The 57,671-nt window shown below is 59.7% G+C and carries 47 protein-coding genes and 2 pseudogenes (1 of these 49 running past the window's edge); 37 read left to right on the forward strand and 12 right to left on the reverse strand.

Annotated features, from left to right (window positions below; all coding sequences use genetic code 11):
• The 8 genes and pseudogenes from EDE05_RS14165 to EDE05_RS14215 form a co-directional block, all read left to right on the forward strand.
• Nucleotides 1-624: ATP-binding cassette domain-containing protein (locus EDE05_RS14165; RefSeq protein WP_134101643.1), on the forward strand; the 624-nt coding region annotated here is incomplete at its 5' end.
• Nucleotides 625-871: 247 nt separating this feature from the next.
• Complete coding sequence (locus EDE05_RS14170; RefSeq protein WP_245519910.1) at nucleotides 872-1,807, forward strand: DMT family transporter; 936 nt, start codon at nucleotides 872-874, stop codon at nucleotides 1,805-1,807.
• Between the two features lie 477 nt (nucleotides 1,808-2,284).
• Nucleotides 2,285-2,710: an ester cyclase gene (locus tag EDE05_RS14175; protein WP_134101646.1), complete on the forward strand. Its 426-nt coding sequence runs from the start codon at nucleotides 2,285-2,287 to the stop codon at nucleotides 2,708-2,710.
• A gap of 1,902 nt (nucleotides 2,711-4,612) precedes the next feature.
• Nucleotides 4,613-4,896: pseudogene (locus tag EDE05_RS14190) on the forward strand (hypothetical protein); the annotation flags it as partial.
• A gap of 152 nt (nucleotides 4,897-5,048) precedes the next feature.
• Nucleotides 5,049-6,209 (forward strand): annotated as a pseudogene (locus tag EDE05_RS14200) (IS110 family transposase).
• A 429-nt stretch (nucleotides 6,210-6,638) separates the two neighbouring features.
• Nucleotides 6,639-6,878 (forward strand): CopG family ribbon-helix-helix protein, encoded by a 240-nt coding sequence (locus EDE05_RS14205; RefSeq protein WP_134101658.1) that lies wholly within the window; start codon nucleotides 6,639-6,641, stop codon nucleotides 6,876-6,878.
• A gap of 2 nt (nucleotides 6,879-6,880) precedes the next feature.
• The gene (locus EDE05_RS14210; protein WP_134101661.1) at nucleotides 6,881-7,171 is read left to right on the forward strand and encodes a type II toxin-antitoxin system RelE/ParE family toxin; all 291 of its coding nucleotides are present in this window, start codon (nucleotides 6,881-6,883) and stop codon (nucleotides 7,169-7,171) included.
• Nucleotides 7,172-7,558: 387 nt separating this feature from the next.
• The gene (locus EDE05_RS14215; protein ID WP_112799909.1) at nucleotides 7,559-7,789 is read left to right on the forward strand and encodes a BrnA antitoxin family protein; all 231 of its coding nucleotides are present in this window, start codon (nucleotides 7,559-7,561) and stop codon (nucleotides 7,787-7,789) included.
• A gap of 87 nt (nucleotides 7,790-7,876) precedes the next feature.
• Here the strand turns inward: EDE05_RS14215 and EDE05_RS14220 are convergent, their stop codons facing one another.
• Complete coding sequence (locus tag EDE05_RS14220) at nucleotides 7,877-8,314, reverse strand: Lrp/AsnC family transcriptional regulator (protein WP_134101664.1); 438 nt, start codon at nucleotides 8,312-8,314, stop codon at nucleotides 7,877-7,879.
• Nucleotides 8,315-8,447: 133 nt separating this feature from the next.
• Between EDE05_RS14220 and EDE05_RS14225 the strand changes: the two genes are divergently transcribed.
• The 5 genes from EDE05_RS14225 (at nucleotide 8,448) to EDE05_RS14245 (ending at nucleotide 13,795) form a co-directional block, all read left to right on the forward strand.
• Entirely contained in the window at nucleotides 8,448-9,497 is a 1,050-nt protein-coding gene (locus tag EDE05_RS14225; protein ID WP_281033736.1) for an ornithine cyclodeaminase, read from the forward strand.
• Nucleotides 9,498-9,615: 118 nt separating this feature from the next.
• On the forward strand, nucleotides 9,616-10,908 hold the full coding sequence (locus tag EDE05_RS14230; RefSeq protein ID WP_134101667.1) for an FAD-dependent oxidoreductase: 1,293 nt from the start codon (nucleotides 9,616-9,618) through the stop codon (nucleotides 10,906-10,908).
• The gene (locus EDE05_RS14235) at nucleotides 10,896-11,615 is read left to right on the forward strand and encodes a GntR family transcriptional regulator (protein ID WP_134101670.1); all 720 of its coding nucleotides are present in this window, start codon (nucleotides 10,896-10,898) and stop codon (nucleotides 11,613-11,615) included. The genes EDE05_RS14230 and EDE05_RS14235 overlap by 13 nt, the downstream gene beginning before the upstream one ends.
• 80 nt (nucleotides 11,616-11,695) lie before the next feature.
• On the forward strand, nucleotides 11,696-12,835 hold the full coding sequence (locus EDE05_RS14240; RefSeq protein WP_134101673.1) for a Xaa-Pro peptidase family protein: 1,140 nt from the start codon (nucleotides 11,696-11,698) through the stop codon (nucleotides 12,833-12,835).
• 48 nt (nucleotides 12,836-12,883) lie between these two features.
• Nucleotides 12,884-13,795, forward strand: coding sequence for a dihydrodipicolinate synthase family protein (locus EDE05_RS14245; RefSeq protein ID WP_134101676.1), 912 nt, complete (start codon nucleotides 12,884-12,886; stop codon nucleotides 13,793-13,795).
• A 61-nt stretch (nucleotides 13,796-13,856) separates the two neighbouring features.
• Here the strand turns inward: EDE05_RS14245 and EDE05_RS14250 are convergent, their stop codons facing one another.
• A complete protein-coding gene (locus EDE05_RS14250) occupies nucleotides 13,857-15,197 on the reverse strand; it encodes an MFS transporter (RefSeq protein ID WP_134101680.1) in 1,341 nt (446 codons plus the stop codon).
• Nucleotides 15,198-15,510: 313 nt separating this feature from the next.
• Here EDE05_RS14250 and cyoA point away from each other — a divergent pair, with 313 nt between their 5' ends.
• The 6 genes from cyoA to EDE05_RS14280 all read left to right on the forward strand — a co-directional run bounded on the left by cyoA (nucleotide 15,511) and on the right by EDE05_RS14280 (nucleotide 22,117).
• Nucleotides 15,511-16,701 carry a ubiquinol oxidase subunit II gene (gene cyoA, locus EDE05_RS14255; protein ID WP_112799930.1) on the forward strand — a complete coding sequence of 397 codons (1,191 nt, stop codon included), beginning with the start codon at nucleotides 15,511-15,513 and terminating at the stop codon, nucleotides 16,699-16,701.
• A 30-nt stretch (nucleotides 16,702-16,731) separates the two neighbouring features.
• Nucleotides 16,732-18,735 (forward strand): cytochrome o ubiquinol oxidase subunit I, encoded by a 2,004-nt coding sequence (gene cyoB, locus EDE05_RS14260; protein ID WP_134101682.1) that lies wholly within the window; start codon nucleotides 16,732-16,734, stop codon nucleotides 18,733-18,735.
• A 1-nt stretch (nucleotide 18,736) separates the two neighbouring features.
• Nucleotides 18,737-19,360 carry a cytochrome o ubiquinol oxidase subunit III gene (gene cyoC, locus EDE05_RS14265; RefSeq protein ID WP_105372417.1) on the forward strand — a complete coding sequence of 208 codons (624 nt, stop codon included), beginning with the start codon at nucleotides 18,737-18,739 and terminating at the stop codon, nucleotides 19,358-19,360.
• On the forward strand, nucleotides 19,357-19,758 hold the full coding sequence (gene cyoD / locus EDE05_RS14270) for a cytochrome o ubiquinol oxidase subunit IV (protein ID WP_134101685.1): 402 nt from the start codon (nucleotides 19,357-19,359) through the stop codon (nucleotides 19,756-19,758). Before cyoC ends, cyoD begins: the two co-directional genes overlap by 4 nt.
• Before the next feature lie 96 nt (nucleotides 19,759-19,854).
• Nucleotides 19,855-20,526 carry an SURF1 family protein gene (locus EDE05_RS14275; RefSeq protein ID WP_134101897.1) on the forward strand — a complete coding sequence of 224 codons (672 nt, stop codon included), beginning with the start codon at nucleotides 19,855-19,857 and terminating at the stop codon, nucleotides 20,524-20,526.
• A 160-nt stretch (nucleotides 20,527-20,686) separates the two neighbouring features.
• Complete coding sequence (locus EDE05_RS14280; RefSeq protein WP_134101688.1) at nucleotides 20,687-22,117, forward strand: family 16 glycosylhydrolase; 1,431 nt, start codon at nucleotides 20,687-20,689, stop codon at nucleotides 22,115-22,117.
• Between the two features lie 894 nt (nucleotides 22,118-23,011).
• On the opposite strand, the gene EDE05_RS14285 is transcribed toward EDE05_RS14280, so the two are convergent.
• From EDE05_RS14285 to EDE05_RS14305, 5 genes are all read right to left on the reverse strand, one after another.
• Nucleotides 23,012-25,021, reverse strand: a complete 2,010-nt coding sequence (locus EDE05_RS14285; protein WP_134101692.1) for an aldo/keto reductase — start codon at nucleotides 25,019-25,021, stop codon at nucleotides 23,012-23,014.
• Nucleotides 25,022-25,051: 30 nt separating this feature from the next.
• Entirely contained in the window at nucleotides 25,052-26,134 is a 1,083-nt protein-coding gene (gene ugpC, locus EDE05_RS14290; protein WP_134101695.1) for a sn-glycerol-3-phosphate ABC transporter ATP-binding protein UgpC, read from the reverse strand.
• A 13-nt stretch (nucleotides 26,135-26,147) separates the two neighbouring features.
• Nucleotides 26,148-26,984, reverse strand: coding sequence for a carbohydrate ABC transporter permease (locus EDE05_RS14295; protein ID WP_134101698.1), 837 nt, complete (start codon nucleotides 26,982-26,984; stop codon nucleotides 26,148-26,150).
• On the reverse strand, nucleotides 26,981-27,844 hold the full coding sequence (locus EDE05_RS14300; protein WP_134101701.1) for a sugar ABC transporter permease: 864 nt from the start codon (nucleotides 27,842-27,844) through the stop codon (nucleotides 26,981-26,983). The genes EDE05_RS14295 and EDE05_RS14300 overlap by 4 nt, the downstream gene beginning before the upstream one ends.
• 64 nt (nucleotides 27,845-27,908) lie before the next feature.
• Complete coding sequence (locus tag EDE05_RS14305; protein ID WP_134101704.1) at nucleotides 27,909-29,183, reverse strand: ABC transporter substrate-binding protein; 1,275 nt, start codon at nucleotides 29,181-29,183, stop codon at nucleotides 27,909-27,911.
• An 85-nt stretch (nucleotides 29,184-29,268) separates the two neighbouring features.
• Between EDE05_RS14305 and EDE05_RS14310 the strand changes: the two genes are divergently transcribed.
• Entirely contained in the window at nucleotides 29,269-30,180 is a 912-nt protein-coding gene (locus EDE05_RS14310) for a helix-turn-helix domain-containing protein (RefSeq protein ID WP_112799948.1), read from the forward strand.
• A 31-nt stretch (nucleotides 30,181-30,211) separates the two neighbouring features.
• Here the strand turns inward: EDE05_RS14310 and EDE05_RS14315 are convergent, their stop codons facing one another.
• A complete protein-coding gene (locus EDE05_RS14315) occupies nucleotides 30,212-31,054 on the reverse strand; it encodes an AraC family transcriptional regulator (protein WP_245519911.1) in 843 nt (280 codons plus the stop codon).
• A gap of 244 nt (nucleotides 31,055-31,298) precedes the next feature.
• Here EDE05_RS14315 and EDE05_RS14320 point away from each other — a divergent pair, with 244 nt between their 5' ends.
• The 6 genes from EDE05_RS14320 to EDE05_RS14345 all read left to right on the forward strand — a co-directional run bounded on the left by EDE05_RS14320 (nucleotide 31,299) and on the right by EDE05_RS14345 (nucleotide 40,296).
• Nucleotides 31,299-32,765, forward strand: a complete 1,467-nt coding sequence (locus EDE05_RS14320; RefSeq protein ID WP_134101710.1) for an alpha-glucosidase/alpha-galactosidase — start codon at nucleotides 31,299-31,301, stop codon at nucleotides 32,763-32,765.
• A gap of 124 nt (nucleotides 32,766-32,889) precedes the next feature.
• On the forward strand, nucleotides 32,890-34,977 hold the full coding sequence (locus tag EDE05_RS14325) for an ABC transporter substrate-binding protein (RefSeq protein WP_134101713.1): 2,088 nt from the start codon (nucleotides 32,890-32,892) through the stop codon (nucleotides 34,975-34,977).
• A gap of 105 nt (nucleotides 34,978-35,082) precedes the next feature.
• The gene (locus EDE05_RS14330) at nucleotides 35,083-36,090 is read left to right on the forward strand and encodes an ABC transporter permease (protein ID WP_105372406.1); all 1,008 of its coding nucleotides are present in this window, start codon (nucleotides 35,083-35,085) and stop codon (nucleotides 36,088-36,090) included.
• Between the two features lies 1 nt (nucleotide 36,091).
• On the forward strand, nucleotides 36,092-37,225 hold the full coding sequence (locus tag EDE05_RS14335) for an ABC transporter permease (protein WP_134101716.1): 1,134 nt from the start codon (nucleotides 36,092-36,094) through the stop codon (nucleotides 37,223-37,225).
• 10 nt (nucleotides 37,226-37,235) lie between these two features.
• Complete coding sequence (locus EDE05_RS14340) at nucleotides 37,236-38,903, forward strand: ABC transporter ATP-binding protein (RefSeq protein ID WP_134101720.1); 1,668 nt, start codon at nucleotides 37,236-37,238, stop codon at nucleotides 38,901-38,903.
• A 22-nt stretch (nucleotides 38,904-38,925) separates the two neighbouring features.
• Nucleotides 38,926-40,296 carry an alpha-glucosidase/alpha-galactosidase gene (locus EDE05_RS14345; protein WP_134101723.1) on the forward strand — a complete coding sequence of 457 codons (1,371 nt, stop codon included), beginning with the start codon at nucleotides 38,926-38,928 and terminating at the stop codon, nucleotides 40,294-40,296.
• Nucleotides 40,297-40,418: 122 nt separating this feature from the next.
• Here the strand turns inward: EDE05_RS14345 and EDE05_RS14350 are convergent, their stop codons facing one another.
• The 4 genes from EDE05_RS14350 to EDE05_RS14365 are packed head-to-tail and all read right to left on the reverse strand — an operon-like array spanning nucleotide 40,419 to nucleotide 44,148.
• Complete coding sequence (locus EDE05_RS14350) at nucleotides 40,419-41,192, reverse strand: ABC transporter permease (RefSeq protein ID WP_132411694.1); 774 nt, start codon at nucleotides 41,190-41,192, stop codon at nucleotides 40,419-40,421.
• Complete coding sequence (locus tag EDE05_RS14355; protein ID WP_134101727.1) at nucleotides 41,176-42,006, reverse strand: ABC transporter ATP-binding protein; 831 nt, start codon at nucleotides 42,004-42,006, stop codon at nucleotides 41,176-41,178. Before EDE05_RS14355 ends, EDE05_RS14350 begins: the two co-directional genes overlap by 17 nt.
• Before the next feature lie 12 nt (nucleotides 42,007-42,018).
• Entirely contained in the window at nucleotides 42,019-43,020 is a 1,002-nt protein-coding gene (locus EDE05_RS14360) for an ABC transporter substrate-binding protein (RefSeq protein WP_134101731.1), read from the reverse strand.
• 45 nt (nucleotides 43,021-43,065) lie between these two features.
• Nucleotides 43,066-44,148, reverse strand: coding sequence for a 4-oxalomesaconate tautomerase (locus EDE05_RS14365; RefSeq protein WP_134101734.1), 1,083 nt, complete (start codon nucleotides 44,146-44,148; stop codon nucleotides 43,066-43,068).
• Nucleotides 44,149-44,262: 114 nt separating this feature from the next.
• Between EDE05_RS14365 and EDE05_RS14370 the strand changes: the two genes are divergently transcribed.
• The 11 genes from EDE05_RS14370 to EDE05_RS14415 form a co-directional block, all read left to right on the forward strand.
• Nucleotides 44,263-45,162, forward strand: a complete 900-nt coding sequence (locus EDE05_RS14370; protein WP_112799970.1) for a LysR family transcriptional regulator — start codon at nucleotides 44,263-44,265, stop codon at nucleotides 45,160-45,162.
• Between the two features lie 440 nt (nucleotides 45,163-45,602).
• Nucleotides 45,603-47,387, forward strand: a complete 1,785-nt coding sequence (locus EDE05_RS14375) for an IucA/IucC family protein (RefSeq protein ID WP_134101737.1) — start codon at nucleotides 45,603-45,605, stop codon at nucleotides 47,385-47,387.
• Nucleotides 47,371-49,107 (forward strand): IucA/IucC family protein, encoded by a 1,737-nt coding sequence (locus EDE05_RS26835; RefSeq protein ID WP_166675463.1) that lies wholly within the window; start codon nucleotides 47,371-47,373, stop codon nucleotides 49,105-49,107. The genes EDE05_RS14375 and EDE05_RS26835 overlap by 17 nt, the downstream gene beginning before the upstream one ends.
• Complete coding sequence (locus tag EDE05_RS26840; RefSeq protein ID WP_166675464.1) at nucleotides 49,104-50,384, forward strand: AMP-binding protein; 1,281 nt, start codon at nucleotides 49,104-49,106, stop codon at nucleotides 50,382-50,384. The genes EDE05_RS26835 and EDE05_RS26840 overlap by 4 nt, the downstream gene beginning before the upstream one ends.
• A complete protein-coding gene (locus EDE05_RS14385) occupies nucleotides 50,381-51,682 on the forward strand; it encodes a DUF6005 family protein (RefSeq protein ID WP_134101740.1) in 1,302 nt (433 codons plus the stop codon). The genes EDE05_RS26840 and EDE05_RS14385 overlap by 4 nt, the downstream gene beginning before the upstream one ends.
• Entirely contained in the window at nucleotides 51,679-52,548 is an 870-nt protein-coding gene (locus EDE05_RS14390) for a sugar phosphate isomerase/epimerase family protein (protein ID WP_134101743.1), read from the forward strand. The genes EDE05_RS14385 and EDE05_RS14390 overlap by 4 nt, the downstream gene beginning before the upstream one ends.
• Before the next feature lie 184 nt (nucleotides 52,549-52,732).
• The gene (locus tag EDE05_RS14395; protein WP_134101746.1) at nucleotides 52,733-53,248 is read left to right on the forward strand and encodes a sigma-70 family RNA polymerase sigma factor; all 516 of its coding nucleotides are present in this window, start codon (nucleotides 52,733-52,735) and stop codon (nucleotides 53,246-53,248) included.
• A 97-nt stretch (nucleotides 53,249-53,345) separates the two neighbouring features.
• Entirely contained in the window at nucleotides 53,346-54,317 is a 972-nt protein-coding gene (locus EDE05_RS14400) for a FecR family protein (RefSeq protein WP_134101749.1), read from the forward strand.
• Between the two features lie 186 nt (nucleotides 54,318-54,503).
• On the forward strand, nucleotides 54,504-56,774 hold the full coding sequence (locus EDE05_RS14405; protein ID WP_245519912.1) for a TonB-dependent receptor: 2,271 nt from the start codon (nucleotides 54,504-54,506) through the stop codon (nucleotides 56,772-56,774).
• A 104-nt stretch (nucleotides 56,775-56,878) separates the two neighbouring features.
• Entirely contained in the window at nucleotides 56,879-57,175 is a 297-nt protein-coding gene (locus EDE05_RS14410; protein WP_134101755.1) for a DUF2218 domain-containing protein, read from the forward strand.
• Nucleotides 57,176-57,207: 32 nt separating this feature from the next.
• On the forward strand, nucleotides 57,208-57,671 hold the 5' portion of the coding sequence (locus EDE05_RS14415) for a siderophore ABC transporter substrate-binding protein (RefSeq protein WP_134101758.1). The gene runs 436 nt beyond the window's last position; 464 of the gene's 900 nt are visible here — the first part of the coding sequence; it begins with the start codon at nucleotides 57,208-57,210; the stop codon falls past the right edge of the window.

Raw genomic sequence — 57,671 nt, forward strand, 5'->3', positions numbered from 1 at the left:
CTCGCCAAAATCGGTGGCGGCGAGCTGAAGGCGGCAAGGCGTGAGCTGCGCATGGTCTTTCAGGATCCGTTCGGATCGCTCAATCCGCGCATGACTGTCTCCCAGGTTATCGGCGAACCACTGCTCGTCAACGGTATGGCAAGAGGCAAGGCTCTGGACGAGCGGGTCTGCCATCTGATGGAGCAGGTCGGCCTCGATCCGAGCACGCGCGAGCGTTATCCGCATGCCTTCTCAGGAGGCCAGCGACAGCGTATCGGCATCGCCCGCGCGATCACGCTCAATCCGCGCATCATCGTGGCCGACGAGGCGACCTCGGCGCTCGACGTTTCCGTGCGCTTCCAGGTCCTCGATCTCCTGATGCGGCTGCAGGATGAACTAGGCCTCGCCTATATCTTCATCAGCCACGACATCGGTGTCATCCGCTACATGTGCGATCGGGTGGGTGTGATGTATCGCGGCAAGCTTGTCGAGGTGGGCGAAGCGGACAAGGTCTGCAACGCCCCTGATCATCCCTATACGCAGGCGCTCATCTCGGCCATCCCACGGCCCGACCCGCGTGACCGCGACCACTCCAGGCGCTTCCGCTACACCGAGGACATCATGATAAATAACGCTCACGGCTGACGCGAACTTTCATGAGGGAGGAGGCGAAATGCCCTCGAAACATATCCCAGAAAAAGTACAGGTAGGGGCGGCAGAATGGATCGTCCAGGCGAATCCTTGTCCAGACCGAGCCAACTGTTCCGGCTGAGCGTCTCATCCAATGCGTCCAATACCGCGTCACCCCAGCAGAAGTCGCATTGCGAAGAGGACGAGCGTCAGCACCAGGCTTTATTTATTGGAAAGTAGGCGTCTGGTATCAATCACGGTTATGAGCCTTACTGCCCGTTCACCCGTCGTTACAGATCACAACAGCTACGCCCGCGGGCTGGAAAAGCTGCGGGCTCACCTTGCCATGCTCCTATTTGCGGCACTCATCGCTGGATCCTTTTCATTTGGAGGGATGGCAGCTCGCCATCTTGATGCCGGGTCGCTGACGCTTCTCCGCTACCTTATGACTGTGGTGGTCATGGGAGGTCTCACCTTCTGGGTCCTGAGGGTGCCGTTCTCACCGCCTCGTGCGATCTGGCGGTTTGTTATCTTGGGCGGCCTCATCGCGACCTACATGCTCACCATGTTTATAGCGCTGGAATTCACCAGCCCCGTACAGACGGGCGCGGTCTTCACTCTCATGCCGCTGATCAGCGCGGGTTTCGCCCTTGCATTCATCGGCCAGCGAACTCGGCCGGTCGTCTTGGTTGCCCTCGTCGTTGCAGGCGTCGGGGCGGTGTGGGTTATATTCCGTGCGGATCTGCAGGCGATGCTTTCGTTCGACATCGGTCGCGGAGAGTTGATCTTCCTGATCGGTGTGATCTGCCATGGTGCCTACGTGCCGCTGCTCCGGAAACTATCGCGCGGAGAGAATCCGGTGTTGTTTGGGTTCTGGATCACCGTGTTTACTATTCCCTGGCTGCTGCCCACAGGGGCCCGCGAACTCGCCTCCATCCCGTTAACATCGTTGCCATTATCAGTTTGGGGCATCCTTGGTTATCTTTCTGTCGTCACCACAGCGTTCACATTCCTACTACTCCAGTACGCGTCAATGCGTCTGCCTGCCGCGAAGGTATTGGGCTACGGGTATCTTACACCGACTTTCGTCATCCTACTCGAAGGATCACTTGGGCATGGTTGGGCCGCTCCCGCGGTTATGCTCGGTGCGATCCTCACTTCGGCAGGGCTAATCATTACAGGCCTGCTGAGAGATTAGAACTATTGAAGCGGGAAAGCCCACCTTTTTCGCGCTCAACAAGATGAGGAAGCTTCGAGGCGGTCGAGTTCGCCTGGAACGGCGCGACTGATGCAACCATCGACGACTTCTGGAGCTCTCCTGAAACATGCCGCCTGCCGAAGCCGAGGAACAGTATGACGCCATACAAGGCATACTAGCTATGGCAGCATAACTTAAGCCAAATTGCCTCCGGCAGATCCTGCCGGTTCGACCCGCACCTCCAAACCTTCGTGCTGCCGATAAAATCTAGGATTCGTGCAGGCAGAACTTGGGCTAGTACATCGTGCGCATCGAATTCAAACCCATTGAGTTTTCCTAACCGTATGGGGGCCGTGACGAACTACAGCCGCCGATGCACATATTTTTCCACCAGTCCAATAGTGCATTTGACGTAACTGGTGCTTGTATTGCACTGACAAGCCGTCGTGAACTAACCATCGGCATAAGGAGCCCATCATGAGCATCAACCCGTGGGGAACGGAACTCTTCTCCGGATTCTATAATGTCAACGATCCGTCGATAGCGGCGAAAATTGTCACGGAGCGACTGTCGGAAGACTTTCTCGATCACTCACCCGTTTTCGGTTCGACGCCTGATAAGGCTGGGTTTGCGGCTACAGTAGGCTTCATCAATGCCGCTTTCCGCCAGAACTACAAAATCGAGCGGCTTGTGGAGGAAGGCGATATCGTCGTCGGGATATGGAGCGCAGACGTTGAGCACGTCGGCCGATTTCTTCATGTCCCCGCTACCGGCAAGCGCTTTGGGTTGAAGGGTATCACGGCTTACACGCTGCGTGACGGCAGAGTGACCGGCCACTGGGAGCAATTCGAAGTCCTGACCATTCTTACTGAGTTGGGCGTTGTCCCACCACTTAATTCCTGAACCCTAACGTGGCGCGCCTATGCGCCACCTTGAACGAGCGCCGGGCAAGCAGCGTCCTTAGCCAAGGCTGTCCCCGCTCACTTTTCGGGCGCAACGGAGAACTGCCGTTGAGATAACAAACTTCGGGGGTTCTCCATCTTCGAGATGCGACATCCGCTCTTTCGAATATTGTCTCGGCGTAATTCCCGGCCAGACGGCAAAGCCATTTGATACCGCCGGGGTCTGGCACCAGAGGCATTTCTGTAGCGGCGGTGAAGGATCGTGGTCAGCCGATGCATATCCGACCTTTCCCAGCCGGGGGCATCGATGATACCCAATTCGCCCAATGCGAACGCGGGGCATTGACCACCTGTGTTCGCTGCTTCCCAGAAGGCTGCTGGGCGCCTGTCGCACCGTGAATAACAGAAGGCACTAGATTTTCCTATTGGGGTGCTAGTACTATCGGTGCATTAAATGCATCAACGTAATTCCGTTAATGGAGATTTTTGTGCGCCGGGATAAGATTTCAGATTGTGGGGTCGAACGTTTCCTGCTCTTGCTTGACGGTCCTTGGGCAACTCTGATTATCCGGGAACTCCTTCAGGGATCGCATCGGTTCACCGAACTCAGGAGGCGATTAAAAGGCATCAGCGCGCATACTCTCACCCATCGCCTCAAGCGCTTCGAGGACAGCGGCATGGTCACTCGAACGGCATACGCGGAAACACCTCCTCGAGTAGTTTACGAACTCACCCCACTGGGAAGATCGCTTGAGCCCATCCTATTAAACATGAACAGGTGGGGCCTGGCACTCGCTGACGAGAACCTGATCCCAGCTACGCCCGACACTTCTGGCGAACGTGCAGATCGCACAACGCCACATCCTTAACAAACGCGAACCCGAAGGCATTACGAGCAGCATTGGAAGTTGCTGGAATCGAGTTCATACCCGAGCATGGCGGAGCAAATTGGCAACGCTTGTACGGAGGTGCACTCACCAGTATTGGCACGGCGCGTCATAGACACCAGACCTTAGTCGGAGTCTGCTCCTAGCCAATTGCATAAAGCAGGCAGATACGAACGGGCGATGGTGACGCCGTTAATCACCACGAGGGAGACCATAGGTCTGTCTTGTCAGGTTAAAGGATTTGGCCCAAATCTTGCCTACGTGTTCTGAGCATCAAGATAAAGCTTGTTGGTTTTCACGCGGAACTGAGCCCGTTTTGGAGTGAACCCCTCGGGCTGGACCACGGGACACGGACAAACTGATTGAGGCAATCATTGAGCGCTATCAATTGAGCTGTCGGGCGGACAAGCATAGAATCCTAGATGAGTTCGTCGCGGTTACCGGCTACCACCGCAAGCGTGCGATCAGAGTGCTCCGCCATCGTGGGTCCGAGCCGCCTTCCGCTCGGCAGTATGTTGTCCAGAATGGGTCCCGACGTCAGGGAAGTGCTGGTGGCTCTATGGGAAGCGTCCGATCGTCTCTGCTCGAAACGATTGAAGGCGCTGATTCCGATTTTACTGCCCGCCCTTGAGCGTCACGGCCGGCTCGAGCTGAACAGCGAGCTTCGCGACAAACTGCTAATGGTCAGTGCAGCGACGATGGATCGGTTGCTGTCAGAGGTACGTGTGGTGGCTCGCGGTGGCCAGCGTCGGCGTGCCGGAATGAGTTCCGCAGTTCGCCGGTCGGTCCCGGTGCGCACTTTCGGGGACTGGAACGATCCGTTGCCCGGTTACGTCGAGGTCGATTTCGTGGCTCATTCGGGTACCTCTTCCTCCGGCAGCTTCGCGCAGACGATGGTGCTGACCGATATCACCACGGGCTGGACCGAGTGCGTGCCGGTGCAGACGCGCGAAAGCGGTCTCGTGATCGCTGCCATCAAGCAGACCCGTTCGCAGTTTCCATTTCCGCTGCTTGGCGCCACCACCTTCTATGAGGCAGGAGAAACGTCATCCAGAGGTACGGAATCTACAACTCCATACAGGACGCGGCGCGACTAAGGGCCTCTTGCCGCATGGGCCGCATAACCTAAGGGACGTTCTAGCGACACATATCCTGAAACAGGCTGGCTCCTATGAACAGGCAAGCTACGCCATCCAAGATACGCGGGACGTGGTGCAGCAGCATCACGGTCGCTTCCTGCCGCAGGACAAGGCCGCTCTCGCCGCAAAGATTTCTCAATCAAGTCCGGGAAGCTGCGTAACATCGAAGGAAACACTCGGCTAGGATGTGACCCCAGCTTGCATCCGAGCTGATATCGTCGTCTCCGCCTCGAGATCCCATCAGGGGTGAGTAGCGGCCTGCACGGTGGCAGAGTGAGGTCGCTAGAAAGCTCTCTGGAGGCCAACCATGCCGATGACAACAGATCAAACTCAAGCGCAAACCGCTACTCTCGTCGATCTTGGCGCAATTTTCGTCTCGTTGGAATTGAGTAAATCAACCTGGCTGGTGACGGCTCTGTCACCATGCAGCGAGAAGATGTCCCGCTATACCATCACCGGAGGCGATATTCTGCCCTGTTCTCGTGTTTTGGCGAGCTTCGCGAGAAGGCCAAACGGCGAAAGAACACGCTTTACCCAATGGTGGTGATTCAAGAGGCCGGGCTGGATGGCTTCTGGCTTGGGCGGGTGTTGAGCAAGGAAGCCTGGATAGAAAGCCAAATCCTAGAGGCTGCATCGATTGCAATGCCGCGCCGACATCGCCGAGCGAAGACGGATCGCATTGATGGCGAAACGCTGATCCGTGCTTTGATTGCATGGAAACGCGGCGAGCCGCGCGCATGCTCAATGGTCAAGCTTCTGACACCCGAGGAAGACGACAACCGACGGATTGGGCGAGAGCGGAAAACGCTGATTGCCGAGCGAGTCTTCCACGTCAACCGCATAAAGGGACTGCTCTTCGCACAAGGAATTCGGGAGTATGAACCCGTCAATCGGGATCGCCGCCAGCGTCTGGGCGGGCTTCGAACTGGCGACGGTCGTCCGCTGTCGAAACATCTGAGGGCCGAAATCTGTAGAGAACTCGATCGCCTCGAATTGTTGCTCGCACAAATCAACGCCGTGGAGGCAGAGAGAGATGCCTTGATCGTCCGCGAGACGTCGGAAACACCCAAGGAAGCGACCGCTCTTTTGAGCATCAAAGGAATAGGACCAGAGTTCGCTACGATACTTTACACGGAACGGCTTTTCCCGACACTTCGACAACCGCCGCCAAATCGCGTCGTACGCAGGCCTTGCGCCCTCCCCTTGGCAAAGCGGCAACGTCAACCGCGAACAGGGTGTATCCAAGGCGGGAAATCCGCGTTTGCGAGCCACCATGGTCGAACTTGCTTGGCTATGGTTGCGACATCAACCGAAATCGACGCTGACGTTATGGTTCAAGGATCGTATCGCTCGGAACGCCGGCCGCTTGAAGACGCCGATGATCGTGGCGCTCGCGCGTAAGCTGCTTGTGGCTCTCTGGAAGTATGTGACCTCCGGCGTCGTGATCGAAGGTGCAATCATGAAAACCGCCTGAAGCCGGAAATGCCTGTGATACGAAGACTCGAATCCTCAGGGCCTGATCAGTCCTGACGGATCCAGGTGAACGGACCGGGAATCCTTTTGGCTTTCAAATGCCGATCTTGAGTTTGGTCCCGTTCTCCTGAGCCCCGAGCCCGTCGAATGCGGGATAATGGTGCTGCCGCTAAGAGCGGCGACCGGATGTGAGGTTATATAGGCCCGAGAACCGGGCCGGTAATTACTATGGGCTCAAACCGCGGATCCGCTTACCAAGGAGAAATTCGATGCCACTGGGATGAACAATTGACAAAAGACCTGATGTGAAAGGATTCGAATCAACCACCTCGCAGTTTCGCAATTAAGCAACCGGCGGCAGACGCCTCTTGAACCTTGACGCACCAGTATGGTTCAAAGATAATCAAAGCGAACAAGAGGCGAGGTTTTCATGACTGCATTTACCATCCGCGTTCCAGACGAAGTGGCCGACCGGCTGAACCAGATTGCTCAAAAGCTAGACCGCTCCCGCTCTTACATGGCCGCACAAGCCATTGAAGATTTCGTTTCACGCGAAGAATGGCAGCTAGCGGAAATTGAAGACGGCATTGCAGAGGCGGAACGTGGCGAATTCGCCAGTGACGACGACGTGGTTCGCGTGGTCGGTAAATATCTAAAGACGACATCTTAGTCATGACGCAGCGGCGCATCCGCTGGACCGTGCGAGCGTTGCGGCGACTCGATCAGATCGGTGCCTATATTGAGAAAGACGACCCGAATGCCGCTGGACGAGTGGTTAGCCGGCTCGTCGCTGCTGTAGATTTGCTGGCAGAGCTTCCGGCCGCTGGGCGCATCGGTCGCATCACCGGGACGCGCGAACTCGCATTGCCCGACATTCCCTACATCATCCCCTATCGCCTTCGGCACGACATCGAGATTCTTACAGTGATGCACGCCTCTCAGAAATGGCCGAAAAAGCTGTAAATTCAGGGCGTCTCCAATCAAGAGTTCAATCGCAGCCACCTCCCGAAATCTGGATTCTGTCTTTTTATTAAGAAGTTCAATGGCTAGAGGCGATGCCTAGCGTACGTCTGAGTTGGAACTCGTGGGATATGCCTAGTGCTTCATCGGGCGGAAACGGTACCCATTCGGCACTTCTCCGTATCAATCCTATGCTTGCGGTGATACAGGAAGGGCGACGGTCGCCGATGCGCGGTCGAAAGATAATCGATGATCCAATCTTCAGCGTCATCAGTCTCGCCGGTTTCGGCAGGTAGGTCCGGAACCCGCTGATGATTTTCAAGATAGTGCGGCTCTTCAATGCTAAAGGCGTGTCTGGCCGCGTGGCATTGACCAACCAAGGACGAATCCATGAAGACGCCGAGACGAGCCGCCAATCCGCGTGACGCCGCCGAAGCGCTGTTCAGCCCGGCCAAGAAGCCGGCAGCGGCACCTGTCGAACAGCCAGTACTGCCGAATGCCAGGGAACTCGTTACCCTCAAGCTCGACAGCAAAGTGCTGGCATATTTCCAGTCGGCCGGCCCCGGTTGGCAAGACCGCATCAATGCAATTTTACGAGCCGCGATGAACGACGAAAACTAGAAGAGCAAGGTGTTCTGGGCCGCTCTCGTTTCCCGTGCTAGGTTTCTTCACAACCAGTGGTTCGGGCAAGGCCGACAACCGTCTGGCTTAGACCGAGCTGAGCAGCAGACTGGTTTCGCTATTCGACACGCCATCGATCATGCGCACCTCGCGCAGCACGCGATCGAAATCCGAAAGGCTGGATGCACGGATATTGGCCACGAGATCCCAATTGCCATTGGTGGTATGGAGCGAATAGATTTCGGCGATGCCGCGGAGCCTGCGAATAACCTGGGTGGTGGACTTGCCCACTACCTCGATCATCATCACCGCCCGCACGGATTGCGCATCGTAATCCTCCCTCACCCGCACGGTGAAGCCAAGCAGTGTTCCGGTTTCCATCAGCCGGTCGAGGCGGTTCTGCACGGTACCTCGGGCAACGCCAAGAGCCTTCGAAAGCCTCGATAGCGAGGCCCGGCCGTCCGCCCGCAAATGCGCGATAATCCGCCGGTCGAGATCGTCGGGAATATATTTGGCACTCTCCATAACGAACCTTCTTCGCAAACTTGGCAACCTGACTGGTCAATTTGTCCAAAATGCTGACCGATGCAACACAGCTTTGGCATTTAGCGGAGAGCGGCGGGCTGGTATCCTTGCCGAGAGTACCAAGGAGACAGATGTGCTGCAGGCCCCTTCCCAAAAAGCCCTTATCCCCTTCGTCAGCGTCGAAAACATGATGCGGCTCGTGCATCACATCGGTGTCGAGGCCTTCCTTGAGGAACTGGCAGGCGTTATCGAGGACGACTTCCGCCGATGGGGGGCGTTCGACAAGACGCCGCGCGTCGCGTCCCATTCGCGTGAAGGCGTCATCGAATTGATGCCGACCTCCGACGGCGAGATCTACAGCTTCAAATATGTCAACGGACATCCGAAAAACATGGCCCACGGGCTTCAGACGGTGACCGCCTTCGGTCTGCTGGCGGAAGTCTCGACCGGTTACCCCGTGCTCCTGACGGAGATGACATTGCTGACCGCTTTGCGCACGGCCGCAACGTCTGCCATGGCAGCACGCCATCTTGCGCGCAACGGCGCCAGGACGATGGCGCTGATCGGCAATGGTGCGCAAGCGGAGTTCCAGGCATTGGCGATGAAAGCGGTGCTCGGCATCGAGCACGTCCGCCTTTACGACATCGATCCGGCAGCGACCGAAAAGACAATCCGCAACCTTGCTGGCTCGGGATTGTCCGTCACCGGCTGCCATTCCTCGCAGGCTGCCATCGAAGGGGCGGAGATCATCACGACCTGCACCGCGGACAAGCAGTTCGCAACCATCCTGACGGACAATATGGTTGGCGCCGGTGTGCATATCAATGCAATCGGCGGCGACTGCCCTGGAAAGACAGAGCTTCACCGCGACATCCTTCTGCGTGCCGATACCTTTGTGGAATATCCGCCGCAGACGCGAATCGAGGGTGAAATTCAGCAAATGGCGCCTGACTACCCCGTAACCGAGCTTTGGCAGGTCATCACCGGCCTAACTCCTGGACGGCGCGACGACCGCCAGATTACCCTCTTTGACAGCGTCGGTTTTGCCATCGAAGATTTCTCCGCCCTCCGCTACGTTCGCGAAAGGCTTCGGCGAACCGATTTTTACCAGGAGATCGACATCATCGCGGATCCGGACGATCCGCGAGACCTCTTCGGCATGCTCCAGCGTGCAAAAGCGTAGTCGAGGGGTCATCGAAGTCGGGCATCCGACGAGGGCTCTTCCCCGGCACCTCGGACGAATGGACGTGACGGCCCTCTTCCGCTAATGGCTGACGGAGACAGTGGCAGCGGGGAAGCGTATGCCGGAACGGGACGTCATCATTGTCGGCGCAGGTTTTACCGGCCTTGTCGCCGCATCGGAACTGGCCAAAGCGGGCCTCGACGTGCTCCTGCTCGAAGCACGCAGCCGGGTCGGCGGAAAGGTCGAATCCGCCATCCTTGCGAACGGCAGACGGGTCGACACCGGCGGACAGTTCTTCTGCCGGGACATGCCGCAATTGATGGCGCTTATTGAGACCCATGGCACGATACCGGTGATGGCCTATGCCGATGGGGAAACCGTTTTCCGTCCCCCCGTTTCACCTGCCGAAGGCCGTGACCTGTGGCAGCGGGTCGATGCGCTTCGGGAGCGGATGATCGCAGCGGATCCCAAGGATCCGGACCTCGCCGGGCTGACCGTTGCCGCCTGGGTTGCACGGCAGGACATTCCTGCAAATGTTGCGCAAGGCTTTCTGCGGCTCGTCAAAGGCCTCTGGTGCCGGTCTCCGGATGAAATCTCCTTCACCTACCTCGCGTCGAACGATCGGCGGATAACCAATACCCATTCGGAATTGGAGATGTTCCTCGCCGGAACCATGCACGGGCTGGCCGAACGTATTGCCGCCAGCCTGGATCATCGGCTGCGGCTTAATGCCTGTGTCACTCATGTGGATCGCTCCCCCGATGGTGTCACGGTGAAAGTGGAGCAGGAGCGTCTTTCCGCGCGCAAACTCATCCTCGCCCTGCCGCCGAGCATGATCCGCCGGCTGTCGTTCTCGCCGGCTCTCCCGGCGCCCCTGAACCGGGCACTTGCGGCCTGGGGCGCCGGCGACGCGATAAAGGTCCACGTGACTTATGCTCGACCGTTCTGGCGCGCCCATGCGCTGAACGGGTCGGTGTTGTGGCAGGAACCGCAAGGCCTCTATGCCTGTGATGCAAGCCATGGGGAGCATGCGGGGTTGGTTGTCTTCATCGGTGGTCCCCTGGCTGCGGATTGGCACGGCAGGTCTCGCGAAGAACTGCAGGCCTTTATCCTCGGCCTGCTTGCCGACGCGTTCGGTCCGGAAGCAGGGCATCCTCAAGAGATCCATATCCGCGATTGGGTTGCCGATCCCTGGAGCGGCGGCGCCTATAGCGACGTCATCGTCGATCTCGATGCCGCAGACGCCGAGGATCTTCTCAACCGCGGCGCACCGCCCGTCTATTTTGCATCTTCTGAGCTCTCCCCCTCTTTCCCGGGCTATATCGAGGGAGCCATTGTGGCGGGACAACAAGTGGCCGGTCGCGTGTTATCAAACATCAGACAAGGAATTGCGACATCATGGCAAGGATAGAGCCGGACGAGAACGAGCCTCCCCGTCCCCGCGGCTCCGGCACCCAGAGCGTTTATGCGGTGTTGCGCCGGGACATCCTTGCCATGGCTCTGCCGCCGGGAAGTCCGCTCGACGAGGTGCGGCTCTCGGAGCGCTTCGGGATGTCGCGCACTCCCGTGCGGGAAGCGCTCCTGCGTCTTTCTGCCGAAGGCCTCATCACCACGCTTCCCAACCGCAATACCATCGTTTCACCGATCGATTTCGCGTCGCTTCCTGGCTATTTCGATGCGCTGACATTGATGTACAGAGTTACCACCCGCGGGGCAGCGATGCGGTCGGAGCCGGAGGCAATGAAGGTCATTCGTGCCCGCCAGACGGAGTTCGCCGCGGCCGTCGAGGCGCAGGACGCCTTGCGGATGATCGAGGCGAACCGCGAATTCCACGTCGCCATCGCCGAGCTTGCCGGCAATGCGTACTATACCTCCTTCTTCGCGCGGCTTCTCGATGAGGGGCGGCGGATCCTGCGGCTTTATTACCGGACATTCGACGATCGCCTGCCGCGCCAATATGTCGAGGAACATGAAAAGATCATCGCGGCGATCGAGGCCCGCGACGCCGGACAGGCCGATGATCTTGCCATTCAGCATGCCGCCCAGATCGTCAAGCAGATCCAGGATTATCTTGCCCGCGACCTGGGTGATCCTCTCGATCTGGAAAAGCCCGTCTGAAGACCGATGTCGCACCCTAAATTACTGTCGACAAACTAAATACAGAGAGGTATAACGTCCGGGCAAGCAAGGAATCCGACATGTCCTGGTCTCACCCTGTCCCGAAGATCACAGATGATGAACGCCGCCGGCGGCTTTCGCTGCTGCAGGCTTCGCTGGGAGAAAGACAACTGGGGGGACTGCTGCTCGGCTCGACGGAGAGCCTTCGTTACTTTACCGGTTTGGTCTGGCACCCAAGCGAGCGGCTCGTCGGCGCGCTGGTGACACCGAACGCGGTCACCTATATCGCACCGGGTTTTGAAGAAAGCCGGATAGCAAGCCTGCCGCATCTGCCGGGCGAAATCGCCCTTTGGCAGGAAGACGAAAGCAGCGCGGCCCTGGTCGCGTCACTCCTGCCGCCTGGCGCAAAGCTCGCTCTCGACGACGCCTTGCCTCTTTTCGTCTATCACCAGCTCGCCGCCACCTTGAGCGCCGATCGGCTCGTTGATGGAAGCCGGCTGATCCGCGACATGCGGCTTCGAAAGTCGGATACAGAAATTGCCATCATCCAATATGCGATGGATCTGACGCTGGAGGTGCATCGCCGGGCGCATGCGATCATCAAGCCGGGCATCACGGCATCCGAGGTCGTGCGTCATATCGACGAGCAGCATCGCGCGCTTGGCGCCAGCGGCTCCAGCTTCTGTATCGTGTCCTTCGGTCTCGCGACGTCCCTGCCCCACGGGGCTGACGGTGATCAGATCTATCAGCCGGGCGACGTCGTGCTGGTCGACACCGGCTGCCGGATCGACGGCTACCATTCCGACCTCACCCGCACCTATGTGATGGAAGAGCCCACGACGGAATTTACGTCCGCCTGGTCAATCGAGCGCGAAGCGCAACAGGCCGTCTTCGAAGCTTGTCGCCCTGGCGCGACCTGCGGCAGTCTTGACGATGCGGCGCGCCGCGTTTTGTCCAGGCACGGCCTCGGCCCGGATTATGCGCTTCCCGGACTTCCGCATAGGGCAGGCCACGGCCTTGGCATGGAAATCCACGAGGAGCCCTATGTCGTACGCGGCAACCCCACCGTGCTCGAACCCGGCATGTGCTTTTCGAACGAGCCGATGATCGTTTTTCCGGGGCGCTTCGGCATACGTCTCGAAGACCATATCCACATGACCCCAACCGGCCCGGAATGGTTTACCCAACCGGCAATGAGCCCGACCGAACCCTTTGCCTGACCGCTTCACCGGCAGCAACGGATCCGACAACCATAGGAGTGCTTGACAATGACCACAGGCTGGAGCGGCGTTTTTCCTGCCGTGACGACACAGTTCAACGAGGATTTCTCGATCGATATCGACGCCACGCAGGGCGTGCAGGATGCGCTCGTGCGCGATGGCGTCAACGGGCTCATCGTCATGGGCACCTGCGGTGAAAACAATTCCCTCGATCCGGAAGAGAAGCGCACGATCCTCAAGGCGGCCGTGGAGGTCGTCAATGGGCGTGTGCCGGTGATCACTGGCGTTTCCGAATTCGACACCCGTCGCGCCGTGGCTTACGCCCGGGACGCGGAAAAACTAGGCGCCGACGGCCTCATGGTTCTGCCGGCCATGGTCTATGTGCCGAAGCCGGAGGAACTGGTCGCGCATTTCAAGGCAGTTGCCGCGGCCACGTCCCTGCCGATCATGCTCTACAACAATCCCCCAGCCTACCGCGTCAACATCACCAACGAGGTGCTGCGCGAGCTCGAAGGCGTGGCAAACATCAAAGCCGTCAAGGAAAGCGCGCCGGACCCCCGCCGCTTCACCGACCTGATCAATGCCTTTGGCGACCGGTTCGATATCTTCGCCGGGCTTGACGATGTGGCGCTTGAGGGCTTGCTGCTCGGCGCCAAGGGCTGGGTATCAGGCCTTACCAGCGCCTTCCCGCAGGAATCGGTGGCGCTCGTGGCTGCGGCAGCCCGCGGCGATTGGGAGGAGGCCCGCCGCATCTATCGCTGGTTCATGCCGCTTCTGCATCTCGATGCCGAACATGACCTCGTTCAATCGATCAAGCTTGCAGAGCAGATCATGGGCCGCGGGTCGGAACGCGTCCGCATGCCGAGGATGACCTTGGCCGGCGCCCGTCGCGCGGAGGTCACCACCATGGTCGAAAAGGCCGCCGCCACCCGGCCGATACTGGCCAGGAAGGCTGCCTGAAGCCTATTCTCCGGCTCTTCGAAACACCTTCTCCACGGCGGGGAGAAGGTAACTGGACGGGCTACGACCGTCCGGGCTCGCCGCTCTGATCCAGAACCCGGCTGAGGCTGAGCGCTGCGATCGTGCAAATGGCGCCCGAAATCAGATATCCGCCGATGAAGATGATGCCGAAATTGCTGGCAAGGCCGAGCGCCACCAGGGGTGCGAACCCGGCCCCCACCAGCCAGGCAAGGTCTGACGTTAGTGCCGCGCCGGTATAGCGGTAATACTGGCTGAAACGAGAGGAAACGGCGCCGGAGGCCTGGCCGAAGGACAGGCCCAGGATACCGAAGCCGATGATGATGAAGGCATCCTGTCCCTTGCCCCCTGCGTCGAGCAGGAAGGGCGCCGAGAACGAGAAGATCGCGATGATCACCGCGCCCGCCATCAGCTGGCCGCGGCGGCCGATACGGTCGGCAAGCACCCCTGACAGGACGATGCCGATGATCCCGACAGCCGCCCCGGCTACCTGAACCCACAGGAATTCGGCCGCCGACTGGCCGCCGTAAAGCGTCACCCAGCTCAGCGGGAAAATCGTCACCAAGTGAAACATGGCAAAGCTCGCGAGCGGAACGAAGGCGCCGAGCACGACGTCGTGGGCGTGTTTGCCGAGCATTTCGAAGACGGGCCGCGGCTGCAGTTCATTGGCCTCCAGCGCCGAGCCGAACTCCTTGCTCGCCACGATCCGCAACCGGGCAAAAAGCGCCACGACGTTGATCGCGAAAGCGACGAAGAACGGGTAACGCCAGCCCCAGGCCAGGAAGTCGGCTTCCGAAAGATTGGCGACGAAATAGCCGAACAGGATGCTCGCCAGCGCAAAGCCGATGGGCGCTCCAAGTTGCGGGATCATCGCATACCAGCCGCGGTGGTTGGGAGGCGCGTTGAGGTTGAGGAGGGAAGCCAGACCATCCCAGGCGCCGCCAAGCGCAAATCCCTGGCCGAGACGGAAGAGCGCCAGAAGCGCCACCGCCCAATAACCGATGGTTTCATATCCTGGCAGGAAAGCGATCGACGCGGTCGATCCGCCCAGAATAAAGAGCGCAATCGTCAGCTTTGTGCCGCGCCCGTAGTTCCGATCGATCCACATGAACACGAAGGATCCGACCGGCCGCGCCATGAAGGCGAGCGGAAAGATCGCAAACGACATCAGCGTTGCCGTTACCGGATCGGGAGCGAAGGGAAAGATAAGCTTGGGAAAAACGAGGACGGAACCGAGGCCGTAGACGAAAAAATCGAAGAACTCCGACATGCGACCGATGATCACACCGATGGCGATGCTGCCCGCCGATATCGGCTTGTCGTCGTGAATCCGGCGGGCATCCCGTTCCATGCCAGACGATGTGGGATTGACGACCGTGTCCATGCTTTCCTCCTGGCGTGACTCCGCCTCACACGGGAAATGTTGATCAAACCGCCGGCGAGATCAAGAACAGTCGGCGAAAAAGCTTGAAGCGTCTTAAGAGCCGCGGCCTCTAGCCGGAGCGGCATTGCGTCCTAGATGTCGTCAGGCGGGCATCGGCAATTCCTTAGGGTTCGGCCTCAGGAACTGCTGATCAGGCCGAAAGGTTTGGCCGCTGCTTTGCGACAAATTGCTGCACTGCGACGAACGACCTCATTCCCGACCGTGCCTCGTCGCGATTAGTCCAACTAGACAAAACGCAAATTTCGAGCCCGAGATGCAAAGTCTTTCCAAGTTCGTCGGCCGTCTCTTCCTTTTCCTGCCTGTCCTGGCTCTCACCGGATGCAACCTGGTGGTCATGTCGCCTTCGGGCGATATCGCCGCTCAGCAGCGGGACCTGATCGTGGTTTCGACCGTGCTGATGTTGCTGATCATCGTGCCCGTTATCATCCTGACGCTGTTTTTCGCCTGGCGGTACCGCCACTCCAATGAGAGCGCCCCATACGATCCGGAATGGCATCATTCGACACGGCTCGAAGTCGTCATCTGGTCCGCGCCTCTGGCCATCATCATCGCGCTCGGCGCAGTCACCTGGATCAGCACCCACAAGCTCGACCCTTACCGGCCGCTGGATCGGCTTGACGCCGAACGCGCCATACCTGCCGAGACAAAGCCGCTTACGGTCGAGGTCGTAGCGCTCGACTGGAAGTGGCTGTTTTTTTACCCGGACTACGGGATCGCGACGGTCAACGAGATGGCAGCGCCCGTCGACGTGCCGATCAACTTCAAGATCACGGCATCGTCGGTGATGAACTCGTTCTACGTTCCCGCGCTTGCCGGGATGATCTACGCGATGCCGGGCATGCAGACCAGGTTGCACGCCGTCATCAACAAGGAAGGCGCGTACGACGGCCTTTCCAGCAACTATAGCGGCGACGGCTTTTCCCACATGCGCTTCAAGTTTCATGGTCTGCAGCAGGCAGGCTTCGATGAATGGGTCGCGCGGGTAAAGACGCAGGGCACCGCTCTCAGTCGCGATGCCTACCTGAAGCTCGAAAAGCCGAGCGCCAAGGAGCCGGTCCGCTATTTTGCCAGCGTCGAGGATGGGCTCTTCAACGCTATCCTCAACATGTGCGCGCGCCCCGGCCAGATGTGCATGAGCGAGATGATGCATATCGACATGGCGGGCGGCGGCGGTACGGAAAGCCACGACAGCCGCTCCAGGCTCGAATATGACAACCGCCATGCCGGCGAGGTTTCCCATGGAGCGGCAAGCCCAGGCGCCACATTCCCCGCCACCGGCAATCCCGCCCGCAGCCCTGAGCCTGCCGAAGGGGTGGATGCGCCGCATCAGCCGTCACAGACGCCAATCCAGCAGGACATGCATGAAGGCCACACGACGCCAGGCAGCGCTCCGGGCGGACCCGCAGCGCCGCAGATGAACCAATCCGGCGCGACGCAGCCCTGACCGGCGTATCAATCGATTTTGGATAGAACCATGTTCGGCAACAACACTTTGACGGAATTCATCTTGGGGCGGCTCTCATGGCAGGCCATCCCCTATCACGAACCCATCCTCGTCGTGACATTCGCTGTCGTGGCTCTGGGCGGGCTCGCCCTGCTGGGGCTGATTACCAAATACAGGCTCTGGGGCTATCTCTGGACGGAGTGGTTTACCAGCGTCGACCACAAGAAGATCGGCATCATGTACGTGGTCTTGGCGCTGGTCATGCTGCTTCGCGGTTTTGCCGACGCGATCATGATGCGCATCCAGCAGGCGATCGCCTTCAACGGCAGTGAAGGCTACCTGAACCCGCACCACTACGATCAGATCTTCTCGGCCCACGGCGTGATCATGATCTTCTTCATGGCAATGCCCTTCGTGACCGGCCTGATGAATTATATCGTGCCGCTGCAGATCGGCGCCCGCGACGTTTCCTTCCCGTTCCTGAACAATTTCTCGTTCTGGATGACGACGGCCGGTGCGATCATCATCATGCTGTCGCTGTTCGTCGGCGAGTTCGCCCGCACCGGCTGGCTTGCCTATCCGCCGCTTTCAGGCGCCGACTACAGCCCGGGTGTCGGCGTGGATTACTACATCTGGGGATTGCAGGTGGCGGGTGTCGGCACCACACTTTCCGGCATCAACCTCATCGCCACGATCGTCAAGATGCGCGCGCCGGGCATGACATTTATGAAGATGCCGGTCTTCACCTGGACCTCTCTCTGCACCAACGTGCTGATCGTCGCGACCTTTCCGATCCTGACCGCTACTCTCGCGCTCTTGACGCTCGACCGCTACGTCGGCACCAATTTCTTCACCAATGATCTTGGCGGCAATCCGATGATGTATGTGAACCTCATCTGGATCTGGGGGCATCCGGAGGTCTACATCCTGATCCTGCCGGCCTTCGGCATCTTTTCGGAAGTGGTGGCGACATTCTGCGGCAAGCGCCTCTTCGGTTATGCCTCGATGGTCTATGCGACATGCGTCATCATGATCCTGTCGTATATCGTCTGGCTGCACCACTTCTTCACCATGGGCTCTGGGGCGTCGGTGAACGCCTTCTTCGGCATCACCACGATGATCATCTCGATTCCGACCGGGGCCAAGATGTTCAACTGGCTCTTCACCATGTATCGCGGCCGGATCCGCTACGAAGTGCCTATGTTGTGGACGATCGGCTTCATGGTGACCTTCGTCATCGGCGGCATGACAGGTGTCATGCTGGCCGTCCCTCCTGCCGATTTTGTCCTGCACAACTCCCTGTTCCTGATCGCGCATTTTCACAACGTGATCATCGGCGGCGTGGTCTTTGGACTGCTCGCCGGCGTCAACTACTGGTACCCCAAGGCGTTCGGCTACCGGCTGGATCCGTTCTGGGGCAAGATGAGCTTCTGGTTCTGGCTGATCGGCTTTTACGTCGCCTTCATGCCGCTCTACGTGCTCGGCCTGATGGGTATTACCCGTCGTGTCTCCCAGTTCGAGGACCAGTCCCTGCAGATCTGGTTCGTGATCGCCGCCTTCGGAGCCTTCCTGATCGCGCTCGGCATTGCCGCCTTCATCATCCAGCTGGTCGTCAGCTTCCTCAGGCGCGACCAGCTGCGCGATACGACCGGAGATCCCTGGGATGGTCGGACGCTGGAATGGTCGACATCTTCGCCGCCGCCGGACTACAACTTCGCCTTTACGCCGGTCGTGCACGATCATGACAGCTGGTACGATATGAAGCGCCGCGGCTACGAGCGCCCGCTCGCCGGGTTCAAACCCATCCACATGCCGAAGAACACCGGAGCAGGCTTGATCCTGGCTGCCCTCAGCGTCGCCTTTGCCTTCGGCATGATCTGGTACATGTGGTGGCTGGCGGCCCTGTCTTTCGTCGCGATGCTTGCGGTCGCGATCGGCCACACCTTCAACTACAGCCGGGATTTCCACATCCCAGCCGAAACCGTAACTGCAACAGAGGACGCGCGCTCCCAATTGCTCGCGGAGCGGACCTGATATGGCAAGCACTCTCCAGGCGCAAGAAACAGACAAGCCGGAATTCTACCTCACCGAGGACCACCACCCGGAAGGCAGCACCATGCTGGGCTTCTGGCTCTATCTGATGAGCGACTGCCTGATCTTCGCGGTGCTGTTTGCGACCCACGGGGTGCTTGGCCGCTCCTATGCTGCCGGCCCCTCGCCCGCCGATCTGTTCGACCTGCCGCTGGTGGCCGTCAATACGGCCATGCTCTTGCTGTCGTCGATCACCTACGGTTTTGCCATGCTGCAGATGGAGCGCAACGCCAAGGCCGAGACGCTGTTCTGGCTCGGCGTTACCGGCGTGTTCGGCGCGATCTTCCTGGGGCTCGAGCTTTACGAGTTCAATCATCTGATCCATGAGGGCGCCGGTCCCACTCGGTCCGCCTTCCTCTCGTCCTTCTTCACCCTGGTCGGCACGCATGGCCTGCACGTCACCTTCGGCATCATCTGGCTGATAACCCTGATGGTGCAGGTCTCGATGCGGGGATTGATCCCTGAAAACCGGCGCCGGCTGATGTGCCTTTCGATGTTTTGGCACTTCCTCGACGTTGTCTGGATCGGCGTCTTTTCCTTTGTCTATCTGATCGGAGTCCTCGGATGAGCTCGCACGCCCCCGCCCGCGAAAGCGCCTCCGCCACCCATCACGGCCACAGCAACGGCCATGGAGCCGGCCACGGTTCCCTGAAGGGTTATGTCATAGGCTTTCTGCTTTCCGTCATCCTGACCGCCATTCCGTTCTGGCTCGTCATGGGCGGCGTCTTCGATAGCAAGCTCTTGACCGCCTTCCTCGTCATGGGCGTTGGCGTCGTTCAGATCGTCGTCCACATGATCTACTTCCTTCATATGAACCCCCGCTCGGAAGGCGGCTGGACGATCATGGCGCTCATTTTCACGCTGGTGCTCGTCGGCATCGCGCTCGCCGGTTCACTCTGGGTCATGCATCATCTGAACGCCAACATGATGCCGATGTCGCCGGAAATGATGAAGAACATGCCGTAAGGATCCACGACCGTGAATCCGGATGCGGATCGGCTGGGGTCCGGAGAGGAAGAGACTTCCCCGTCTCGCCGGTCCCGGCTGCTCTTCGCGACCGCGATGTTGTTCCTTGTCGCAGTTTTCCTGGGTCTCGGCACATGGCAGGTGCAGCGGCTTTTCTGGAAGCTCGACCTGATCGAGCGGGTGGAGGCCCGGGTGCATGCCGATCCCGCACCGTCTCCGGGACCGGCCGAATGGGCCGGCATTACCGCGGAAAAGGACGAGTACCGCCGCGTCACTGCAAGCGGCACATTCCTCCACGACAGGGAGGTCCTGGTTCAGGCGGTAACGGTGCTTGGATCTGGTTTCTGGGTCGTGACGCCGCTTCAACGGGCCGACGGTACAACGATCCTGGTCAACCGCGGCTTCGTGCCGGAAGACCGCCGCGACCCGGCGTCACGGGCGGATGGAGAAGTCGCGGGCACGGTTGAGGTTGGCGGACTCCTGCGCATCACCGAGCCGGATGGCGCTTTTTTGCGAACCAATGTCCCCCACAATGACCGCTGGTATTCCCGCGACGTGGCAGCGATTGCCGCCGCCAAAGGGCTCACGAACGTCGCTCCCTATTTCATCGATGCCGATTCTGCCCCCAATCCCAGCGGCTTGCCGGTCGGCGGGCTGACGGTCGTGCAGTTCCGCAACAGCCATCTCGTCTACGCCATCACCTGGTATTTCTTGGCAGCCATGAGCGCGGGGGCCGCCTATGCGGTGCTGCGCAGGCGAATCGGCTGAAGTGTCACGCGGCCGGATTTGATCGGCGCGGATGCCAATTTTGGCTGGCCATGGGAACCCATGCAGGTTACCTAGGTTTTGGAGGAGCGATGTCCGCCCGTCGTGCAGACATCTTTGAGAGGAGATATCGGGAGGATTTAGCCAAAACAGGAGAGGCTTGATGACCAGAACCGTTTTGAACGCCGTGGGTAAGAGGCTTTATTATAGTGGCACCTCGACGGCGTGGTTTTCCGCCACCGGCTCCGGGCCGACCTTATCGGGAACTGCCGGCAACGACTCCATGTGGGGCGATAGTTCCGTCAACGTCACCATGAGCGGCGGTACAGGTGATGACATCTATTACCTCTACTCGAGCATCAATCGCGCCTACGAAGCCGCAAATTCCGGCGTCGATACCATCGACACCTGGATGAGCTATACTCTCCCCCTGAATTTCGAAAACCTCCGAGTGACAGGCGACAAACGTTTCGCTTTCGGAAACAGCGTCGACAACATCATCTCCGGCTCGTCCAGCCGGCAGACATTCGACGGCGGCGCGGGCAATGACGTCCTGATCGGCGGCGGTGGCGCGGACACTTTCATCTTTGCCAAGGGAAACGGCAGCGATCTGATTACCGATTTTGGCGCGGACGACACCATCCGGCTGAACAAGTACGGATTCACATCCTTCGAACAGCTCAGCAGCCATTTCATCCAAGAAGGCGCAAACCTGCGCATTGACCTTGGCGGCGGCGAGAGCCTCGTTTTAGCTGGAACGACGGCGGATAAACTCAACCCGGATCAATTCGCCCTGAGCCTCGACCGCTCCGGGCTGACCCAGACCTTTTCGGACGACTTCAATTCGCTGTCTCTCTACAACGGCACAAGCGGCACCTGGGACGCCAAGTTTCCGTGGGCTCCCGCCAAGGGCAGCTCCATGCCAACAAATGGCGAACTGCAGTGGTATATCAATCCGCTCTATGCCCCGACCGCTTCGGCAAACCCCTTCTCCGTCAATAACGGGGTCCTGACGATCACCGCGAAGCCGACCCCGGCGGCGCTCGAGAGCGTGGTGAACGGATATGACTACACGTCGGGCTTGCTCAATACGCACTCCACCTTCTCTCAAACCTACGGCTACTTCGAGATCCGTGCCGATATGCCAAATGACGGAGGCGTCTGGCCCGCCTTCTGGCTGCTTCCCGAGGATGGAAGCTGGCCGCCGGAAATCGACGTGGTGGAGATGCGCGGCCAGGATCCCTACACCATACATGTCTCCGCCCATTCCAACGCCACCGGCACGCAGACAACCCAGAGTTCAGCGGTTAACGTTCCCAGCACCGACGGCTTTCATACCTACGGCATGTTGTGGAATGAAGACGAGATCGTCTGGTATTTCGACGATGTCGCGATAGCGCGGGCCGATACGCCCGCGGATATGCATGAGCCGATGTATATGCTGGTCAATCTGGCGGTCGGCGGCACCGCGGGAACCCCCTCGAGCGGTCTGATCAACGGTTCACAGATGAAGATCGACTACATCCGCGCCTATTCGCTGGAGGACGCGCCGATTGCCGCGGCCGCAGACACGACGAATGATTGGCTGATGTGAGGTCACGTCAGCCCGAGACGCCCGATAGCACTGGCGAGAGCAGGATGGAGCCATCCTGCCCTCGATCATGACCGGCATTCCCCCTGATGAGATGACTCGCGAAATCGGCCGCTCGTGGCGTTCTTGATCTGCCTGTTGTCCTTTATCACCTGTGTGCCGGATCTGGTTCTGCCGCTGGCTCTGGCAGGCGCAACGCAGTCAATGAACGCTGCGGCGGCCGACAACATAGTGGCTGCCGGCCGGAGACGCTCCATTTTGGAACGGGGGCTGTGGGTATTTAGAAAACGCTGATCATGTTTACTAACGGACCTGGAACTATGAAACCGCAGCAATAATATTCCCGGGGCCGTAGAGACCCCCTTGGTTACCCCACCTGCGGCCGGAAGCTTGGCGGCGTGATGCGATAGGCGCCGCCGAGCCTCCGTCATGTGCTCCCGCGGCTGGCTCCGGCTGAATGTTATCTTCCAATCCCAGGGGAAAAAACTATCGGGCATGCCGAATGCCCGCGGCGAACATGGTCGTCACGGTGTCACAAGGGATGGGCAGGCAGTCGGTGTGTTAGATGGGTGTCAGGTTTTCTGCCTGCCCGATCGCTTCGGCTTTTCCGGGGAATATGGCTGCGGAGGGTCCAAATTCCGAAACCACTTCGTCCCGGCGGTTGGCGCCCTGACGGCATTGCCCTGCCTAAAACGACCGCCATCAAGCGCCGGATGCTCCCCGTTGAGGAGACCGGTTCGCGACCCGGCTCCCTGCTCGATGACGCGATCACTATAACCGCGACCGAAAAAGCGGGGATGGAAGGGGGATATTTTTCGCAGTTAGTCGCTGAAACGGGACGGCAATTTCTTCGCTGTCCGTCGAAAACATCCCCACCTCGGGGATATTGTCGCGCGCTTACGAACCGTTCTCCAGCCATCGGATCTGCTCCGGCGAGAGCCGGATATCGAGCGCCGAGAGACTGTCCTCAAGCTCGCCCACGGTTCGCGGTCCTATCAGCGGTATGACGGGGAATGGCTGCGCGATGACATAGGCCAATGCCACGTGGATCGGGTGGCGACCGAGTTTTCCGGCAAGTTCGATTGCCCGGTCGCGGCGTTCGAAGTTCCGCTCCGAATACCAGACGCGCACCAGTTCCTCGTCGTCTTGCTTGTCGCGTCCGGCCCGGTCCGTGAAGAACCCGCGTCCCTGGCTCGACCAGGCGAAATTCGGCATCTGCTTTTCCGTCAGCCATGCCTTCCAATCATCGTCAGATGCGGCAACACATCCTGCCCAGATCGGGTCGAGCATCTCGGCGAGGGAAAAATTGTTGGAGAGCGCCCCTGGCACCGTCTTCCCATTCTTCCGGGCATAGGTGATCGCCGCGTCCATCCGCTCGCGGCTCCAGTTCGAGCCGCCGAAAATGCCGCGGATCCTGCCGCGCCTAACTTCCGCATCCATTGCGTCGACGAATTCGCCGACCGGTATGTCAGGATTGTCCCGGTGCATGAAATAGACGTCGACATAATCGGTCTTGAGCCTGTCAAGCGATTGATCCAGTTGCCTGGCGATGACGTCGGGATAACAAAGCGGCGAATGCGCGCCCTTGCCAATCAGGACAAATTCTTCGCGCGGCACCTGCCGGCTCGTGTGCCAGTCGCCAAAAATTTTCTCTGTCTTGCCGGCGCCATAGACATAGGCGGTATCGAATACATTGCCTCCCGCCTCGTAAAAAGCGTCCATGGTCAATGACGCCGCGGCGAAATTCGGGAAGAACTCGAAGCCGAGGCTGATCGCTGAGGCCTCCTTCGCAACGCCCGGAATCTGCCGCTTCGGAATGCCGCTGCCAAGACGCACCTTTCCGCCGGTTATGTTGGTGGAACGCCTGGCGGCCGTTTCCACGGCGTATTCCAGGCCGACCGAGGCGCGCCATTGGTCAAGAACGCGCAGATTGCCGAGCGAGTCCGCAGCGGTCATCCCCGGCCAGGAAAATTCACCACGCCCCCCGCGGATCGCCTCGCCGACCGCATCGACCTCGAAGGAATAGAGGTACCGTTTCTCCTCAAGTTCGATGGTTTCGCGCTCGTCGCCTTTGATGATCTCGATCCGTCCGGCGCCGCCATGGCGGCCCGAGGCGAACCAGAAGTCCTTAACCTCGATCCGCCCCTTGGAGCCGATGATGCGAAGCGTATTGTCCTGCTGCGCCATGATCGAGCAGGAAACTTCCGCGACGATGCCGTTTTCGAACTTGAGGACCGCCGAAGCCCATTCGTCGACGCCGGATTGGCCGAGATGGGCTGCGCCCGCGACAGTCTTGGGCTCCACGAAATCCCTGCCCTCCACAGCTCCCGCAATCAGCCGGGCCATGGATACGGGATAGCCTCCGACGTCCAGAATGCCGCCGCCCGCCATGTCGCCATTGAAGAGCCGGTGCTCCGGCTTGAAGCTTCCCATGTTGAAGCCGAAGCTCGAGCGGATGATCCTGACGTCTCCGACAACTCCGCTCTTGACCAGCTCCACCAGTTTCGCCGTCTGAGGGTGCAGGCGATACATGTAGCCTTCACCCGCAAACACCCCGGCCTTTTTCGCTTCGTGGAAGATCACGTCGGCGTCGAACGCGGAAAGCGCCATCGGCTTTTCGACCAGCACATGTTTGCCGGCGCGGATTGCCTTGATCGCCCATTCTGCATGTCCGACATGGGGGACTGCGATATAGACTGCGTCGATCTCTGGATCCCTCAGCAGCGCATCATATCCGGCGACGACCTTCGCTCCCGGAAAGGCTTCCGAAAGACCGGGCTTGTCCGGATTGCGGGTGGCGATGGCGGCGAGCCGTCCGGTCTGCGAATGCGCGATACCTTCGGCGAATGCGCGTGCAATAGTGCCCGGACCGATGATGCCCCAGCGGACATGGTTCTCTGCAGTCATGATTTTTCCTTTGATACCCTTTGAAATTGCTTAGCGAAGGCGATTGCCTGTTTGGTCGAAAAGAAAGACGCGGCTCGCCGGCACCCCCACGGTAAGATGCCGGCGGTCACCCCTGTGGCGGCTTTCAGGTTGCTCGATGACGACCGTCTCACCCGCAAGGCTTGCGTGGACGTAGCTGGTATTGCCGAGGTGCTCGGCCACTTCGACAGCCACGGTCAGATCCGCATCACCCTCGCCGGGCGGAGCAAAATGCTCTGGCCGGATGCCGAGCGTGACAGATGCGCCTTCGCTGATCTCGGTCGAGAGCGGGAACGCGAACCGGACTTTCCGGTCAGACGAGAGGGCAACGACCGCTCCGTCCGGCGTCTTTTCCACCACGTCCGCCTTCAGGAAATTCATCTTCGGGGAGCCTACAAAGCCGGCGACAAACTGGTTGGCTGGATCGTCATAGAGATCCAGCGGCGCTCCCACCTGCTCGATATGCCCAGCCCGCAATACGACGATCTTGTCTGCAAGCGTCATGGCCTCGGTCTGATCGTGGGTCACATAGATCATCGTGGTTCCCAGCTGCTTGTGCAACTTGGAGATCTCGACCCGCATCTGGACGCGGAGCTCTGCATCGAGGTTCGAAAGCGGCTCGTCGAAAAGGAATACCTGCGGCTCGCGAACGATCGCTCGTCCGATCGCGACGCGTTGGCGCTGGCCACCCGAAAGCTGGGCAGGACGCCGGTCCATCAGTTCGTTGATCTGCAATATGTTCGCAGCAAGCGAGACCCGGCGGGCGGTATCGGCTTTGGGGTTGCCGTTCATTTCCAACCCGAAGGAAAGGTTCCGCCGGACGCTCATGTGGGGATAGAGCGCGTAGGACTGAAAGACCATTGCGATGCCGCGATCGGAAGGCTCGGTGTCGTTGACCACTTTTCCGCCGATGCTGATCGTGCCGGCGGAAATATCCTCAAGGCCGGCGATCATGCGCAGCAGGGTCGATTTCCCGCATCCGGACGGCCCGACGAACACGGTGAACTCTCCGTCCTCGATCTCCAGGTTTGCTCCGTGAACGACCTGATAGGCCCCGAAGCTCTTAACGACATTTTCGAGTTTGATTTTCGCCATGATCCCTCCCCGACTATTTGACCGCACCGGCCGAAATCCCGGCGATGAAGTGGCGCTGCAGGAAAACGAAGACAACCAGCACCGGGGCCGTCAGCAGCACCGCCCCTACCATGATGCCGCCCCAAGAGACCCTGGTGAGGCCGATCAGGGTTCCGAGCGCCACCGGCGCCGTCATCATGTTCGGCCGCGAATTGATCAGCAGCGGCCAGAGGTAGTTGTTCCAGGAAGACAGGAACAGGATGATCGCAAGCGCTGCCATCGTCGGGCGCGCCAATGGCAGCGCGATGTGCAGAAAGATCCGCCACTCCCGCACTCCTTCCACCCTCGCCGCATCAAAGAGTTCGCCCGGCATCATCGAGAAAGCCTGCCGCATGAACAGGACGCCGAGCGAATTGAACAACGGCGGGACGATCAGCGCGATCCAGGTATTGGCGAGCCTGAACTCACGGGCGACCATGATGAACTGCGGAATGACGACCACGGCGAAAGGCAGCGTGATCGTGCCGAGGATGATCGCCACCACGATGGTGCGGCCGGCAAAACGGTAACGCGCCAGCGCCCAGCCTGCCATCGACGTCAACAGGACGGACAGGATGGTATAGATGATCGCGACAGTGATCGAGATGAACATCGCCCGGATGAAATTCGTGTCCGCCTGCAGATTGCGGAAGTTGGCACCGAATTCCGCCGAGGGCCAGAGCACGATATCAGGGCTGAAGATGCCGTGGTCGGGCATGGTCGAAAAAACGAACATCATCCAGAGCGGGAAGAGCCATATGATCGCGAGCGGGGTCAAAACCATGTGCAGCGCAATCTTCTGCATCGTAAGCGAGCGGGATTTCGATCTCATTTTTTCTTCTCGCCTCCGAGCATGAGGTTGAGCAGAGAAATCGCCACCGCCAGACCGGCGATCGTGTAGGCGATTGCCGAGGCGTAACCGAAGTTCAGCGAGGTGAAGCCTTGGCGGTAAAGCAGCAGGCCCAGGGTCTCGGTTCCTCCGCCCGGCCCTCCCCGGTTGGTGATCAGAAACGGTTCGGTGAAGAGCTGCATGGTGCCGATGACCGAGAGCACGACGCAGAAGCTGATGATCGGCTTCAAGAGCGGCAGGGTGATATGGACGAACTGCTGGAACTTGCTCACTCTGTCTAGTGTCGCTGCTTCATAGACGTCGTCGGGAATCGATTGCAGGCCGGCAAGCAGGATGATGGCGTTGTACCCCGCCCACCGCCAGGTGATCGCGATGATCACCAGCGCCATGGCAGCATTGGCATTGTCGAACCAGGAGACGGGGGACAATCCGACAGAGGTGATCAGCTTGTTGACGATGCCGAAATCGGCGCTGAACATTAATCTAAAGACTGCGGCATAGGCCACCTCGCCGACCACGACAGGCGCAAAGAAGGCGAACCTGTAGAGCGGCCGTGCCTTCAGAAGCGGAGAATTGAGAAGGACCGCCATGACGGTCGCGAGCGCGATCATCACCGGCACCTGGATCACCAGGATGATCAGCGTATTGTAGAGCGCGTTGTAGAAGGCCGGATCGCCGAACAGCCGCCCCCAGTTTGCCGACAGGCTGAACCGCCACGGATTGACGCGCGTGTTCTGGAACGAGATCAGCAGCGAGTTTATGATCGGCCAGAGCCAAAAGGTGACGAAGATCAAAAGGTAGGGGGCAAGGAAGGCATAGGCCGCCCTATTCCTCGAAAGCATCTCGTTCTCCTGTCAGGAATTGCCAAGCGGGAATATCGGGCGGCTTGACGCCGCCCGATAATTCTCATTGCGCAACGGGCAGTCCGGTGGCTGTCGCGATCTGCTTCGCCGCGTCATCAAGAGCAGCCTTCGCGTCCGGGTACCCGCCGGCGAAATACTTCGTCTGTGTCGCCTGGTAGATCGCATCCGCATCGCTCTGGAAGGCCGTGCCCCGGCTTGGAACGATTTGCGGCAGGGTGACGAGGATATCCGACCAAACAGCCTGGCCGCCCCAATAGGATTGCGGCTCCTTCACGAACGGATCCTGCACCGCCGACAGAAGCGATGGAACGAGGCCGAACGCTTTCAGCATCGTGACCTGGCCCTCATTGGTGGTCAGGGCATATTCGATGAATTTCCAGGCGGCTTCCTTGTTCTCGGAAGCGGCGCTAAGGGCCAGGGACGAACCTCCGAGATTGGCTGCCCGAGGGCCGTCGGCCGTCAGGCTCGGCATCCGGTAGACGCCCCATTTACCCGCCAGATCGGGAGAGTTGGAGCGGATAGACCCTTCGAACCACGCGCCATACATCTGGCTCGCGGCCTTGCCCGCGGTATTGGATTGGATTTTCTCATCCCAGATCGCGGCCGTGATCAGGCCGGCATCCTTCATCTCCTTGATCTTCTCAAGTGTCGCGACGCAAGCGGGCTGATTGATGGTGATCGTCTGGCCATCGGTCGAGAAATAGCCGCAACCCTGCTCGTTGGAAATCATCCGGAACCATTCGCTGTCGCCGTTGAAATCGGCTTGTGCCATCACGGTTCCCGGATTGGCAGCCATCACCTTCTTCCCTGCGACAATGAAGTCGTCCCAGGTCTTGATCGTCGCGGGATCGACGCCGGCCTTTTCATAAAAATCGCGGCGATAGAAGAGGGCGACCGGTCCCGAATCCCACGGCACGGCGTAAGGAACGCCGTCCAATTCAAGCTCGGTCCGCTTGAATTCGGGGAAGAGTGCCTGGATTTCCGGCGTATAGCCAACCTCACTGAGGTCGGCGAAACAATCGGGGAAGCGGTTCCAGAAGACTTCCGCTTCGAAGTTTTCAACCGAGACGATATCCGGCAGGCCTTCGCCTCCCGCCGCGCAGGCTGCAAGCGTCTTGTCGTAGACCTGGTCGTTGCCGAGATCCTCCACCGTCACCTTGATGTCGGGATATTTCTTGTTGAATCCTTCGAGCGTCGCCTTGAGAGACGAGGCTGCGACGTTCCAGCTCCAGATGGTGATTTGGCCGGACTCTGCGAATGCCGTGCTCGATGCAAGCAGTACGACCGCGGCCGTCGGGCCCGCGAGTTTGAAGCGCATTGAAAACCTCCCTTTTCCAATTGCTGTCCCTTCGGAACGTGCCTAAATTATCGCCTGCGAAACATCTGTCTCCGAAAAAGGGAACATGGATTTGGCGGAAAGTAAGGTAGTCAGCAAAGCGATCTACCACCCGGGCGCAAGCAGCATAGAAGGCCTGCCGACTGCCTTGCAGATGTTTTTCAACCACCCGCCGATCATGCTGATGCCGCACTGGCACGCGCAGGTGGAGGTGAATTACGTGATCCGCGGCGCGGTCCGCTATCGTATGGGCGAGCACGATATCCGGCTTAGCGCCGGCCAGATGTGCCTCTTCTGGGGTGGCCAACCGCACCGGATGGACGAATCCTCCGACGATTCTCTTTATGCCGGCGCGCATCTCCCGCTGGTGCATTTCTTTCGCCTGCGGCTGCCGGGCGACCTCTCAAGCAAGCTCATGCATGGGGCCACTTTGCTGACATCGGCCACAGATGCGGCGGACAAGGAGAACTTCGCGCGCTGGTTCGAATATGTAACGTCGGGCAATTCCCTCAAACGCCAGCATGCCGTGGACGAATTGCTGCTTCGGATCGAGCGCATCGTTCTCGATTCCTATTGTCTGATACCGGAGGTTCCCTCTGGCGCTGACACCGCCGGCCCGGACCAGCCCTATGCGCAGTCGGCCAAAAGCGTCGCCCGCATGTGCGACTTCATCGCCGCCAATTTCATGCAGGATATCGACACGATCGACATCGCCCGCGCCGCCGACCTTCATCCGAAATACGCGATGAATATTTTCCGGCGGTCAACCGGAATGACGCTCAGCAAATACGTCAACCTCCTGCGGCTCTCCCGTGCCCAGGCGCTCCTGATGCAGGACGGAGCCAATGTGCTACAGGTCGCCATGGATAGCGGCTTCGGTTCGATCAGCGCGTTCAACAAGTCCTTCCGGCATATTTCGGGCATGTCGCCCTCCGATTTCCGGCGGGATAGCCGCTTTGCCGCCCACGCAATGTCCTAAGCGGAAATGCCGTGTCCGGCAGAGACCAACCCTATCTCATCTTGCCGATGCTGGCATACATGCCGGTGGTCCGAAACTCGGTGGGGGTAATTCCGTAGACGCGGCGAAATACCTTGGCGAAATAATTCGGGTCGTCGAAACCGCACATGATCGACACTTCCTTGACGGGCAGAAAGTCGCCTTTGGTCAGAAGTTTCGCCGCCCGCTGCAGCCGTTGCTGCAGCACGTATTCTGCGGGTGGAACCCCTTCGCTCTCGGCAAAGCTTCGAGAAAAATGCGCGCGGCTGAGCCCGACGATTTCAGCCAGTTCGCCGACAGGAAGCGGCTTATCCAGATTGGCATTGATATGGTCGATGACGGGCTGCATCGCACTTTGCTCCGCGGCAAAGGCAGGCGAGCCAAAGACATCGTCGTAAAGCGCCATTGCCGCTTCATAGGCAATGGCGGACGCCACGCCTGGCGTGGTGGCGCCCTTGACCAGCCGCAAGCTGCAGTCGGCTAGGTGATCGATCGTCGAGGGCTGCAGCTTGAGCACGGGGCCGGCGAGTGCCAGGACCATCTTGTGGATCCGCAGTGTCTCTTCGCCATGCATCGAGATCCAGAAATATTCCCAGCGCTCGTTCTTCTCGAGCCAATAGCGATGGTTGTGCGGCACGAGCAGGAGGAAGGTGTCGCCGGCCTGCAGCCGATAGTTCCGGTTCTGATAGCGCAGCCGGCCGGAACCGCTGATCGTATGTTGCAGCACCGTGAAAGGAACCTGCCCGCGCTTTCTGCCGTCCCAGTCATAGACCTCGTTCTGGCGCACTTCATAACCGGCGCTGGTCGGCATGGCGTGCAGCCGCTGGCGGCCCCGGGGGAAGGAAACCGTTCTCATCGACTGTCCGTGGGCGATCAAATCCTGCAGCACAAATTTACCCTCGAAAGCATAATACTTCTCTGGCGACCCCTACCGAATTGCGCATAATCCACCGCATCGGAGGAAGGGGACCGCGGCCGGACGTCAAGCCGGGAGGACTAAATGCACGAAACCAGGCATTTCCGGGCCGCGTGCGTGAGCATGCCGTCTATCCACCTCTGCGCCACTCCAATCTAGCATTTCTCAGACCAGGGTGAAGGACATGAGTTTCAAAATCGCTATCATCGGAGCAGGCAGTGTCGGCTTCACCAAGAAGCTGTTCACCGACATTCTCTGCGTGCCGGAATTCCAGGACGTGGAATTCGCCCTGACCGATATCAGCGAACATAATCTGGAGATGATCAAGGCGATCCTCGACCGGATCGTCGAGTCCAATCGGCTGCCAACGAGGGTTACCGCGACAACCGATCGCCGCCGCGCGCTGGAGGGTGCCCGCTACGTCATCAGCTGCGTGCGCGTCGGAGGCCTGGAAGCCTACGCGGAAGATATCCGCATCCCTCTCAAATACGGCGTCGACCAGTGCGTCGGCGATACGATCTGCGCGGGAGGCATCCTCTATGGCCAGCGCAATATTCCGGTCATTCTCGACTTCTGCAAGGATATCCGCGAAGTCGCCGCCCCTGATGCCAAGTTCCTGAACTATGCGAACCCCATGGCGATGAACACCTGGGCTGCCATCGAATACGGGAGGGTCGAGACGATCGGTCTATGCCACGGCGTGCAGCATGGCGCCGAGCAGATTGCCGAGGTGCTTGGAGCCAAATCTCTGAGCGAGCTCGACTACATCTGCTCCGGCATCAACCATCAGACATGGTTTGTCGATCTGCGCCTCAACGGCCGTAGAATAGGCAAGGATGAGCTGGTCGCTGCCTTCGAGGCACATCCGGTCTTTTCCCAGCAGGAGAAGCTGCGCATAGACGTACTGAAACGCTTCGGGGTCTATTCCACCGAAAGCAACGGCCACCTCTCGGAATACCTGCCCTGGTACCGCAAACGCCCGGACGAGATTGCCAGGTGGATCGACATGTCCGACTGGATCCATGGCGAGACGGGGGGCTATCTGCGCCACTCGACCGAAACCCGAAACTGGTTCGAGACCGAATTCCCGCAGTTTCTCGCTTCCGCCGAAAAACCGCTCGATCCGGCCAAACGTTCGAATGAGCATGCCAGCCACATTCTCGAGGCTTTGGAAACGGGCCGGGTCTATCGCGGTCACTTCAACGTCAAGAACATTGGTGTGATCACCAACCTGCCCGCTGATGCGATCATCGAGTCGCCGGGCTTTGTCGATCGCTTCGGCATCAACATGGTTGCCGGCATCACCCTGCCGGAAGCCTGTGCGGCGACCTGCATTTCGTCCATCAACGTCCAGCGCATGTCGGTTCATGCGGCCATCAGCGGCGATATCGATCTCCTGAAACTCGCTGTCCTGCATGATCCGCTGGTCGGTGCGGTCTGCACGCCGGAGGAAGTCTGGCAGATGGTCGATGAGATGGTCGTGACGCAGGCCCGCTGGCTGCCGCAATATGCCGATGCCGTCCCGGCGGCAAAGGAGCGGCTCGCCCGCAGTACGGTGAGGACGCGCGATTGGGCGGGTGCGGCACGCCGCAACGTGCGCTCCATCGATGAACTGCGCGCGGAAAAGGAGACGCTGAAACAGGCTGTGTGAAAATGCTTCGGCAAAGCCGGCTAGGACCGGATCTTCGGGAGGAAGGTTGTCGCCCGGAATTGGCTTTACGATCGTTCGAGGAGAAACGGAGACGCTGCGGCGCTCCGAACAGGAGGGAGAGGCGATGAGCAATTTCAAAACTGCCGGCATGCTTGCCGGACTGGCGCTCGGTGTCTCGGTCGGGGCGATGAGCGCCCATGCATCCGAGCCGACAACGCCGCCGGTTCCGCCGCAATTTCCGGCGGAAGGCAAGATCAAATACGTATCGCGCGACTCCATCGTGGAGTTCAAGGCGCTGTCCGAATATCACGAACCGGATTGGCTAACGAAGAAGTTCGTCTCCGCCGGGAAGCTGCCTCCGGTCAAGGATCGTCTGCCGAAGGAGCCGCTGGTCTTCACGACGGAGAACATGCCGGACGGCGCGGGTATCTATGGCGACACATTGCGCCACGTCATCGGCGGACGGCCGGAAGGCTGGAACTACGGCGCCGGTCAGACCCAGGGCTGGGGCGGCATCGACATCGGCCTGTCGGAATGCCTGACGCGTACGGCGCCCTTGTTCCAGGTCGAGGCGAAGGATACCGAGCCGCTGCCCAATCTCGCTAAAGGCTGGGAATGGTCCGCCGACGGCCACAAGCTCACCATGCATCTCGTGGAAGGCGCCAAATGGTCCGACGGCGATCCCTTCGACGCAGACGACATCATGTTCTATTGGGAAGACGAGGTCATCGACCCGAACGTCTCGCCGCTCGGCGGCGGCGCATCCCCGGAGGCCTTCGGCGAGGGAACGACCCTCAAGAAAATTGACGCATATACCGTGGAGTGGACCTTCAAGGAGGCCTTCCCGAAGCAATATCTCTACACCATGGCCTATCCCAACTTCTGCCCGGGGCCGTCGCATCTTCTCAAACCGCAGCATCCGAAATATTCCAAAAACACATACGACCAGTCCAAGAACGCCTTCCCGCCAGAATTCCTGAACATGCCGGTGATGGGCGGCTGGGTGCCGGTCGAATACCGGCCGGACGACATCATCGTGATGCGGCGCAACCCCTACTACTGGAAGGTCGACGAGAAGGGAAACCAGCTGCCCTATCTCAATGAGCTGCACTACAAGCTTTCGACATGGGCGGATCGGGATGTGCAGGCAGTCGCCGGCTCCGCCGATATTTCAAATCTTGAACAGCCCGAAAACTTCGTGGCTTCGCTGAAACGCGCTGCCGAAAAGACCGCGCCTGCCCGCCTTGCCTTCGGACCCCGGCTGATCGGCTATAACATGCGCATGAACTTCTCGGGCAACGGTTGGGGGGATCCCGACGAGCGCGGCCAGGCAATTCGCGAGCTCAACCGCAACGAGGACTTTCGCAAGGCGATCACCATGGCGGTCGACCGCAAGGCGATCGGCGATTCCCTCGTCAAAGGTCCGTTTACCGCCATCTATCCGGGCGGCATTTCCTCCGGCACGAGTTTTTACGACCGCAACTCGACTGTCTATTATCCCTACGATCTTGAGGGCGCCAAGGCACTGCTCGCCAAGGTCGGGCTCAAGGATACCAATGGCGACGGCATCGTGAATTTTCCGTCCGGCACGGCCGCTGGCAGGAATGTCGAGATCGTTCTTCTGGTCAACAACGGCTACGCGACCGACAAGAGCCTGGCGGAAGGTGTCGTCGGCCAGATGGAAAGGCTGGGCATCAAGGTCATCCTCAACGCGCTCGACGGACCCAAGCGCGACGATGCCCATTATAGCGGACGCTTCGACTGGGCAATCCAGAGAAGCACGCCGGAACTCGCTTCGGTCGTGCAGAATACCGAGCAGCTTGCCCCTGTCGGCCCGCGCACGAGCTGGCATCACCGTGCAGGCAAGGACGGCACGCTCGATCTCATGCCTTACGAGAAGCAGCTCATCGAAATCGTCAGCAAATTCCAGACCAGCCAGAACAGCGATGAGCGCGTCAACCTGATGAAGCAATATCAGAAAACGGCGACGGAGCATGTCGATACCATCGGCCTTACCGAATATCCGGGCGCACTGATCATCAACAAGCGTTTCTCGAATGTCCCGCAGGGCACGCCGATCTTCATGTTCAACTGGGCCGAAGATTCCGTCATCCGCGAACGGCTTTGGGTCGCGGCGGACAAACAGGGCAAATACGAGCTTTTTCCCGAGCAATTGCCTGGAAAACCCGGCGACAAAGGCCCGATGAATTAACCGAGTCCCCCTCCCAGTGAAGCAACCGGCCGCGCGTCGTGACGCGCGGCCGGAAAGATCCCGACAACAGGCCGGCTGCGGCCATCAGGAGAAGCGAACCGTCCGATGCTACGATTCCTGCTCGTGCGTATAGGCTCGGCGATCCCCGTCCTCGTCATCCTGAGCGTGGTGACCTTCGCGATCATCCAGGCGCCACCCGGTGACTATGCCGACTATATCCGTTCGCAGCTCATCAATCAGAGCGGCGCCTCCTTTGCCCAGGCGGAGGCCCAGGCTCAGGCATACCGTGCCGAGCACGGACTCGATAAGCCCTTAATTATGCAATACCTTAACTGGATCAAGGGCATCGTCACCGAGGGCGATTTCGGTCACAGCATGTATTACAATAGGCCCGTCGCGGATGTTGTCGGAGAACGTCTGCCACGCACGCTGGCGCTGGCGCTTGTCTGCCACCTCCTCGCCTCGCTGCTCGGTATCGGCTTTGGAATCTGGGCAGCAACCCGGCAGTATAGCTGGATCGACAATCTGCTTTCGGGCATTTCCTTCCTCGGCATGACGGTGCCCCGCTTCCTGATGGCGCTGATCATCGTTTACCTGCTCGTCTTCCAGTTCGAAGTCTCGGAGATCGGCAGCTTCTTTTCACCCCAGTATGGCGGAGCGCCGTGGTCCTGGGCGAAATTCGTCGATCTCGTCAGCCATGTTTGGCCAGTCGTGGCGATAGCCACCTTCGGCGGGCTTGCCTATAATATGCGGGTCATGCGAGGCAATCTGCTCGACACGCTGAATGCTCAATACGTGGAAACGGCGCGCGCGAAGGGCTTGTCCGGCGGTGCGGTCATCATGAAGCATGCCGTCCCGAACGCACTGCATCCGCTCGTCATGTATCAGGGGGTTGCCCTCCCCTACATGCTCACCGGCGAGATCGAGACGGCCATCATCTTTGCCCTGCCGACTGTCGGTCCCGCCATAGTCGGCTCGATGGCGATCGGAGATGTCTATGTCACGGCAACCTTTATGATGGTGCTGTCGGCGACGCTCATCGTCGGCAATATTATCGCCGACCTGCTGCTCGTCATGCTGGACCCGCGTGTCCGCCAGTTCGCGGGGGCCTGATATGCTCGCTTTCGATACCGCACCGACATCGACGCAAGAGGAAACAGTGAAGCACGGGCCGGACGGCAACGAGAGCTACACGGCACTTGTCTGGCGCCGGCTGAGGCGCTCCTGGACAGGCTTGATGGGTCTCGTCCTCGTCGCCCTGCTGATCGTGATGGCCGTCTTTGCGGATTTCTTTGCGCCGATGGACCCCAAGGCCACCCATGTGGGCTTTGCGCCGCCACAGATGATCAGTTTCCATGACAAGGACGGTAACCTCGCCTTTCCGCCGCGGGTCTACGCGCTGGCTGAATCGGACGAGCTGGACCCGGTCACCTTCCAACCCGTCCTCGGACCGGACTACGACAATCCGCGCCTGCTCGGCTTCTTCGTAAAGGGTGCCGAATACAGGCTCTTCGGCCTCATACCTCTCGACCGGCATTTCTTCGGCACGGTCGACGGGCAACCGGTGCACTTCCTCGGTACCGACAAGTTCGGCCGCGACGTGTTATCGCGGGCGATCGTCGGCTCGCGCATTTCCTTGATGATCGCGCTCGTCGTCGTTGGCATCGTGACCGTTATCGGCACCACGGTAGGCCTGGTATCCGGCTATTTCGGTGGGACTTTCGACGTCTGGGTGCAGCGGTTTGTCGAGCTGGTACTCGCCTTCCCGCAACTGCCCCTCTATCTGGCCCTGACTTCGCTCATCCCGATCACCGCCCCAACCAATGTCTTTCTGGGCTTCGTGATCATGGTGATGTCGGCACTGGGCTGGGCGCAAATGTCGCGCGAGGTGCGCGGCAAGACCATGGCGCTGGCGCGCGTGGACTATGTGCGGGCGGCGATCGCCGTCGGCGCAACCGACCGGCGGATCATCTTCCAGCACATCCTGCCGAACGTGATGAGCCACGTGATCGTCGCGGTCACGCTGCACATTCCGAGCGTGGTCCTGCTGGAATCCTTCCTCGGTTTCCTCGGCTTTGCGGTGAAGCCGCCGCTGATTTCCTGGGGCCTGATGCTGCAGGATACGGCAAACTATTCCGTCATCGGAACCTATCCGTGGATCCTGGCGCCTGTTTTCTTCGTGCTGGTAACCGTCTTCGCATTCAACGCGCTGGGCGACGGACTGCGCGACGCAGTCGATCCTTATTGAGGTGATGACAATGGCTCTTTCGCTTGTGAATTCCCTCGCCCCGCCGCTCCGGCACGATCACGATCAACGCATCGACAGACCGATCATGGACGCCCGCAATATCGGGGTGAGCTTCAAGGTCGAGCACGGGAATGTCCAAGCGGTGAAGGACATCTCCTTCCAGCTCTATCGCGGAGAGACGATTGCCATCGTCGGCGAATCCGGCTCGGGAAAATCGGTGACGGCGCGCACTGTGATGGGACTGTTATCCAAACGGGCCGTTGTTTTGCCGACATCGAGCATCGACTACGACGGCTGCAACATATTGAAGCTTTCGGAACGAGCCCGCCGCAAACTGCGGGGCAACCGCATCTCCATGATCTTCCAGGAGCCGATGAGTTCGCTCAATCCCATCTATTCGATCGGGAGCCAGCTGGTCGAGGCGATCCGCGTCCACCAAAAGACGAACCGAAGGCAGGCCGAAGCGCGTGCGCTGGAGCTTTTGAAACAGGTCCAGATTCCCGATCCCGAGGCGCGGCTGAAACAATATCCGCATCAGCTTTCCGGCGGCCAACGCCAGCGCGTGATGATCGCCATGGCGCTTGCCAATGAACCGGACGTGCTGATTGCGGACGAACCGACGACCGCGCTCGACGTGACGGTGCAGGCGCAGATCCTCAATCTCATTCGCGCTCTTCAGGAAAAGTTGCGGATGGCGGTGATCCTCATCACCCATGACCTGACGGTGGTGCGCAAGTTCGCCGACTACATCTATGTGATGCAGCATGGCGAAATCCGCGAGCACAATACCAAGGAACATCTCTTCGCCAATCCGCAGCACCCCTACACGAAGCATCTGCTCGCATCCGAGCCCCGAGGCCGCGCCAATCCGCTTCCGGAAGGCTCTGACGTGGTTTTGAACGCGAAGGGCGTGCGGGTGTCCTTCATGCTGCGTCACGGCGGCTTTTTGAAGCCCGACCTGCGTGAGCTGGTGGCCGTCGACAGCCTGAACCTGGCGCTGTGCCGGCACGAAACGCTCGGCCTCGTCGGAGAATCCGGTTCAGGCAAGACCACTTTCGGACAGGCACTGGTGCGGCTCAACACGCCGCAAGCAGGCGAGATCACCTTCGACGGGCAGCCGATCCACCAGCTCTCGCGGGCCGGAATGCGCCCGTTGCGCTCGCGCATGCAGATCGTCTTTCAGGACCCCTTTGCCTCGCTCAATCCGCGCATGACGATTGGCCAGATCATCGAGGAGGGCCTGGTCGTCAACGGGCTTGGCGTCACCAAGGCCGAGCGCCTCGATCGCGTGCGGGCCGCGCTTTCGGCCGCCGGCATGCCGGGCAATATCCTCTCGCGCTTCCCGCACGAATTTTCAGGCGGCCAGCGCCAGCGTGTCGCGATTGCCCGCGCCATCGCACTGGAGCCCGAATTCATCCTGCTCGACGAGCCGACCTCGGCGCTCGATCTCTCCGTTCAGGCGCAGATTATCGAGCTGCTGCGCAAGCTGCAGGACGAGCGCGGCTTGAGCTATCTCTTCATCTCACATGATCTGAAGGTCGTGCGCGCCCTCTGCCACCGGGTGATCGTCATGCAGCACGGCAAGATCGTGGAAGAAGGTCCCGTCGACGAGGTTCTCACCCATCCCAAGACCGCATACACCGAACGGCTGGTCAAAGCCGCTTTCGATGTCGCCTAACTGCCGAATGCCGGAGGTTTACATGGCAGCTCATCCCAAGATCGCCTTCATCGGAGCCGGATCGACCGTCTTCATGAAAAATATCGTCGGTGACGTTCTTCAGCGTCCCGCGCTGTCGGGCGCAACCATCGCGCTGATGGACATCAACCCGCAACGGCTGGAGGAAAGCGCCGTCGTCGTCAACAAATTGATCTCGACGCTTGGCGTCCAGGCAAAGGCAGAGACCTATTCCGATCAGAAAAAGGCGCTGGCGAACGCGGATTTCGTGGTTGTCGCCTTCCAGATCGGCGGCTATGAGCCCTGCACCGTCACGGATTTCGAGGTGCCGAAGAAATACGGCCTGCGGCAGACGATCGCCGATACGCTCGGGGTCGGCGGCATCATGCGCGGGCTTCGCACCGTGCCTCATCTGTGGAAGATCTGCGAGGACATGCGCGCTGTCTGCCCGAATGCGATCATGCTGCAATATGTGAACCCGATGGCGATCAATACCTGGGCGATCGCGGAGAAATATCCCGACATAAAACAGGTCGGCCTCTGCCACTCGGTTCAGGGAACCGCGATGGAACTGGCGCATGACCTCGATATTCCCTACGAGGAGATCCGCTACCGTTCGGCCGGCATCAACCACATGGCCTTTTTCCTGACCTTCGAGCACCGCCAGAAGGACGGCTCCTACAGGAACCTCTACCCGGACCTTCATCGTGCCTATCGCGAAGGCCGAGCGCCAAAGCCCGGCTGGAACCCGCGCTGCCCGAACAAGGTGCGCTATGAGATGCTGAAGCGGCTTGGCTATTTCGTCACCGAAAGTTCGGAACATTTCGCCGAATACACGCCCTATTTCATCAAAGAGGGCCGCGAGGACCTGATCGAAAAGTTCGGAATCCCTCTTGATGAATACCCGAAGCGCTGCATCGAACAGATCGAGCGCTGGAAGGGACAAGCGGAAGCCTATCGCAGCGCCGACAAGATCGAGGTGGAGGCATCGAAGGAATATGCGTCCTCCATCATCAATTCGGTCTGGACGGGCGAACCGTCGGTGATCTACGGCAATCTGCGGAACAACGGCTGCATCACCTCGCTGCCGGAAAATTGCGCGGCAGAGGTACCCTGCCTTGTCGACGCTTCCGGTATCCAGCCGACTTTCATCGGCGATCTGCCGCCGCAGCTCACCGCGCTGATGCGAACCAACATCAACGTGCAGGAACTGACGGTGCAGGCGCTGATGACCGAAAATCGGGAACACATCTATCACGCCGCGATGATGGATCCTCACACGGCAGCCGAACTTGATCTCGACCAGATCTGGTCCCTCGTCGACGACCTGCTGGATGCTCATGACACCTGGCTACCGGATTGGGCGCGCTCCACCCGGAAGGCTCGGGTTGCCTGAGCCGGAAACCACGCCACGTCGAGGCCGGAAAGTCGATACCTCCAGTAAGCGCGCAGAACACATGCACTCTCCCTTGTAACAGGGAGAGTGCATGTGAAGTGGTTCGATGGTTTTCGCTATCGTCACGCAGGCCGTTCGGAAGCGCTTGGCCGCCATTTGATGAGATGCTTTTCGGCGATGTCCAGCATGCTGTCGATAATCAGGACAAAGATCGCGAGGATCAGGATGCCTGCGAAGACACCGACCGCATCGAAATTGCCTTCCGCCTGAGCGATCAGATAGCCAAGCCCGGCGGAGGAGCCGAGATATTCCCCGATGATCGCTCCGACGACGGCAAAGCCGACCGAAGTGCGCAGCGAAGACAGGATCCAGCTTGCCGCCGCGGGGAAATAGACGTGACGAAGCAGATCCGATCGCTTGGCTCCCAGAATGCGGGCGTTCGACAGCACCACCGGGTTCACTTCACGGACGCCCTGCATAGCGTTGAAGAAGGTGACGAAAAACACCAGCGTCACGGCGAGCGCCACCTTGGACCAGAGACCGAGGCCGAGCCAGAGGACGAAGATCGGCGCAAGCACGACGCGCGGGATCGCGTTCAAGCCCTTGATGAAAGGGTCCAGAATGCGCGCGGCTGAACGGCTGAGGCCGAGCCAGACGCCTGCCGCCACGCCAAGTGCCGTTCCGACCAGGTAACCGAGCACGGTTTCCGTCAGCGTTATTGCCACATGGCTATAGAAGCTGGCGTCCATTATCCAGGATACCACCTGATTGAAGATGTCGACCGGAGCCGGGAAGAAGAAGACATCGATGACCCCGATGGTGACACCGAGTTGCCAGCCGCCAAGAATTGTTATCAGCAGCGCGACCTGAATGAGACGTTCAGTCATGGCGTTCATAGCTTTTCTCCACTTCGCCGCGCAGCGACGACCAGATGTTGCGGTAAAGATCCATGAAGCGCGGATCGAGCTTGATTTCAGCGACATCGCGCGGACGTTCGAGATCGACGGGGAAGCTGTCGATCACGCGCGAGCGTGGCCCGGCGGCAAGCACCACGACCCGATCTCCGAGCGCGATTGCCTCCTCAAGGTCGTGCGTGATCATCACCACGGCGCGGCGCTCTTCCTGCCAGAGACGCAGGAGTTCGTTCTGCATCAGGTGCCGGGTATGGATATCGAGCGCCGAGAAAGGCTCGTCCATCAGGATGACCTTGGGGCCGGTGATCAGCGCCTGCGCCATCTGTACGCGCTTGCGCTGCCCGCCTGACAACTGATGCGGATAGCGGTGCTCGAAGCCCTTCAGTCCGACTTTCGCCAACCATTTCATCGACTGCTCGCGTCGCTCCGCCGTGCCCACACCTTTGAACATCGGACCGAGTTCGACGTTCTCCAGCGCGGTCTTCCAGGGAAGCAGGGCATCCTGCTGGAACAGATAGCCGATATCGTTCTGAACCCCGCGCACCGGCTGACTGTCGATCGCAACGGTACCACTGGAGGGTTTCAGCAGCCCCGCGATTGCGTTGAGGATCGTGCTTTTGCCACAGCCGGTCGGTCCCACGATGGCGAGAAACTCGCCATCGGCAACGCTCAGGTTCACATCCTGCACGGCCACATAGGAGCCGAAGGACATGGTGACCGCGTCGATTGAGACCATCGGCTTTGCCTGATGCGGACTTTCCGTCGGGGGCGTGGGTTTTAGTACGGCCAATGCCATCTTCTCCTCCTGTCAGTTGGCGGCGACGTTGCCGACCTTGCCGACGAACTCGTTCGTGTAGGTTTTCGTAAGGTCGATTTCAGCCGCGGCGACTTTTTCGTTGAAGCTCTTCAGGACGGCGAGCGGAGTCTTGATGTCTTCCTCGTCCATGCGCCCGTCCTTCGAAAAGATCGCCTTCGCATTCTCGACCGCCTTGATGTAGGTGTCACGATCGCCGGAGATGAACTCCTTCGGCAGCTTATCGACGATCTCTTCGGCAGAGTGGCTATTCATCCACTCGAGCGCCTTGACCGTCGCATTCGTGACCTTCTGGACGGTTTCCGGATTGTCTTCGATATAGCTCTGTGTGGCATAGAGGACCGAAGTCGGATAAATCCCGCCATAGATCGCCTTGGCACCTTCGTCGCTGCGCCCGTCGATCAGGATCTTGCCGACGCCCTTGGCTTCGATGAAGGTCGCGGCCGGATCGTAATTGACGAGCAGGTCGACCTTGCCTTGTTCGAGCGCCGCCACCGCTGCGGAGCCAGAGCCGACGCCGATCAGCGACACGTCGTTTGCGGACAAATTGTTGCGCTGCAGGTAATAACGAACGAAGAAGTCGGAAGACGAACCCGGCGAAGTGATGCCGATTTTCGCTCCCTTGATCGTTTCCGGTTTTGCCGGGTCGAACTTGCTGTCCTTGCCGCCCGCCAGCACGAGCCCGGAGTTGCGAGCGAGTTGCACGAAAGCGACAACTGCCTTGTTCTGGGACTGCATCTGGATGGTATGGTCGTAAAAGCCGACTGCGATATCCGTCGAGCCGGCCACAAGCGCCTGAAGCGTCTTCGAGCCGCCCGATGCGAAGTTCTCGACTGTCACCTCCAGGCCTTCCTTTTCGTAAAGGCCGAGCCCCTGGGCGACCGGAAAAGGCAGATTGTTGAGGTTGTAAGAGCCGACACTGATGCGGACGGGGTCCGCAAAGGCGGACCCGGCAAAAGCGACGGTTGCCGCGAGGGCGAGCATGAATTTGCGCATGATATTCTCCTCCTGATGGTGGCGCCCTCCTGGCGGCCACGGTTATTATGCCGCACAACCCAGTTGCGTGACAGGTTTTGCGAAGACTTGTCCGTCGAACAGCCGCCTGGCTGTTCGAAGAATCCCGGCAACGACTTTGCCGTCTCGTTCATAAAGCTTGACGTCCAGGTGGCCGCTCGGGTGTTCGATCGAGAGCACCAGCGGCGGCTTCTGCGTGCCGACGAGGAGCGAGGCAATGGTGCCCTCTTTGATGCACGCGGTCGCGATCCCCACCGCCCCTGTGGTCGCCAGCGACGGGTGACATTGATGCGGCATGAAATAGCGCACGTTGATTTTTCCTCCGGAGTTCGGCCTCGATATGAGGACCGGCTTCGGCGTCACCTGACTGCGCACGTCGCCAAGGCCCATCCGTTCGCCGGCTGCGATGCGCAGTCTCTCCAGCCGTGCCAGCAATTCCCTGTCAGCATTGAGTTCAACCGCTGTCTCGAAGCCGGTCGCGCCGACGGAGACTGCTTCGATCAACATCATCGGCATTGCGCAGTCGATGCAGGTGACAGCCACACCATCGATCAAGTCCACTGGCTTGCCGGTGGGAAAGAGCTGTCCGGTGCGAGCCCCGGCCGCGTCCATGAAAGTCAATGCGATCGGCGCTGCACGGCCGGGCACGCCGTCGATCGCAGCATCACCGAGATAGGAGACGCTGCCGTTTGGAGTAGGAACCTCGGCGTCGATCAGCTTGCCGGTGTTGACGTTATGGATCCGGACGAGTGTCGTTTCTCCACGAACGGGGACAAGTCCGGCTTCGATTGCGAACGGGCCGACCGCAGCCAGCATATTGCCGCAATTCGGCGAGGTGTCGACGATCTGTTGATCGACACGCACCTGCGCAAAGAGATAGTCGACATCGGCGCTTGGAATACTCGATGGCCCGACGATCGCCACCTTGCTCGTGACGGGGTTACCGCCGCCAATGCCATCGATCTGCAGCGGGTGACCCGAACCCATCACGGAGAGCAGGATTCGGTCGCGTTCACGAGTATCGGCCGGAAGATCGCGGGCCAGGAAGAATGGCCCCTTTGAGGTGCCGCCTCTCATTAGTACGCAAGGGATCGCGAGCAGATCGTTCATCGCTTGTGCTTCCATTGGAATTATGTCATCGCCGTATCAATCGACGCTCTTTGATCCAATTATCGGAAGAGGCGTTTATTTGTGAAATGCGAAGAATCGGAGGATTGATGCAGGATGAGCATTAATTGCGAGATACTTGATCTTCGAGCCTTCCTGAGCGTCGTGGAATTGGAGAGCTTTCATCGCGCGGCCGACGCTCTGCATCTGTCACAGCCGGCGTTGAGCCGCCGCATTCAAAAACTGGAGCAGGTTATCGGAGCACCTCTCCTGGAACGGACGACCAGGCATGTGTCCGCCACAGCTCTCGGTACGGAGCTCGTGCCGCTCGTCCGGCGCATGCTGGAGGAGTTCGACGGTTCTCTGTTTGCGGTCCGTGACGTCGGACCCAATCGAGGCGGGCTGGTGACGATCGCATGCCTTCCCACGGCGGCATTCTACTTCCTGCCGACCGTCATCCGACAGTTCAACGAAGAGTATCCGAACATTCGCTTTCGTATCCTCGATCTGCCGGCGACCGACGGTCTTCAAGCCGTGGCACGCGGGGAGGTGGAGTTCGGCATTAACCTCATGGGCACGTCGGATCCCGATCTGACCTTCGAGCGGCTTGTCGAAGACCCTTTCGTGCTGGCAGCGCGCAGGGATCATCCCCTCGCGGCCAAGCCTACGGTCGGGTGGGCGGACCTGGAACCCTATCATCTGATCACGGTTCATCGATCGAGCGGCAACAGAACGCTGCTCGACGCGGCACTGGCAAAATCAAACATCAAGCTTCGCTGGTTCTACGAGGTGACCCATCTGTCCACCTCCCTCGGATTGGTGGAGGCGGGCCTCGGGATTTCGGTGCTGCCACAAATGGCAACCCCGCGAGAAGACCATCCGTTTCTGATCACCCGGCCCATCCGCAATCCCGAGATATCCCGTACGATCGGCGTGGTTCGCCGTCGCGGCGGCACCTTGTCGCCGGCGGCAGAGCGATTTCTCAAGATGCTGATGGGTGTTTGGGGCACTGTTTAAAAAGCGCGAGGAACGCGACAGCCGCAAACCAGAAGTCTCTTGCGACCATAGCCTCTTTTTCCGCAAGCCGCGAAAAAAGCAAAGCGGATGAAAAAAACCGGTTCGCCGATCGTCTTTGGGTCTGGAACGCATGCCGCGCATGCGCCGGAACCGGGATGATCGAGAACGAGGTCGCGCCATGAAATCTCATCTTCATGCACTGCAGGGCAGGCCAATTCTGCCGCGCTCCTTCTCCGGCCCGGCCCCATCCGCACGAAATCAGCAGCAGTTCGAAGTCTCCATTCTTCGACCGGAAGCCAACAGCGCCAAAACCCGGCAACCGGATCACTGTCGGCACGAGCCCGACTGAAGGACGGCAGGTCGCGGGCTGTCAGTTGGGCAAAGCCAAAACGGAGCGCCGTTGGCGTAATCGCTCTCTCGCGCAACGGGAATGGAGAAGCATGCAATCGTCAAGGCAAGCGGCGGAAACGGCGACATTCCAGAGTTTCGCGAACTGCTATCTTCGCGAAGTGAGCCCCGGCACGCCGGTCGTGCATCGCACGGCCACCGGGACGGTCGACGGCGTGGAATGGTCGCTGCCGCGTCAGCACATGCTATTGCGCGCGGAGATCGTGTCGGCGTCGATCTGCGGGCCTCAATATTTCGGCAGGCTTTGGTCGCGGGCGGTTTCCGAAACCTCCTGGCGTCAGATCGAACCTCTGCCAGCTCTCACGGCTCTCATTCACGAAGCCTACCGCCGGATCGACGGGGGCGAGCGCGATGAGCTGCGTAGGTTCGAAGTGGAGCTTTTGGCGCGGGTTTTGGACAGCTATCAGCAGATGCACAACTATATCGAGAGAGCAGAACGGGGATATCGAGAAGAGGATCATTTCATAAACGCCGAACAGTCGCTCGTGTTCGGCCACTGGCAGCACCCGACGCCAAAGAGCCGGCAGGGCATGACCTATTGGCAGCAGGAGAGTTATGCGCCGGAACTGCGCGGGGACTTTCGGCTCCACTATTTCGCCGCCAAGGCAGATCTTGTGCGCCAGGCTTCCGCAGGTGTTCTGCAGGCCGACGCAATAGTGCGAGGCCTGCTCGGGCCGTCGAGCGACAGCCTTCATATTAGTGCTGATGAATGCCTCATCCCCATGCATCCGCTTCAGGCCGAAGCGCTGCTCCTCCAACCCGAAATCCAGGCGCTGGAACAGAGCGGCAAGCTGAGGTCCCTAGGTCCTCTGGGACTCCGGTTCACGGCGACTTCCTCGGTACGGACCGTCTACAGCGACGGCGCCGACTGGATGGCGAAATTCTCGCTTCCCGTGCGGATTACCAATTCCGTCCGCATCAACCGCCGCCAGGAGCTCGATGCCGGTGTCGCCATGGCGCGGCTCATGCAGCGCATCCGCCTTGCAGAACGGGTCACCGACTTCCGCGTCATCCACGATTCCGCCTATATCACGCTCGACCTGCCGGATCGCGAGGAAAGTGGCTTTGAGGTCATCCTTCGCGAAAACCCCTTCCGGGGCAAGAAGGGACTGGGCGTCGTCACCGTAGCCGCGCTGACCGCCGATCCCCTCCCCGGGAGGCTTTCGCGACTGGAGCGGATCATCCGCGAACTGGCGGTCCGGGGCGCCAGCGGGGTCTCCAACATTGCGCTCGCATGGTTCAATCGCTACCTCGCCTGCGCCGTCGAGCCGCTGATCCGGCTCTATGATGATCACGGTGTGGCGCTCGAAGCCCACCAGCAGAACAGCCTTCTGGATATTTCGTCAGGCTACCCTTCGGTCAGCTATTATCGCGACAATCAGGGCTTCTATCTATCCGAGCGTCATCGCGGCCAGCTTGCAGGCCTTGTCCCGGAAACGGAGACGATCGCCTCTCTCTATTTCGCCGATGGCGAAATCCGCGACCGCTTCGCCTATTACCTGATCGTCAACCAGGTGTTTTCCGTCATTAGCCGCATGGGGCATGACGGTCTCTGCGACGAGGGCACGCTTCTTTGCGTGCTGCGCGCGCATCTCGAAGAGTACGCACGAACCATGCGCGGTGTCGGCGGGGAGTTTGCAAGGCATGTCCTCGATCTTCCGACCATCACCTCCAAGGCCAATCTGACGACCAGGATGCTCGACGTGGACGAACTGCAATCCAGCGGCGGCACCTCTCTCTATCGCCCCATCCCGAACCCGCTGAGGGTTCCAGCCGCGCTCGCCGCATCGAGGGTTGACCATGCCATTGCCTCTTGAAGAACCGGGCCAGGCCCGCGACCGGGTCATCCGCCAGCTCGTCGCTGCGCTGCTCTTTGAAGGCCTTCTCGAAGCGCGCACCAGCATCAGCAATGGTGAAATGCAATTCGACTGGTCGCTTGGTGGGAAGAGGTTCCGCTGCCGCGGCGAGATCGGGGCGTTCGGACGTCTTCGCATCGCGCCGGGTTCCGTTAAGATGTTGGGCTCCGGCAATCACTGGGAACCCGCCTCGCTTTCCGCAATCGTTCCGGATCTGCCAGGAACAGGCGTCACGCGCGGCAGACTGTTCAGGGAACTGGAACAGACGGTCATCTTTTCCGATTGGAACCATGACCATATTCCTCCGAAGGATCGGCGCGGAATGTCCTTTGCGGCGCTGGAAGGCGCGTTGGACGAAGGACATCCCTACCACCCGTGCTTCCGTGCGCGGCTGGGGTTTTCGCTCGCGGACCACGCGGCCTACAGTCCGGAAGCGGGGCAACCTTTTCAACTTGTCTGGCTGCTGATTGCCCGAAAACATCTCTGCGTTGCGCTTCCGGAACGTGAAGAGGACTTCTGGCGCCGGGAGCTCGGTGAGGAGACATGGGCGGATGTCGAGGCAAAACGGCGGGCGTTACCTTTCCCCGCCGAAGATTTCGGCATCGTGCCGCTGCATCCATGGCAATGGAAGGATCTCGGTGAAGCCATAGCTGCGGGTTGGATCGCCGCTGGCGAGGCCCATTATCTCGGTGCAATCGGCGATCGGTATACGGCAACCCAATCGGTTCGCTCACTCATCAATCTCGATCGACCGGGGGCGGCGAGCATCAAGCTGCCGCTTAACATCGTCAACACCTCCTCGCGCCGCACGCTCGAACCGCATTCGGTCTGCACGGCGCCGGTGCTGTCAAGTTGGGTCGCCGAGATCGTCACCGGTGACCCGGCGTTTCAGGAACGATACCCGCTTACCATCCTGCAGGAATATGCCGGCCTCATTGCGCATGCTAATGGCCCCCTCGCCGGCCAGATCGGCGCAATCTGGCGGCAGAATGCTGAAGCGACCTTGCAGCCTGGTGAAGCCGTCATCCCCTTCAACGCCTTGATGATGATCGAAGGCGACGGCAGGCCGTTCGCTGACGAGTGGATCACGCGTTTCGGCCTGATGCCCTGGATGAACCGGCTCCAGGAGGTCGCCATCCTGCCCGTATGGCATCTGCTCGTCCGGCATGGCATAGCAGTGGAGGCGCATGGCCAGAACATGCTGCTGGTGCATCGCGACGGTTGGCCGGTGCGGCTCATCCTGCGCGACTTTCATGAAAGCGTCGAATTTTCCTCAAGCTTCCTGCGGGAGCCGGACAAGGCGCCGGACTTCCCCTCATTGAACCCGGCCTATCGGGACGCCGAACCGGACCAATATTACTGGACGGACAATCTTGATTCGCTGCGAGAACTCGTCATGGATACGCTTTTCGTGTTCAACCTCAGCGAAATCTCGCATCTCCTCGACGTCTGCTACGGCCTGGCGGAGTTTCGCTTCTGGGAAAGGGTCGAAAAGCTGCTGGCAGCTTACGCGGAGGATTGGCCGGTCCAGAACCGCCTGGCTGAACTCAGACATGACCGCCCGTTCATCCGAACCGAATCCCTGATTACCCGAAAGCTTCTGGCGCAAAAGCCGGAATATCACCACGAAATTCCGAATGCCCTGGCCGCGGGAATAACCGAACGAAGGAGAAAGCCATGATCCAGATCGATGGACGGCTCTACGACCGTGCCTATTTCGAGGAAGCAGGAGATCGGATCGGCAGGCAGGTCGGCCTTAATGGGGGAAAAGCCGGTCGCTATGCCGTCTGCTTCGGCAACACGGCCGAATGGCTCTCCTTTTTCTTCGCCATCCGCAAGGCGGAAGCCAGTGTGCTGCCGATCCATCCCGGCACGCCTTATCCGGCCGCGCGCAAGCTCGCGATGACCGCAAATTGCGATCGGCTTTTTTACAACAGCCTAACGGCGGAAGTGCTGGAGGCGCAGGAAGAAGCGCCAGGACCTGGCCGGCTGCTGCATATGAGCTCCGGTACGACAGGGGCTGCGAAATGCATCGCCAGAAGCTGGAACGACATCGACCGGGAGGTTGAAAGCTATGTTTCAACCTTCCGCGAGCCGGAAGGCATGACGCCGGTGATCGCCTGCCCGACGACCCATTCCTATGGCCTGATCTGCGGTATCCTTGTTGCCCTCAAACGCGGGCAGGTTCCCGTCGTGGTGGAGACGGGAAACCCGAAACATCTCCTCAAGGTGTTGCGTGAAATCGATCGGCCGCTGCTCTATTCGTCGCCGGCGATCCTTCATACGCTCTCCCGGCTGCTGCCGGAGGGGGAAAGACTTTATGCCGCCATGACATCCGGTACGCTGCTGCCCGACCCATGGTTCACGCAGATCCGCGCGAGGAGCGAGCATCTCTTCCAGCAATACGGCTGCTCGGAATCCGGATGCATCGCGATCAACCCGGACATGCACGCCGCCGCAGACATGGGCTTCGTCCTGCCGCACCTTGAAATCTCCACGGGGACAAGCGCCGAAGACGCCGGAGAGATCGTTGTTCAAAGCGACGGCGGCGCGGCGATCCACACCCGCGACCTCGGTTATCGGCGCAAAAACGGCATGCTGGTTTTCATGTCGCGCATGGACGACATGATCAACGTGTCTGGCCTTAACGTTTATCCCGGTGACGTGGAGGACGCGGTGATGGCGATGCCTGATGTCACGGACGCCGTTGCCTTCCGCAAGACCGACCGTTTCGCCGGCGAGCGGGTCGCCCTCCTCTACAGCGCCAGCCGGCCCGTTTCGTCGCGGGACATCCGCGAATGGTGCAGCCGCCATCTCGCAAGCCACCAGTTGCCCATGGAGATGGTTCAGGTCGGCGAGATTCCCCGCCAAGCCAACGGCAAGATCAGTCGCCGCGACGTCGCGACCCGCCATGCTGCCGGCGAGTTCACCGGACCTGAAAGAGGAGTTGCCTCATGACGCGTGACGAAATTCTGGAGGCCTTCCGCACGGTGCTGTCCGAGCACATGGCTCATCCGCATATGCAGGGCTTTGCCCCGGAAGCCCGCCTCAACGAGGATCTCTATCTGGATTCCGTGCTGATCCTGCAGATCTTCCTCAATCTCGAGCTGGAATACGGGCTTGCCATGCCGGAAGAGGCAATCGCCCGACAGGAACTCGCCACGGTGGCCGATCTTGTCGCGCTCTATACGCCGAAAACCGCCATTCCGTCATTTCCGATGACCGGTGGATCAACGGATGAAGGCGTCCATGGCGAGGCCTATTATGACATCAAGGTTCATTGCTTCGTCAGTTGTGTCTGCGACGGGCTGAAGCGCAACGGCCTCGATCACAGGCCGTTTTACTTTGGCGTCTGGGACGCAAAGTTCACGGTCAGCGATGGCTTCGAGCTTCTCTACCATTCGCCGGAAATCACCCAGGATTTCTTCCGCGACTGGTTCACCCAACTTTACCGGGTTCCGATCCGTGAATGGTACGATCCGGGGGTATCCAAGCTCGAAAATCTCGCGACCCTCATCGAACTCGTCGAAACCCGTCCTGACACCGGCTCGGTCATGGTGATGCTCGACATGTTCCATCTTCCGGAACGCGAGAACAAGTTCAACCAGAACCCCTTCCCTCACTACCTGATGCTGCAGAAGACCGCGGATCCGGAAAAATGGTTCGTGCACGATCCTGACTATCGTTGGGAAGGCGAGATCGAGAGGGAGAAGGTGATCCACGCGATCATGCAGCCGACCGTAGGCGGCGGATACGTTTTCGACAACGCGCTCGCCCGGCAGCCGGAGCCAGAGGATCTGAAGGCTTATTTCGAGGCTTGTTTTGTCGCCCACCGCAACCCGCTCGCCGATGCGGTTCGCGCCATCGTCACCGCGCATCTTGCAGGCCGCGATGGACTGAGGCTCGCGGAACTGGCCTCGGCGGTTCGGGAATTGCCGGTGATTACCATCCGGAAATATGCCTATGAGCACGGCTTCGCGTTTTTCTGGCGCGCCCTGAAACTTCCCGCCACCGAATTCGAAACCTGGTGCGAGGAGATCGAGGCGCTCGTCCAGGCTCTGAAGAGCCTGCACTATGCCTGCATGAAGCTTGCTCAGACGGAGGACCGAGCCCAGTCCGATGCTGTCTTCGAGCGGATTGCCGAGGCTGACCGGCTGGAACGCAAGCTGAAAGATCGTCTGGGGGAGGTCTTTGCAATGTGGTGCGATCAGCAGGAAGCAGAAACTGCCCCGGGCCTGAAGAGGGCAATGGCATGAAACTGTCCATCTGCAGCATCAGCTTTCGCCATCACCTGATGTCGATCGGTGAAATGGCCGCCTGGGCGCGATCAGCCGGCTTCCAGGGCATCGAACTTTGGGGCGTGCATGCCCGCAATCTTGCCGCTCATCCCGAGCGGAATGGCGCCTGGCTTGAGGACTACGGCCTGTCGGTGCCGATGATCAGCGACTACCTGCCGCTCGATGCGGATGCGCGCTCGGTGCGGCAAAAGACGAACGAACTTTGCCAATTGGCCCGAAATTGGGGAACTTCGAAGATAAGGACCTTTGCGGGCAGCACGGCAAGCAACTTGGCTTGCGCCGAAGAACGAAGCCTGATTGCGGACCGGCTGCGCGACGTTTGCGACGTCACGGCGAATTACGGGATTTATCTGCTTGTGGAAACCCACCCGAATACGCTCGCGGATACCGCTGCCTCGACGCTGCAACTGATCTACGAGGTGGACCATCCGTTCTTTGCCATCAACTTTGACGCGCTGCATGTCTGGGAGGGCGGAGACGATCCGGTTGCCATACGCCAGCGGATGGGGGCCGCCATACGCCACTACCATCTGAAAAACGTCCGTCATCGCAAGGATCTGCGCGTTTTCGAGCCTGCCAACGTCTACGCGCCAGGCGGCGATCGCCGCGGGATGACGTCGCTGTTCGAAGGCGCTCTCGACTATTCTCGCTTTCTCTCCGATCTTATAGGGGATCCAGGTGCCGAAGCCTCGTTGGAATGGTTCGGAGACGACTGCCTGGAAATGCTGTGCGACGACTTGACGAAGGTACGGCAACTGGCAAGCAGGCAACCCAAGAGCGCCTCGAACCACCATCGTCTTGAGCCAAGCCTTCTGAATCTCTGATCCCGTCGTGCTACCCAGAAGCGCACCGCTTTGGCGATCTCAGGACGTTACATAATATGACTATTGTTATCATGTTTTTGATGCTAGATGGGACCGCGAGCGCGATACGGCGTGCTCGCGGCGCAGGCTCAGATACATCCGAAGCTGCGTCCGGTCTTCTAAGGGGCACCTGACAAGCCGATCAATGACGCTGAAAATTGACGATCGACATAGTCTTTATCTAACCCACCGCTCCGCGCTGGTCGACTATGCAGCACGCATTCTCGGCTCACGCGAGGCAGCAGAGGATATTGTCCAGGAGGCTTACCTGCGATTGGCGCCCGGTAAGATGACGGGCGAATCTGCGCGGCAGACGATTGCCTATCTCTATCGTATCGTTCGCAATCTTTCCTTCGACGTCTTGAAACGCCGTAAGATCGAATATCGGGGGCAAGCCAACGAGGCGCCGTTCTGGACAGTGCCGCAGCCTGTCCAAACACCGGAACAGACGGTCATGTTCTGCGACGAAGTTCGCATTGCGTCCGAGGTGCTCAACTCGCTGCCGAGTGAGATTCGCACTGCGGTGGAGATGTATCGCTTCGGCGGCCATACGCTTGATGGTATAGCACAACATCTCGGCATCTCGGTGGCGACCGCACACCGGCATGTGCGCACAGCCATGATGAGGATCGCCACGGCGCTCGACAGAAAAACTATCTGAAACCCACATTGCGCGAAAAATCCGGACCGATCGATCGTTCCTACGAAAGGAAAGAAATTTCGGGTACAAACAGCGAGATATCCGAAGCAGGTACGACTTGACGCGGCACGACGAGACAGACGAGAGCATTCTAGAAGAAGCCATGGACTGGTTCCTGCGCCTGCGCAAGCCGTCTCGTTCACCCGCTGACCAGCGCGATTTCGATGCCTGGTTCGACCGGTCTCCGGCGCATCGCAATGCCTGGATGAAAGCGTGCAAGACCTGGTCGCTGATGGGCGCGACCAAGCCTGCCGACGAAAGGCGCTCGCAGCCGACGAGCCGAACGACAGTGCCTCTCCCCCGCCGGCGAAGTGCTCGGGGGACCAGAGCGGCGCTCGCACTGGCGGCCTGTCTTGTGCTGGCTTTCGCCGGCCCCCCGCTTCTCCTTCACTACCGGGCGGATTTCACGACAGGCACAGCCGAGCTGCGCAAGATAACGCTGGAGGACGGCACGGTGGTCCAACTCGGCCCGAGGAGTGCGATCGATACGGCCTTCACCAAAGGTACACGTAGCGTGACGTTGCTCGCGGGCGAGGCCTTTTTCGACGTCAAGCACGATCCGGCGCGGCCTTTCACAGTCGATGCCACAGGCGTCAAGGTCGCGGTGCTGGGCACGGCATTCGACGTCAACATGAAACCGGGAGATACGACCGTCGAGCTCATGCGAGGCGTGGTCGGTCTCACGGTCAAAGGAGCCGCACATCCGTTCGAGCTGTCGCCCGGCGATTCCGTCACGGTCGGTCATCGAGAAGGCCGGATATCGCGCAGCCGGATTGCACCCGAGGACATGGCGGCCTGGCGAAACGGCCGCCTGTTCGTTAACGACGTGAGCATCGCGTCGGTGGTCGAGGAATTGCAGCGGTACCATTCCGCGTGGATCAGCATTCCAAGCGCAGAGCTCGCCGATCGCCGCGTGACAGGACTCTACGATCTCTCGGACCCGGACCGGGCGCTCGAAGCGCTCGTCCAGCCGTTCGGCGGCAAGATGCACCGTATTTCGCCCTACCTGCGCGTGCTTGCCCTCTTCTAGGCCGTTAAACTTTCATAAAAATTTTCGCAAGCGGTGAAAAAACCGCCGTCTGCAGTCGTCTCTACCCTGAAACGCTGGCCGGGGGGCTTAGCGAATAGTTTATAACAGGAGACGGGGCGGATGGGCTTTCCGGCAAGTAGGGTTTTGCGTGGAGCGGAGACCAGGGGCAGGAACAGGGCGTTCGCAGTGCGCTTGTTGGCAACGGTCGCCACCGCAGCGATTGCCGCAAGCTCGATCATCGTCAGCCCTGTCCTGGCACAGACAGCGACGCGCAGTTTCGATATCCCGGCCCAGCCGCTGGCCTCGGCTGTCAATGCTTTCGGCCGTCAATCAGGGCTGCAGGTTACGCTCGCCGCCTCGACCTCGCGCGGCATCAATGCCCAGGCGGTCAGCGGCAACCTCACTCCGGATCAAGCGCTGGCCCGCATGCTGGCCGGTACCGGGGTCAACTATCGGATTGCCAACGGGACTGCCGTGATCGGCGCTCAGGCGTCTTCTGGCGGCGACCTCCCGGTCGAAGGCGCAACCACGCTCCGGCCAATCGTTCTGCAAGGACAGACGGGTGCGGAAGGCGACGTGGGCGAAACGGTCATCGGTCCGGAGCAGCTGGAACGGATCAATCCGATCGACATTGCCGATGTTTTCCGTGAAGAGCCCGGCGTGCAGGTGGGCAGCTCGCTGCCCATGTCCCAGAAGGTCTATGTCCATGGTGTTGAGGAAACCAATCTCGCGGTCAGCATCGACGGCGCGCGCCAGAACAACAAGGTCTTCCACCACAATGCCACCAATCTGATCGACCCCTCGATCCTCAAGGCGGTCGACGTCGATGCCGGCATCGCGCCGGCCGATGCCGGCCCCGGCGCGCTTGCCGGCTCAATCAACTACGAGACCAAGGATGCGATCGACCTTTTGGCGCCTGACCAATCGCTCGGCGGCTTCGTCACCTCCACCTACAATTTCAACAGCGACACCGTCACGACGGGCCTTTCCGCCTATGGCAAACACGAAGGCTTTGAGTTCCTGGGCTATTTCACCTTCGGCAAGGGTGATGATTTCGTTGCCGGCAACGGGCATGAAGTGGGCGGCACGAAGACTGATATCCTGAGCGGCCTTGGCAAGATCGCCTATGAAACCGAGGACGGCCACCGCTTCGAATTGAGCCACGATCGGGTCGTTGACGACGCACCGCGTCCGTTCCGCCCCAACGCAGGCTTTGTCGATACCGGCCGTCCATGGGAGCCTCGTGTTCGCGACTTCAAGATGGATCGGCAAAATACGGTCCTGACCTATACCACGACCCAACCTGACGGCTGGTGGGATCCGACCTTTATGCTGTCCTACAGCAAGACCGAGGTGGACACGACGGCATATGCCTGCCCGCGCGGTTGCCCGCCTCCGTCCATTCCGGTCACTTATCCATCGATCGGCGAGACGTCGAGCTTCAACGGAAAGTTCCAGAACAAGTTTGCGTTCGATATCGGCAACGTTGTCGCCGGCATCGACTTCTACTCCGATCGCGCAGAACTCGATGCCGAAAGCACAGTTCTTCGCTTTTCCGACTCCGGACGCGAGAAGGCGACAAATGTGGGTATCTATGCGCAGGCGCGGCTTGAACCTTGGGATCGAACACGCCTTTCATTCGGTGCTCGCGCAGATCATCAATGGTTCACCGGTGTGACCGGCGCGGAGTTCGACAATGGCGGCCTCAGTGCCAACATTTCGGGTGAATACGATCTGACCGACTTCCTGACCGCCAAGGCAGGTTATTCTCACGTGTGGGCAGGTATTCCTTTGACGGAAAACTTCGTCATCAATCCCGCATGGGACTACGGCGCAGATGGTCCTGAACCGGTTACGGCCGACAATTTCATGATTGGCCTCGAGGCCCATAACGGAGGGTTCAGCGCGGAAGTCAGCCTCTTTCGAACGGAAATCGACAACGCCCGCGTGCCTCTCTATGCGTATTCCGGCGCGGTGCCGGCACCTTTCCCAGGTGCTCTTGCAGCCAATCGCGCGCGCGACATGGTTTCAGAAGGGGTCGAAATCGGAGCCGGGTACGAATGGGCAGATAGCGCCGTAAAAGTCAAATATGCCCATATCGATGTGAAGGTCGATGGAAAGGACGCAGATTCCGATCTAGGTAACTATCTCGCCACGCCGGTGGGCGACATTTTCACTCTTACGGCGCAGCACACCTTTAGAGACTGGAATCTTACGATCGGTGGCGACCTCGAATATGCTCCCCAGTACAAGACCTACGACGAATACAAAGTCGTAAACCTGTTTGCGGAATGGAAGCCGGAGCAATGGGAGAACTTCTCGTTCCGCGCTGAACTCAGAAACGTCTTCGATGAGAATTACTCGAACCGCGCCACTTATGGGCAGGAATTCGGCAATGTCACGCCGCTCTACGAGCCGGGACGCAGCTTCCTGCTGACTGCGAAGGCGACATTCTAAGCGGGTGACCCCGTTCACGTCGACGTGTAGCGGCGGCCTTTCCGGTTGCCGCCATATGCGCTTCGCGATAAGTGGAAGATAATACTCATATTAAGGAGCGACCGTTGGTACAGGCAATCGCAGAATGGCAGACAGAACACGGCGCGAAATATCTCGTCCAGCTCTGCAAACATTTCGCCCACAAAATCGAGACCACCTATTCCGAAACCCATGGCGAATGCCGCTTTTCCTGCGGAACCGCTGTCTTGGACGCCGATCCCGACAGGCTGAAGATCGTGGCGATCGCGGCGGACGACGAGCAGCTCTCGGAAACGGAATCGGTGATCGAGCGGCATCTGGTTCGCTTTGCATTCCGGGAAAACCTGGAAGCGTTGCAATGGCAGGTTCAGGATAACGGCTGAGACGCCAGGAACGACGGGTACATGGTGAGGCGATGAATCTCGGGATGATCGCGGCGGCGGCCGCTTTTGCTTTTTCTGCGCTGTCGGCGCATGCGGCCGATATCAACACTGCCAAAGGTCCTGTTACCATCGCGAGGACACCGGAAAGGATCGCGGTCTTCGATATCGCCGCCATCGACACGCTTGACCGGATCGGCATCAAGCCGGCCGGCGTGCCGGAAAATCTCTATCTTTCGCCGTTGAAGCCTCTCAAGCAGGATGCGGAAGTCGTCGGCGACCTCTTCGAGCCGGATCTCGAGGCTCTGAGCGTGCTTTCGCCCGACCTCATCATCGTCGGTGGACGATCCTCTACAAAAGCGGATGCTGCTGCCAGGGTGGCGCAGACCATCGACATGACGATGGATGGCGACGATCTGGTGGCCGAGGCCAAGGAGCGGCTGGCCGCCTATGGCGCGCTTTTCGGCAAGCAAGTGGAAGCCGAAAAGGCTGCAGGCGA

The organism is Neorhizobium sp. R1-B (assembly GCF_004368875.1).
In the GTDB taxonomy this organism is placed as follows: domain Bacteria; phylum Pseudomonadota; class Alphaproteobacteria; order Rhizobiales; family Rhizobiaceae; genus Neorhizobium; species Neorhizobium huautlense.

Bases quoted from the DNA above. Each gene is read 5' to 3' on its own strand.
- EDE05_RS14170 (WP_245519910.1), top strand. From the start codon at position 872: ATGAGCCTTACTGCCCGTTCACCCGTCGTTACAGATCACAACAGCTAC.
- EDE05_RS14175 (WP_134101646.1), top strand. From the start codon at position 2,285: ATGAGCATCAACCCGTGGGGAACGGAACTCTTCTCCGGATTCTATAAT.
- EDE05_RS14205 (WP_134101658.1), top strand. From the start codon at position 6,639: ATGACTGCATTTACCATCCGCGTTCCAGACGAAGTGGCCGACCGGCTG.
- EDE05_RS14210 (WP_134101661.1), top strand. From the start codon at position 6,881: ATGACGCAGCGGCGCATCCGCTGGACCGTGCGAGCGTTGCGGCGACTC.
- EDE05_RS14215 (WP_112799909.1), top strand. From the start codon at position 7,559: ATGAAGACGCCGAGACGAGCCGCCAATCCGCGTGACGCCGCCGAAGCG.
- EDE05_RS14220 (WP_134101664.1), bottom strand. From the start codon at position 8,314: ATGGAGAGTGCCAAATATATTCCCGACGATCTCGACCGGCGGATTATC.
- EDE05_RS14230 (WP_134101667.1), top strand. From the start codon at position 9,616: ATGCCGGAACGGGACGTCATCATTGTCGGCGCAGGTTTTACCGGCCTT.
- EDE05_RS14235 (WP_134101670.1), top strand. From the start codon at position 10,896: ATGGCAAGGATAGAGCCGGACGAGAACGAGCCTCCCCGTCCCCGCGGC.
- EDE05_RS14240 (WP_134101673.1), top strand. From the start codon at position 11,696: ATGTCCTGGTCTCACCCTGTCCCGAAGATCACAGATGATGAACGCCGC.
- EDE05_RS14245 (WP_134101676.1), top strand. From the start codon at position 12,884: ATGACCACAGGCTGGAGCGGCGTTTTTCCTGCCGTGACGACACAGTTC.
- EDE05_RS14250 (WP_134101680.1), bottom strand. From the start codon at position 15,197: ATGGACACGGTCGTCAATCCCACATCGTCTGGCATGGAACGGGATGCC.
- cyoA (WP_112799930.1), top strand. From the start codon at position 15,511: ATGCAAAGTCTTTCCAAGTTCGTCGGCCGTCTCTTCCTTTTCCTGCCT.
- cyoB (WP_134101682.1), top strand. From the start codon at position 16,732: ATGTTCGGCAACAACACTTTGACGGAATTCATCTTGGGGCGGCTCTCA.
- cyoC (WP_105372417.1), top strand. From the start codon at position 18,737: ATGGCAAGCACTCTCCAGGCGCAAGAAACAGACAAGCCGGAATTCTAC.
- cyoD (WP_134101685.1), top strand. From the start codon at position 19,357: ATGAGCTCGCACGCCCCCGCCCGCGAAAGCGCCTCCGCCACCCATCAC.
- EDE05_RS14275 (WP_134101897.1), top strand. From the start codon at position 19,855: ATGTTGTTCCTTGTCGCAGTTTTCCTGGGTCTCGGCACATGGCAGGTG.
- EDE05_RS14280 (WP_134101688.1), top strand. From the start codon at position 20,687: ATGACCAGAACCGTTTTGAACGCCGTGGGTAAGAGGCTTTATTATAGT.
- EDE05_RS14285 (WP_134101692.1), bottom strand. From the start codon at position 25,021: ATGACTGCAGAGAACCATGTCCGCTGGGGCATCATCGGTCCGGGCACT.
- ugpC (WP_134101695.1), bottom strand. From the start codon at position 26,134: ATGGCGAAAATCAAACTCGAAAATGTCGTTAAGAGCTTCGGGGCCTAT.
- EDE05_RS14295 (WP_134101698.1), bottom strand. From the start codon at position 26,984: ATGAGATCGAAATCCCGCTCGCTTACGATGCAGAAGATTGCGCTGCAC.
- EDE05_RS14300 (WP_134101701.1), bottom strand. From the start codon at position 27,844: ATGCTTTCGAGGAATAGGGCGGCCTATGCCTTCCTTGCCCCCTACCTT.
- EDE05_RS14305 (WP_134101704.1), bottom strand. From the start codon at position 29,183: ATGCGCTTCAAACTCGCGGGCCCGACGGCCGCGGTCGTACTGCTTGCA.
- EDE05_RS14310 (WP_112799948.1), top strand. From the start codon at position 29,269: ATGGATTTGGCGGAAAGTAAGGTAGTCAGCAAAGCGATCTACCACCCG.
- EDE05_RS14315 (WP_245519911.1), bottom strand. From the start codon at position 31,054: ATGAGAACGGTTTCCTTCCCCCGGGGCCGCCAGCGGCTGCACGCCATG.
- EDE05_RS14320 (WP_134101710.1), top strand. From the start codon at position 31,299: ATGAGTTTCAAAATCGCTATCATCGGAGCAGGCAGTGTCGGCTTCACC.
- EDE05_RS14325 (WP_134101713.1), top strand. From the start codon at position 32,890: ATGAGCAATTTCAAAACTGCCGGCATGCTTGCCGGACTGGCGCTCGGT.
- EDE05_RS14330 (WP_105372406.1), top strand. From the start codon at position 35,083: ATGCTACGATTCCTGCTCGTGCGTATAGGCTCGGCGATCCCCGTCCTC.
- EDE05_RS14335 (WP_134101716.1), top strand. From the start codon at position 36,092: ATGCTCGCTTTCGATACCGCACCGACATCGACGCAAGAGGAAACAGTG.
- EDE05_RS14340 (WP_134101720.1), top strand. From the start codon at position 37,236: ATGGCTCTTTCGCTTGTGAATTCCCTCGCCCCGCCGCTCCGGCACGAT.
- EDE05_RS14345 (WP_134101723.1), top strand. From the start codon at position 38,926: ATGGCAGCTCATCCCAAGATCGCCTTCATCGGAGCCGGATCGACCGTC.
- EDE05_RS14350 (WP_132411694.1), bottom strand. From the start codon at position 41,192: ATGAACGCCATGACTGAACGTCTCATTCAGGTCGCGCTGCTGATAACA.
- EDE05_RS14355 (WP_134101727.1), bottom strand. From the start codon at position 42,006: ATGGCATTGGCCGTACTAAAACCCACGCCCCCGACGGAAAGTCCGCAT.
- EDE05_RS14360 (WP_134101731.1), bottom strand. From the start codon at position 43,020: ATGCGCAAATTCATGCTCGCCCTCGCGGCAACCGTCGCTTTTGCCGGG.
- EDE05_RS14365 (WP_134101734.1), bottom strand. From the start codon at position 44,148: ATGAACGATCTGCTCGCGATCCCTTGCGTACTAATGAGAGGCGGCACC.
- EDE05_RS14370 (WP_112799970.1), top strand. From the start codon at position 44,263: ATGAGCATTAATTGCGAGATACTTGATCTTCGAGCCTTCCTGAGCGTC.
- EDE05_RS14375 (WP_134101737.1), top strand. From the start codon at position 45,603: ATGCAATCGTCAAGGCAAGCGGCGGAAACGGCGACATTCCAGAGTTTC.
- EDE05_RS26835 (WP_166675463.1), top strand. From the start codon at position 47,371: ATGCCATTGCCTCTTGAAGAACCGGGCCAGGCCCGCGACCGGGTCATC.
- EDE05_RS26840 (WP_166675464.1), top strand. From the start codon at position 49,104: ATGATCCAGATCGATGGACGGCTCTACGACCGTGCCTATTTCGAGGAA.
- EDE05_RS14385 (WP_134101740.1), top strand. From the start codon at position 50,381: ATGACGCGTGACGAAATTCTGGAGGCCTTCCGCACGGTGCTGTCCGAG.
- EDE05_RS14390 (WP_134101743.1), top strand. From the start codon at position 51,679: ATGAAACTGTCCATCTGCAGCATCAGCTTTCGCCATCACCTGATGTCG.
- EDE05_RS14395 (WP_134101746.1), top strand. From the start codon at position 52,733: ATGACGCTGAAAATTGACGATCGACATAGTCTTTATCTAACCCACCGC.